The sequence below is a fragment of the Synechococcus sp. H55.8 genome (genome assembly GCF_047462375.1).
In the GTDB taxonomy this organism is placed as follows: Bacteria; Cyanobacteriota; Cyanobacteriia; order Thermostichales; family Thermostichaceae; genus Thermostichus.
Window position 1 is genome coordinate 1 of the sequence record NZ_JANSJC010000004.1, and the last position, 56,271, is coordinate 56,271.

At 60.2% G+C, this 56,271-nt stretch carries 53 protein-coding genes and 1 tRNA gene (1 of these 54 only partly in view); 31 read left to right on the forward strand and 23 right to left on the reverse strand.

Annotated features, from left to right (window positions below):
* Positions 1–103 precede the first annotated feature (103 nt).
* From tsaB to NW862_RS02745, 5 genes are all read left to right on the forward strand, one after another.
* The gene (gene tsaB, locus NW862_RS02725) at positions 104–778 is read left to right on the forward strand and encodes a tRNA (adenosine(37)-N6)-threonylcarbamoyltransferase complex dimerization subunit type 1 TsaB (RefSeq protein WP_414335239.1); all 675 of its coding nucleotides are present in this window, start codon (positions 104–106) and stop codon (positions 776–778) included.
* 45 nt (positions 779–823) lie between these two features.
* The gene (gene efp / locus NW862_RS02730; RefSeq protein WP_414335241.1) at positions 824–1,381 is read left to right on the forward strand and encodes an elongation factor P; all 558 of its coding nucleotides are present in this window, start codon (positions 824–826) and stop codon (positions 1,379–1,381) included.
* Positions 1,382–1,432: 51 nt separating this feature from the next.
* The gene (gene accB / locus NW862_RS02735; RefSeq protein WP_414426889.1) at positions 1,433–1,906 is read left to right on the forward strand and encodes an acetyl-CoA carboxylase biotin carboxyl carrier protein; all 474 of its coding nucleotides are present in this window, start codon (positions 1,433–1,435) and stop codon (positions 1,904–1,906) included.
* A 94-nt stretch (positions 1,907–2,000) separates the two neighbouring features.
* A complete protein-coding gene (locus NW862_RS02740; RefSeq protein WP_414426890.1) occupies positions 2,001–4,313 on the forward strand; it encodes a hypothetical protein in 2,313 nt (770 codons plus the stop codon).
* 23 nt (positions 4,314–4,336) lie between these two features.
* Entirely contained in the window at positions 4,337–5,389 is a 1,053-nt protein-coding gene (locus tag NW862_RS02745) for a DNA polymerase III subunit delta' (protein WP_414426891.1), read from the forward strand.
* On the opposite strand, the gene NW862_RS02750 is transcribed toward NW862_RS02745, so the two are convergent.
* Together NW862_RS02750 and NW862_RS02755 are read right to left on the reverse strand one after the other, a co-directional pair.
* On the reverse strand, positions 5,373–6,632 hold the full coding sequence (locus tag NW862_RS02750) for an ATP phosphoribosyltransferase regulatory subunit (RefSeq protein WP_414335248.1): 1,260 nt from the start codon (positions 6,630–6,632) through the stop codon (positions 5,373–5,375). The genes NW862_RS02745 and NW862_RS02750 overlap by 17 nt on opposite strands.
* Before the next feature lie 15 nt (positions 6,633–6,647).
* On the reverse strand, positions 6,648–7,718 hold the full coding sequence (locus NW862_RS02755; RefSeq protein WP_414335250.1) for an isochorismatase: 1,071 nt from the start codon (positions 7,716–7,718) through the stop codon (positions 6,648–6,650).
* Between the two features lie 304 nt (positions 7,719–8,022).
* Here NW862_RS02755 and NW862_RS02760 point away from each other — a divergent pair, with 304 nt between their 5' ends.
* The 3 genes from NW862_RS02760 to rpsD all read left to right on the forward strand — a co-directional run bounded on the left by NW862_RS02760 (position 8,023) and on the right by rpsD (position 11,422).
* Entirely contained in the window at positions 8,023–9,390 is a 1,368-nt protein-coding gene (locus tag NW862_RS02760) for a nicotinate phosphoribosyltransferase (protein ID WP_414335252.1), read from the forward strand.
* A 125-nt stretch (positions 9,391–9,515) separates the two neighbouring features.
* Positions 9,516–10,652, forward strand: a complete 1,137-nt coding sequence (gmd, locus tag NW862_RS02765; protein ID WP_414335254.1) for a GDP-mannose 4,6-dehydratase — start codon at positions 9,516–9,518, stop codon at positions 10,650–10,652.
* 158 nt (positions 10,653–10,810) lie between these two features.
* Entirely contained in the window at positions 10,811–11,422 is a 612-nt protein-coding gene (gene rpsD, locus NW862_RS02770) for a 30S ribosomal protein S4 (protein WP_414335255.1), read from the forward strand.
* Positions 11,423–11,499: 77 nt separating this feature from the next.
* Here the strand turns inward: rpsD and NW862_RS02775 are convergent, their stop codons facing one another.
* Positions 11,500–13,047: a TolC family protein gene (locus tag NW862_RS02775; RefSeq protein ID WP_414341788.1), complete on the reverse strand. Its 1,548-nt coding sequence runs from the start codon at positions 13,045–13,047 to the stop codon at positions 11,500–11,502.
* A gap of 202 nt (positions 13,048–13,249) precedes the next feature.
* On the opposite strand from NW862_RS02775, the gene NW862_RS02780 reads away from it, so the two are divergent.
* From NW862_RS02780 to ubiE, 3 genes are all read left to right on the forward strand, one after another.
* Positions 13,250–13,504, forward strand: coding sequence for a hypothetical protein (locus NW862_RS02780; protein WP_414334100.1), 255 nt, complete (start codon positions 13,250–13,252; stop codon positions 13,502–13,504).
* Between the two features lie 121 nt (positions 13,505–13,625).
* Entirely contained in the window at positions 13,626–14,351 is a 726-nt protein-coding gene (locus NW862_RS02785; protein ID WP_414334099.1) for a hypothetical protein, read from the forward strand.
* An 89-nt stretch (positions 14,352–14,440) separates the two neighbouring features.
* Positions 14,441–15,184, forward strand: a complete 744-nt coding sequence (gene ubiE / locus NW862_RS02790; RefSeq protein WP_414338347.1) for a bifunctional demethylmenaquinone methyltransferase/2-methoxy-6-polyprenyl-1,4-benzoquinol methylase UbiE — start codon at positions 14,441–14,443, stop codon at positions 15,182–15,184.
* A 462-nt stretch (positions 15,185–15,646) separates the two neighbouring features.
* On the opposite strand, the gene NW862_RS02795 is transcribed toward ubiE, so the two are convergent.
* Together NW862_RS02795 and NW862_RS02800 are read right to left on the reverse strand one after the other, a co-directional pair.
* Positions 15,647–16,483, reverse strand: a complete 837-nt coding sequence (locus NW862_RS02795) for a SpoIID/LytB domain-containing protein (RefSeq protein WP_414426892.1) — start codon at positions 16,481–16,483, stop codon at positions 15,647–15,649.
* A gap of 83 nt (positions 16,484–16,566) precedes the next feature.
* A complete protein-coding gene (locus tag NW862_RS02800; protein ID WP_414426893.1) occupies positions 16,567–17,880 on the reverse strand; it encodes an MFS transporter in 1,314 nt (437 codons plus the stop codon).
* A gap of 169 nt (positions 17,881–18,049) precedes the next feature.
* Between NW862_RS02800 and yidD the strand changes: the two genes are divergently transcribed.
* Complete coding sequence (yidD, locus tag NW862_RS02805) at positions 18,050–18,328, forward strand: membrane protein insertion efficiency factor YidD (protein WP_414334091.1); 279 nt, start codon at positions 18,050–18,052, stop codon at positions 18,326–18,328.
* Positions 18,329–18,398: 70 nt separating this feature from the next.
* Here yidD and NW862_RS02810 read toward each other — a convergent pair whose 3' ends face one another.
* A complete protein-coding gene (locus NW862_RS02810) occupies positions 18,399–18,815 on the reverse strand; it encodes a RidA family protein (RefSeq protein WP_414426924.1) in 417 nt (138 codons plus the stop codon).
* Positions 18,816–18,955: 140 nt separating this feature from the next.
* On the opposite strand from NW862_RS02810, the gene NW862_RS02815 reads away from it, so the two are divergent.
* Both NW862_RS02815 and NW862_RS02820 read left to right on the forward strand, forming a co-directional pair.
* Positions 18,956–19,306, forward strand: a complete 351-nt coding sequence (locus NW862_RS02815; RefSeq protein WP_414334089.1) for a phenylpyruvate tautomerase MIF-related protein — start codon at positions 18,956–18,958, stop codon at positions 19,304–19,306.
* A 158-nt stretch (positions 19,307–19,464) separates the two neighbouring features.
* Positions 19,465–20,130, forward strand: coding sequence for a TVP38/TMEM64 family protein (locus NW862_RS02820; RefSeq protein WP_414334087.1), 666 nt, complete (start codon positions 19,465–19,467; stop codon positions 20,128–20,130).
* Between the two features lie 69 nt (positions 20,131–20,199).
* On the opposite strand, the gene gshA is transcribed toward NW862_RS02820, so the two are convergent.
* Positions 20,200–21,336, reverse strand: a complete 1,137-nt coding sequence (gene gshA, locus NW862_RS02825; RefSeq protein ID WP_414347813.1) for a glutamate--cysteine ligase — start codon at positions 21,334–21,336, stop codon at positions 20,200–20,202.
* Positions 21,337–21,450: 114 nt separating this feature from the next.
* Between gshA and NW862_RS02830 the strand changes: the two genes are divergently transcribed.
* The 7 genes from NW862_RS02830 to NW862_RS02860 all read left to right on the forward strand — a co-directional run bounded on the left by NW862_RS02830 (position 21,451) and on the right by NW862_RS02860 (position 28,523).
* Positions 21,451–22,890 carry an NAD(P)/FAD-dependent oxidoreductase gene (locus NW862_RS02830; protein WP_414426894.1) on the forward strand — a complete coding sequence of 480 codons (1,440 nt, stop codon included), beginning with the start codon at positions 21,451–21,453 and terminating at the stop codon, positions 22,888–22,890.
* Positions 22,887–24,167, forward strand: coding sequence for a hypothetical protein (locus tag NW862_RS02835; protein ID WP_414426895.1), 1,281 nt, complete (start codon positions 22,887–22,889; stop codon positions 24,165–24,167). The genes NW862_RS02830 and NW862_RS02835 overlap by 4 nt, the downstream gene beginning before the upstream one ends.
* Positions 24,168–24,189: 22 nt before the next feature.
* Positions 24,190–25,467 carry a hypothetical protein gene (locus NW862_RS02840; protein ID WP_414426896.1) on the forward strand — a complete coding sequence of 426 codons (1,278 nt, stop codon included), beginning with the start codon at positions 24,190–24,192 and terminating at the stop codon, positions 25,465–25,467.
* 57 nt (positions 25,468–25,524) lie between these two features.
* Positions 25,525–25,977 (forward strand): hypothetical protein, encoded by a 453-nt coding sequence (locus tag NW862_RS02845; RefSeq protein ID WP_414334079.1) that lies wholly within the window; start codon positions 25,525–25,527, stop codon positions 25,975–25,977.
* 136 nt (positions 25,978–26,113) lie between these two features.
* Complete coding sequence (locus NW862_RS02850; protein WP_414338325.1) at positions 26,114–27,415, forward strand: gamma-glutamyl phosphate reductase; 1,302 nt, start codon at positions 26,114–26,116, stop codon at positions 27,413–27,415.
* A 130-nt stretch (positions 27,416–27,545) separates the two neighbouring features.
* Positions 27,546–28,187, forward strand: a complete 642-nt coding sequence (locus NW862_RS02855; RefSeq protein ID WP_414334076.1) for a hypothetical protein — start codon at positions 27,546–27,548, stop codon at positions 28,185–28,187.
* Between the two features lie 3 nt (positions 28,188–28,190).
* Positions 28,191–28,523 (forward strand): DUF3493 domain-containing protein, encoded by a 333-nt coding sequence (locus NW862_RS02860; protein ID WP_414334074.1) that lies wholly within the window; start codon positions 28,191–28,193, stop codon positions 28,521–28,523.
* Positions 28,524–28,530: 7 nt separating this feature from the next.
* Here NW862_RS02860 and NW862_RS02865 read toward each other — a convergent pair whose 3' ends face one another.
* Positions 28,531–28,920, reverse strand: coding sequence for a hypothetical protein (locus tag NW862_RS02865; protein WP_414334072.1), 390 nt, complete (start codon positions 28,918–28,920; stop codon positions 28,531–28,533).
* Positions 28,921–29,164: 244 nt separating this feature from the next.
* Between NW862_RS02865 and psaC the strand changes: the two genes are divergently transcribed.
* A complete protein-coding gene (gene psaC / locus NW862_RS02870) occupies positions 29,165–29,413 on the forward strand; it encodes a photosystem I iron-sulfur center protein PsaC (protein WP_244348937.1) in 249 nt (82 codons plus the stop codon).
* A 16-nt stretch (positions 29,414–29,429) separates the two neighbouring features.
* On the opposite strand, the gene nadD is transcribed toward psaC, so the two are convergent.
* Together nadD and ruvA are read right to left on the reverse strand one after the other, a co-directional pair.
* Complete coding sequence (nadD, locus tag NW862_RS02875; RefSeq protein ID WP_414334070.1) at positions 29,430–30,092, reverse strand: nicotinate-nucleotide adenylyltransferase; 663 nt, start codon at positions 30,090–30,092, stop codon at positions 29,430–29,432.
* Positions 30,089–30,703: a Holliday junction branch migration protein RuvA gene (gene ruvA, locus NW862_RS02880; protein WP_414334069.1), complete on the reverse strand. Its 615-nt coding sequence runs from the start codon at positions 30,701–30,703 to the stop codon at positions 30,089–30,091. Before ruvA ends, nadD begins: the two co-directional genes overlap by 4 nt.
* Before the next feature lie 108 nt (positions 30,704–30,811).
* On the opposite strand from ruvA, the gene NW862_RS02885 reads away from it, so the two are divergent.
* On the forward strand, positions 30,812–31,747 hold the full coding sequence (locus NW862_RS02885) for an alpha/beta fold hydrolase (protein WP_414426897.1): 936 nt from the start codon (positions 30,812–30,814) through the stop codon (positions 31,745–31,747).
* Here the strand turns inward: NW862_RS02885 and NW862_RS02890 are convergent.
* Entirely contained in the window at positions 31,744–32,277 is a 534-nt protein-coding gene (locus NW862_RS02890) for an HNH endonuclease (protein WP_414334103.1), read from the reverse strand. The genes NW862_RS02885 and NW862_RS02890 overlap by 4 nt on opposite strands.
* 103 nt (positions 32,278–32,380) lie before the next feature.
* Here NW862_RS02890 and NW862_RS02895 point away from each other — a divergent pair, with 103 nt between their 5' ends.
* Together NW862_RS02895 and NW862_RS02900 are read left to right on the forward strand one after the other, a co-directional pair.
* Positions 32,381–33,958: an apolipoprotein N-acyltransferase gene (locus NW862_RS02895; RefSeq protein ID WP_414334065.1), complete on the forward strand. Its 1,578-nt coding sequence runs from the start codon at positions 32,381–32,383 to the stop codon at positions 33,956–33,958.
* A gap of 82 nt (positions 33,959–34,040) precedes the next feature.
* Positions 34,041–34,113 (forward strand) — tRNA-Thr (locus NW862_RS02900).
* 66 nt (positions 34,114–34,179) lie between these two features.
* Here NW862_RS02900 and NW862_RS02905 read toward each other — a convergent pair.
* The 11 genes from NW862_RS02905 to sufR all read right to left on the reverse strand — a co-directional run bounded on the left by NW862_RS02905 (position 34,180) and on the right by sufR (position 48,831).
* Entirely contained in the window at positions 34,180–36,477 is a 2,298-nt protein-coding gene (locus tag NW862_RS02905) for a DUF1796 family putative cysteine peptidase (RefSeq protein ID WP_414426898.1), read from the reverse strand.
* A 329-nt stretch (positions 36,478–36,806) separates the two neighbouring features.
* Entirely contained in the window at positions 36,807–38,141 is a 1,335-nt protein-coding gene (locus NW862_RS02910; protein WP_414334062.1) for a sensor histidine kinase, read from the reverse strand.
* Between the two features lie 24 nt (positions 38,142–38,165).
* A complete protein-coding gene (locus NW862_RS02915; protein WP_414334102.1) occupies positions 38,166–38,771 on the reverse strand; it encodes a tRNA-(ms[2]io[6]A)-hydroxylase in 606 nt (201 codons plus the stop codon).
* A 286-nt stretch (positions 38,772–39,057) separates the two neighbouring features.
* Positions 39,058–40,128: a 3-deoxy-7-phosphoheptulonate synthase gene (locus NW862_RS02920; RefSeq protein ID WP_414336186.1), complete on the reverse strand. Its 1,071-nt coding sequence runs from the start codon at positions 40,126–40,128 to the stop codon at positions 39,058–39,060.
* Between the two features lie 556 nt (positions 40,129–40,684).
* Positions 40,685–42,046 (reverse strand): efflux RND transporter periplasmic adaptor subunit, encoded by a 1,362-nt coding sequence (locus tag NW862_RS02925; RefSeq protein ID WP_414368569.1) that lies wholly within the window; start codon positions 42,044–42,046, stop codon positions 40,685–40,687.
* A 50-nt stretch (positions 42,047–42,096) separates the two neighbouring features.
* A complete protein-coding gene (locus tag NW862_RS02930) occupies positions 42,097–43,389 on the reverse strand; it encodes an NAD(P)/FAD-dependent oxidoreductase (RefSeq protein ID WP_414364003.1) in 1,293 nt (430 codons plus the stop codon).
* 76 nt (positions 43,390–43,465) lie between these two features.
* Positions 43,466–44,002, reverse strand: coding sequence for a cytochrome b6-f complex iron-sulfur subunit (petC, locus tag NW862_RS02935; RefSeq protein ID WP_414359196.1), 537 nt, complete (start codon positions 44,000–44,002; stop codon positions 43,466–43,468).
* Between the two features lie 128 nt (positions 44,003–44,130).
* Positions 44,131–44,721 (reverse strand): DUF3365 domain-containing protein, encoded by a 591-nt coding sequence (locus tag NW862_RS02940; protein ID WP_414426899.1) that lies wholly within the window; start codon positions 44,719–44,721, stop codon positions 44,131–44,133.
* Between the two features lie 42 nt (positions 44,722–44,763).
* Positions 44,764–47,184 (reverse strand): efflux RND transporter permease subunit, encoded by a 2,421-nt coding sequence (locus NW862_RS02945; protein WP_414426900.1) that lies wholly within the window; start codon positions 47,182–47,184, stop codon positions 44,764–44,766.
* Positions 47,174–47,980 (reverse strand): efflux RND transporter permease subunit, encoded by an 807-nt coding sequence (locus NW862_RS02950; protein WP_414426901.1) that lies wholly within the window; start codon positions 47,978–47,980, stop codon positions 47,174–47,176. Before NW862_RS02950 ends, NW862_RS02945 begins: the two co-directional genes overlap by 11 nt.
* Before the next feature lie 122 nt (positions 47,981–48,102).
* Entirely contained in the window at positions 48,103–48,831 is a 729-nt protein-coding gene (gene sufR / locus NW862_RS02955; protein WP_414333924.1) for an iron-sulfur cluster biosynthesis transcriptional regulator SufR, read from the reverse strand.
* A 162-nt stretch (positions 48,832–48,993) separates the two neighbouring features.
* On the opposite strand from sufR, the gene sufB reads away from it, so the two are divergent.
* The 4 genes from sufB (at position 48,994) to NW862_RS02975 (ending at position 54,235) form a co-directional block, all read left to right on the forward strand.
* Positions 48,994–50,430, forward strand: coding sequence for a Fe-S cluster assembly protein SufB (sufB, locus tag NW862_RS02960; protein WP_414333922.1), 1,437 nt, complete (start codon positions 48,994–48,996; stop codon positions 50,428–50,430).
* Between the two features lie 123 nt (positions 50,431–50,553).
* Positions 50,554–51,327 (forward strand): Fe-S cluster assembly ATPase SufC, encoded by a 774-nt coding sequence (sufC, locus tag NW862_RS02965; protein WP_414426902.1) that lies wholly within the window; start codon positions 50,554–50,556, stop codon positions 51,325–51,327.
* Positions 51,324–52,631: a Fe-S cluster assembly protein SufD gene (sufD, locus tag NW862_RS02970; protein ID WP_414426903.1), complete on the forward strand. Its 1,308-nt coding sequence runs from the start codon at positions 51,324–51,326 to the stop codon at positions 52,629–52,631. Before sufC ends, sufD begins: the two co-directional genes overlap by 4 nt.
* A gap of 383 nt (positions 52,632–53,014) precedes the next feature.
* A complete protein-coding gene (locus NW862_RS02975) occupies positions 53,015–54,235 on the forward strand; it encodes an S-layer homology domain-containing protein (protein ID WP_414426904.1) in 1,221 nt (406 codons plus the stop codon).
* 128 nt (positions 54,236–54,363) lie between these two features.
* On the opposite strand, the gene NW862_RS02980 is transcribed toward NW862_RS02975, so the two are convergent.
* Positions 54,364–54,999 (reverse strand): exopolysaccharide biosynthesis protein, encoded by a 636-nt coding sequence (locus NW862_RS02980; RefSeq protein WP_414348616.1) that lies wholly within the window; start codon positions 54,997–54,999, stop codon positions 54,364–54,366.
* 99 nt (positions 55,000–55,098) lie between these two features.
* Between NW862_RS02980 and NW862_RS02985 the strand changes: the two genes are divergently transcribed.
* Together NW862_RS02985 and NW862_RS02990 are read left to right on the forward strand one after the other, a co-directional pair.
* Entirely contained in the window at positions 55,099–55,524 is a 426-nt protein-coding gene (locus tag NW862_RS02985) for a hypothetical protein (RefSeq protein WP_414333914.1), read from the forward strand.
* 315 nt (positions 55,525–55,839) lie between these two features.
* A protein-coding gene (locus NW862_RS02990; RefSeq protein ID WP_414333913.1) for a DnaJ domain-containing protein crosses the window boundary here: on the forward strand, positions 55,840–56,271 show its 5' portion. The gene runs 171 nt beyond the window's last position; only the first 432 of its 603 coding nucleotides appear in the window; its start codon is at positions 55,840–55,842; its stop codon lies beyond the right edge, outside the window.

Genomic DNA, 56,271 nt, shown 5'->3' on the forward strand with positions numbered 1-56,271 from the left:
AGTCATGATGGCAAACTTCCCTGAGGAAGCGCGAAGATTGACAACACAACCTTAAAACATCCGTTAAGTTCTGTCAATTGGCTCATTGATCCTGAGAGAGGCCATGTCTCTTCCCCGCTGGATTTTAGGGATCCACACCACCACGCCGGTTTTGGGCTTGGCCCTGCTGCCGTTGGAGCCGGAGCTGGGAGAAACCCGCATTCTGAGCCGGTGGCTGGATCGGGAGATGGCAGCGCAGTTACACCCTTGCCTGAAGGAGTTCTTGGCCGGGCAGGACTGGTCGCAGGTGTCCGGGATCGCGGTCGCTTTGGGGCCGGGCAGCTTTACGGGCAGCCGTTTGGGGGTGAGCGTGGCGCGCCTGCTGGGTCAGCAGTTGCACATCCCAGTGTTTGGCTACTCGGCTTTGGCCGTCCTGGCCCGTCATGCGTGGATCCAGCAGGGATCCCCGGCACAGCCCTTGACGGTGGCGGTGCAGATGGACGCCAAACGGGGAGAGTGGTATGGCGGTGTGTACTGGGTGGGGGCCGAACATCTGGCTGTGGCAGTGGCCGATCAGCTCTGGGCGGAAGCGGCTTGGCAGGCGACTCTCCGAGGGTGGCCGCAGGCCTTATCTGTGGATGCCGCCGATTTTCTGGATCCTGTGCCGGTGGTGGCGTTGGCAGAATTGGCCCACGCCGATTTCCGGGCCGGGTTGCGCCCTCAGTGGCAGGAGGTGCTGCCCATCTATGGTCGTCGTCCCCCCATCGATCCCCAGGTGCTGAATCCGAGTGCCCCCTGATCACGGTAAGATTGGGAAGTCTGAGCAACGGATCCCTCTGCCGACATGATCTCAAGCAACGATTTGCGCCCTGGCGTCTCTGTAGAAATTGACGGAGCTCCCTACAAGGTGATCGAGTTTCTGCACGTGAAACCCGGCAAGGGAGCGGCCTTTGTGCGCACCAAACTCAAAAACATGCAGACCGGCAACGTTGTGGAGAAAACCTTCCGCGCCGGGGAAACCCTGCCGGCGGCCACCATCGAAAAAGTCGAGATGCAATATCTCTACGCAGAGGGGGACAACTTGGTGTTCATGGACATGGAGACCTATGAGCAGGCCCCCATTACTGCCGCCCAAATTGGCTCCGCCGTGAAATACCTGAAAGAAAACATGCAAGTGTCAATCCTGCGTTGGAATGGGCAGGTGATCGATGTGGAGTTGCCCAACACTGTGGTTCTGGAGGTGGTGGAAACCGATCCAGGGGTGAAGGGAGATACCGCAACTGGGGGAACCAAGCCGGCCAAGCTGGAGACCGGTGCTGAGATCCAGGTGCCTTTGTTCATCAAGGTGGGGGAACGGATCCGGGTCGATACCCGCACCGACACCTATCTGGGCCGCGAGTAGCTTCTTCCCCCAGCTTAGGGATTTCCGTTGTGGACAGGTGATGCATCAGGAGTGAGCCTTCCCTTGGATGTTGTCAATTGGCAGGAAATTCGTCTTCTCCTGGCCGCTCTGCAAGAGAGCGATGTAGCCGAACTAACCCTGGAGTACAAAGATTTTCGCCTCACCTTGCGCAAAGGGAGCGCCGAAGCTCCTCCTCCTGCCGCTCCGCCGCTGGCCCCCTCCCCTGCTCCCCCTGCAGAAGCTCCTCCTCCTGAGAGCGCTCCCAAGCCTGCCCCCAGCCACTGGGTAGAGGTGACGGCGCCGATGGTGGGCACCTTCTACAGCGCCCCTGCCCCCGGAGAAACGGATTTCGTCCAGGTTGGCCAACGGGTGAACAAGGGTCAAACTCTCTGCATCATCGAAGCCATGAAGCTGATGAACGAGATAGAGGCCGAAACAGCAGGCGTGGTGAGGGAGATTTTGGTGAGCAACGGCCAGCCGGTCGAATTTGGCCAAGTTTTAATGCGACTGGATCCCACGGGGTAAAGCCAGGGTGGCGCTGCCCTCCCTTGGTGCTTTATCCTGGGGGCAATAAGCTGAAGTGCAGCAGCGACACAGTCTTGAACTGGGAGCCTTCTTGATGCCTCGGCGCTCTTCTTCCCAGAGTGGCTCTACCCCATTCCCCTTTCTGGAGGGGCGGGGTGCTGCTGATGGTGAGGCTGAGTCGAGCTTGCCGCTGGGGCAGCGTTTGCTGCGGGCAGGGCTCATTTCCCAATCCCAGTTGGCCCAGGCCCTGCGGGAGCAGCAGCAAAACCACCTCAAGTTGGGAGAAGTGTGCCTCGAGCACGGCTGGCTCACCCTGCCCGATCTCTACCGCTTTTTGCCCAGCCAGTCCCTTTCTCTGGGGGAGATTTTGGTGGCGCTGGGCCATTTGGATTTCGAGCAGTTGCGGGTTGCTCTGGCCCAACAGCGTCGTTACGGGCGGAAACTGGGGGAGATTCTCACCTGGAAAGGTTGGGTACAGCCGGCCATTTTGGATCGCGCCTTGGATGTGCAGGTGCAACTGCAACAGATGGCTTCCTCCAATGCGTGGGAGGCGCTGCAGCCTTTTTTGGCCAGGGATCCCCAGCCAACCCCCCAAAGCTCTGCAGCCGGGGATCCTCTCTGGGGGGTGGAGCCGGCTCTGCCCGTACCGGAAGAGGCCAGGATTCGGCCACCCGGGCTTGACTCTGAAGTTGGGGAAGTTCCCGTCTCCAGAACAACAGCCACGGCAGCCCTAGATCCTTTTGCTGATGAGCCTCAACCGGCCACCTTGGCCGACTACCGCAAGCAAGTGGAAGCCTTGCAGCTGCAAATCGAGCTCCAGGAACAGGAATGGGATCGGATCCTGGCCAACATGAATCAGCAGATTGCCGATTTTCAAAGCCAGTATCAACAGCGCATTCAAAAACTGGAAGCCACCATCCGCCTCCAACAAGTGGAGCTCCAGCATCAGGCCACGTTACAGCAGGATTTGCGAGTTTGGCGGGAACAACTGCAACGGCTGGAAACGGAGTTGGCCCTTGTCCGCGCTGCGGAGCAAAAAGCGCAGCGGCAGTTGCAAACCCAGCGAGACTGCTATCAATCCGAATTGGAGCAGTTGCAAGAGCAGATCCAAATTCTGCAGAAACGCCAGTTGGACTCGGTGCCCGGCAGTGTTGTGGCCGACCTACGCGCCCAATTGGAGGCCGCACTTCATCAGATCCAGCAGCTCCGGTCGGAGCGGGATCAGTTGCAGGCCCAACTGGCCCGGCAAGTTGCAGAGTCAGAGGCTGCCCTATCCCCGCATCTGGACGCTTCCCGGCCCGAGCAGGTTGCCACCCCAGAGCAACCGATTGCGGAGCTGAGAGCCGCTGTGCAGAGGTGGCAAGAGCGCTACGCTCAGCTACAGCAAGAGCACGAAACCCAAATGGCGCGGCTTTCCGGCTACGTTCCCCCAGAGCAGGTGGAGAGCTTGCAGGCGCAGCAACAACAACTGCAAGCGGAAGTGGCGCGGTTGATGGCAGCCAACCGTGACTACGAAGCGCACATTGCCCAACTGGAGGAGCAACGGCAGCAGAGCGAAGCTTTGATCCAGCAGCTCAGGGCAGAACAGGCTGAGGCCGAGCAGCGCATTGTCCAACTGGAGGGATCCCTGCAAGCCCGCCAGGAAGCCCTGGAACAGGCTCAGCAGCAACTCAAAAGCATGGGATCCCGCCTCAGCGCCCTCCAACAGCAGCAGGCCAACTTGACGGTGGAGCTGCGAGACGCGCGGGAGCTGCTGGCGGCCTACCGACAGAGCTTGGAGACTTTACAAGAGAACCTCAAAGTTGAGCAGAACCGCAACCGTCTGCTGCAGGTGAGTTACGAACAGCAGAAGCTGATCGCCGAGGCCGCCCAAGCCCAGTTGAGAGCAGCCAACCTCCCAACCGCCAAAGAGGGGCCGGCGCATTCGTCTGGGCCTGCCAGGGGGACGGAGGAGCCCGGGCTCAACGCCGGGGAGCTTCCCGCCAATCCTGAAGACCCGCCGACGGATCCCTTGTTGGCGGAGCTTACCCCGTGGGCCAGGCATCTGTTCCAAAACTTGCAGGAGGCGGGCCTGCTGGATCGGCCCCAGATCGAACACATCCTCAGCCGTTGGCAACAGGCGGGGGGCAAGCTGACGACAGTTATCGGCGAGTGTGCGGGCCTGAAGGCGACCACGATCAAATTCTTTGCCGATGGGGGATATTCGGCCCGGCTGTCGGGGTGCCGCACGCTGGGAGAGTTCCTCAAGGCTGCCGACTTGTTGGCTGCTGAGGTGCTGGAGTTCTTGTCGCCAATGGATGAAGCTTCCCCCCACTGGGGGGATTCCTTGGTGGAGCGGGGGTTGTTGCGACCGGAGACGCTGCAGTATTTCCGCAAGCACTTCCTGTCGGCTCCCGCCAACCGATAACCTCATCCTCTCCTGCTGAGACGATGTTTGGAGTTGCAGCCGCCGAGACCCCTGACCGGGTGAAGGTCTTGCCCCCGCAGCGCATTGTTGGCCAGGAGATGGCAGCGCGGCTGCTGGTGGCGGCGCTGGAGAAGGGGCGGGTGACTTCCAGCTACTGTTTCTTGGGCCCCCAGGGGGTGGGTCGGGGGCTGATGGCCCGTTGGTTTGCTCAGGCCCTCTTGTGCGAAGCCAGCTTTGGGATCCCTTGCGGCAAGTGCTCAAGCTGCCGTTGGCTGCTGGCGGGCAACCATCCCGACCTCCATTGGGTCAGCCCCACCTACCTGCACCAGGGCCGTCTGATCCCGGCAGAATCCCCGGAGGCGCAAACTTTGCAGCGGCGCTCGCCACCCCAAATTCGCCTGGAGCAGGTGCAGGGAATAGCTCGCTTTTGTTCCCGTAGGCCGATTCCTGCGAGGACTCCGTCCTGCTTACGCGAACGGCGCTCGGTGGTGGTGCTGGAGGGAGCGGAAACCTTGGCAGAAAGCGCTGCCAATGCCTTGTTGAAAACCCTGGAGGAGCCGGGCCCGGCTCACATCATTCTCATCGCCTCCCAGGCGGCCTCCCTGTTGCCAACCCTGCTGTCCCGCTGCCAGATGGTGCCGTTTCGCCGCCTCAGCCCAGAAGAGGTGGAGCGGGTGTTGAGTGGGTTGGGTTGTCCAGATCTGGCAGGGATCCCCCGATCCGAGCTGATCGCCTTGGCCCAGGGCAGCCCCGGCCTGGCGTTGCTGGCCCAGCAGCACCTGCGGGAGATTCCGCCATTGCTCCTGGAGGAACTCAAACGTTGGCCTTGGCACTTTTCTCTCCAGCGGGCGTTGGAACTGGGCAGAGCGGTGGCCGGTTTGGAGCTGCCGGCGCAACTGTGGCTGATCGACTATTTGCAACAGCATTTCAGGCCTACAGCCCCCTATCGCGAGTGGGCGCAGGGATCCCGTCAGGCAATCCAGCAGTTGGAGCGCATTCGCCAACAACTTTTACAACTGGTGCAGCCGCGCCTCTGTTGGGAGGTCAACCTTGCCAGGATTAGGCCGGGTGGGTGATGTGATAGCTGCCGTCGGCCTGCACCCAGGCGATCTCCGGGATCCGACACCGGCGGGCGTAGGCTTCGATCTCTTCGGGGTCCCGATCCAGCAATTCCAGCTCTACTGCTTCTGATGCTCGCCAGCGGGCGGCCAAAGCCAGCGCCGCCGGGATCCCCGCCGGCACCAGGGGCACCACCAACCGCTTGCAGACCATCGCCTCGGTTTGGGGATCAGGGGGCAAGAGCCGCAGCAGCGTATCCGGCAGCAGGGTAAAGCCGATCCCCGGCTGTTCCACTTGCTGAGGGCTGTAGAGGGCATGCAGCCGGTCGTAACGTCCTCCCAAGGCGATGACCTCCCCGGCGGCCACCGCCTGAAAAACGATGCCGGTGTAGTAAGCCAGGGTTTGCAGCAGGCTCAGATCCAGCACCACCTGCACTCCATGATCCTGGAGCACCTGGCAGAGCTGCCGCAGATCCCGCAGCCGCTCAGGCGGCACTGGCAGCCGCGCCAGGTTAGAAAGAACCTGAGCGGGCTGGCCCCGCAGCCCCAGGATTTGCAGGCCAATCTGGCGGGCGGCTTCCGGCAAAGGGGCCGATTCTAGGTAAACGTAGTCGAGCCGGGCAATGGCACGGCGCACCGCCGCTTGAGCCGTGGGGGCAACTGGGCTGAGCAGGCTTTCGGTCAGGCCCACATCGCCCAGCAGCAGCGTCCAAGCGGAGATGCCGACCGAGCGAATGCAATCGGCCAACAGCAGCAGGATCTCGGCATCGGCCAGCCATCCGCCCGCCCCGATCAGCTCCACCCCGGACTGAAAAAACTCCTGGCTGCTGTAGGATCCCTCCTCCCGCCGGCTGTTGCGGAAAACGCTGCCGTGGTAGTAGAGCCGCAGCGGCAAAGGCCCGCCGGCTAGACGGGTGGCCGCCGCCCGCACAAGGGAAGCGGTGAACTCCGGGCGCAGCCCCAGCATCATCCCTTCGCCATCCCGCAGTTGCAGCACCGCCTCGGCGCGGATGGATCCCCCCGCCAGCAGTGTTTCCAGCCGCTCCAGGGTGGGGGTGATGAGGCGCTGGTAGCCGTAGCGGCGAAAAACCTGGGTGAGCTGAGCCTCCAGCCTCTCCCGTCGCTGTACTTCCCGGGGCAGCAAATCGCGGGCGCCGCTGGGGGGGCGCAGGCTGCTGGAAAGGGTGGAAGCAGCTAAGGACTCCGTCCCGCTGACGCGATCGTACACAGGCTGCTCCGGCAGAGTGTCCTGCCGCATCATACTGGATCTGCGGGGTCAGCCGGGATCCCTGGGAAACTCAGGCCACTCCCAGATGGGGTCGGTGGAGCGCACCCGGTGCATCCCGGCGGCGGCAAAGCGGGCGAAGGCCGCCTCCGCCTGCTCGCTGAAATCCACCCCGCCGGGGATCACCACCGCTGAGGTGCAATCTTCCAGAAGATAAACTTTCTTAGCCAGGCTGGGATCCGTGGCTTGGATCTCCTGCAACAGGTCGTTCACCGTCCAGGCCACACAGTGGCTTTTGGCTTGGCCGGCCACGATCAGCGCGTCAAACTGCAACAGGTGGCAGATGAGGGACGCGTTTTTCTCGTCGATGGGATCCCCTTCCGGCCCGGTCAAGACCTCCGGACTGAGCACGGAATAATTTTCTGTCAAGGGGTTGGCTCCCTTGAGCTGCAGGCTGGGCTGGCTGTGGCGGGCCATGCCGTGAAAGAAGATCGCCTCTTCCACCGCCGGCACCAGAGCATGGCCGATCCCTCCCAACATGGAGTGGTAGGGCCAGACGATGAGGGGATATTTGCCCCCTTGCTCCAACTGCTCGGCGTAGTGCAGGGCATAAACCTGCAGCCGCGTCAGATCCCCTTGGGTGAGGTTGGCAGCCATTGCGGGGTTCACCCGCCACCGCCCGCAGCGAATATCGGCTGCCGAAATGGCCGTGGCCGGTTCAGGATGGGCTCCCTGCGCGTCCACCCAAAAGACGGGGTGGAAAATCTGCATGGCTGTGTGGGTGTCGAGGGTGGCGATGATCTGGGTGATGTGGGCCAAGTTGCGATAGATAAACTGACAAAGCCGTCGATTGTCTTCCACCGCACCCAAACCGCTGGAGCCGGCCACAAACAGCTCAAAGCCAGGGATGCAAAAGGTATTCTGCACATCGATCAGCAACAAGCCCACCCGCACCCGATCGGCCTCTGCCGGTGGGATCCCGTGCTCCTTGGCCCAGCGCTCGGCTTCTGCTGCCCGCTGTTGGTAGGGCACCCGCCAGATCTCTCCCACCCGCTCCGGCGCAAAGTGGGGCGGCAGGCCCGCCGGCGCCTCAACAGCTAGCTCCTCTAGCATGGGATTCATGGCGTTCTTCCACTGCAACTTGGCCGACCTCGCACAAGCGCGCTCAGGGTTGACGGGGTCGGGTGGATACTTATGGTTAATCTTACTATAAGTCGGGGCTAGAGTTTTGCCCAGGTGGCCGCTCATGTTCTCGGCTACGTTTGGGTTGGGTGTTTTGTCAAGACTGGTTTTTCCAGTCTTGCGGGGGTTGTGGTGCTGCTTGTGGATCCCTGACAGGCAGGCTTACTTATGGTAGGTTTCACTATAACCTTGGCGGCAACCCGCCGCGTGCTCCCGTCCCCCTCCACCTGCCCTGAGGTTTTTCATGTTGAGCCCTGATTTCTCGTCGTTGCGGCCCCAAGACTATGGTTTGCTGACGGATCTGTACCAGTTCACCATGGCCGCCTGCTATGTGGGGGAAGGGTTAGAGGCTCAGCCTGCTGCCTTTGAGCTGTTTGTGCGGCGGCTGCCCACCGACTATGGCTATCTGATCGCCATGGGGCTCGCCCAGGCAGTGGACTATCTGCAGCAGCTCAGCTTTGCCCCCGAGGCTTTGCAGGCGCTGCGGGAAACGGGCATTTTCGCCGATGCGCCGGAGCGCTTTTGGGATCTGCTGGCCCGCTGCCGGTTTGAGGGAGATGTGTGGGCAGTGCCGGAAGGAACCGCCATTTTCGCCAACCAGCCTCTATTGCGGGTGGAAGCCCCCCTCTGGCAAGCCCAACTGGTGGAGACCTACCTGCTGGCCACCTTGAACTACCAGACCCTGATTGCCACCAAGGCGGCCCGGATGCGGGATGCGGCGGGGGATGAGGCCATTTTGCTGGAGTTCGGCACGCGGCGAGCTTTTGGGCCCCAGGCGGGGCTGTGGGCGGCCCGGGCGGCGCTGGCTGCAGGGTTTAACGCCACTTCCAACGTCTTGGCGGCTCTGAAATTGGGGCGCAAGCCGGCAGGAACCATGGCCCATTCCCTGGTGATGGCCATCGCTGCTCTCTCGGGCGACGAGACCCGCGCCTTTCAATCCTTTCGGCGCTACTTTCCCCAGGCCGCGCTTTTGATCGATACCTACGATCCCATCCAAGGGGCGCGCACGGCAGCCCAACTCTTTGCGGCCACCCATCCGGATCAACTGGGATCGCGCGGGGAAATCGGCGGGGTGCGCATCGACTCCGGAGATTTGGAAGATCTCTCTCGCCGGGTAAAGCAGATTTTGCCCCAGGGAGCGCCGGTGTTTGTCAGCGGCGACCTCGACGAACACGAGATCGAGCGTCTGCATCGCTCCCAAGCTCCCATCAGCGGCTACGGGGTGGGCACCCGCCTGGTGACCGGGGAAGGGGTCAACGGGGTGTACAAATTGGTGGAAATCAACGGGATCCCGGTGGCTAAGGCTTCCTTTGCCAAAGCTACTCTTCCCGGGCGCAAGCAGATCTTTCGCAGCCCTGAGGGAGACTTGTTGGGCCGGTTCGATGAGCCCCCGCCCCCCGGCTACGAACCGCTGTTACGCCAGATCATGCACAGGGGTGTGCTACTGGCTCCCTTGCCAGATCTAGAAGCCATCGCCCGCACCAGCCGCGCTTCTGTGCTGCGCCTACCTCAGGGGGTGCGGCAACTGCGCCAGCCGGATCCCTGGCCCATGGCCCTGACCGCGGCCTTGCAACGGGTAAAAGACCACACCCTCGGTCAGGAATCTGCCTGAGGAAAGGGAGTTTTGCTGCATTATAATGTCTTAGCTTTCAAGTCTCTGCTTCGAGATCTGAGTTTTGCTATTGGACTTGAGCCACTTCGCTGCTTAGACTTTTCCCGCTCTTTGCCCCCAACTCTATGACCCAACGTGCCTTAATTACCGGCATCACCGGACAGGATGGCTCTTATCTGGCCGAGCTGCTGCTGCAGAAAAACTACGAAGTTCACGGCATCATCCGCCGCGCTAGCACTTTCAACACCGACCGCATCGACCACATCTACGTGGATGCCCATGACCCGCAAGCCAGGCTATTTCTCCACTACGGGGATCTCACGGACGGCACCACCCTGCGCCGGATCCTGGAACAGGTGCAGCCGACGGAAGTGTACAACTTGGGGGCCCAATCCCACGTGCGGGTGAGTTTTGATGCGCCGGAATACACCGTCGACGCGGTGGCCATGGGCACGCTGCGTCTTCTAGAGGCCATCCGCGACTACCAACAGCGCACCGGGATCCGGGTGAAGTTTTACCAGGCGGGATCCTCGGAGATGTTCGGCCTGGTGCAGGAGATCCCGCAGAAGGAGACCACCCCCTTCTACCCCCGCAGCCCCTATGCCTGTGCCAAGGTGTACGCCTACTGGCAGACGGTCAACTACCGCGAAGCCTACAATCTGTTCGCCTGCAACGGCATTTTGTTCAACCACGAGAGCCCACGGCGGGGGGAAACCTTTGTAACCCGCAAGATCACCCGCGCCGTCAGCCGCATCGTGGCCGGTAAACAAAGCAAACTGTACCTGGGCAACCTGGATGCTAAGCGAGACTGGGGCTACGCCAAAGACTATGTCGAGGGAATGTGGATGATGCTCCAACAACCCCAGCCGGACGACTATGTGTTGGCTACGGGGGAAACCCACACCGTGCGCGAGTTCGCGGAACGAGCCTTCGCGCTGGTGGGTCTGCCCATTACCTGGAAAGGCTCCGGCCCAGCCGAACAGGGATTGTATAAAGACCAGGTGTTGATCGAGATCGACCCCCGCTACTACCGCCCAACCGAGGTGGATCTGCTGCTGGGGGATGCTTCCAAAGCCAAGCGAGTCCTGGGGTGGGAGCCCAAAGTGAGCTTCCCACAATTGGTGGAGCTGATGGTGCTGGCCGACTTGGAAGCCATCGGCCTGGATCCGGATCCCATCCTGGGGGAACGGCGCACCCTCAACGGCCTGCTCAGCGAAGATCGCGCCTTCATCCGCACCCAACTGGGGGTTCATTACGACTGACAAGAGGGATAAGACGGTCGAGACGGGATCCCAAAAACCGCTTCGTCCCCCTTGCCCAGATCGGGGAGTGAACGCTTAATATAGGAGATCGCCAATTCTTCTAGCTTCCTGAACGTTCGACCCTGGACATCCTTTGCTGATTTCGGAGAACTGCCCGCATGTCCCGCTACACAGGTCCCCGTCTAAAAATTATTCGTCGCTTCGGGGGACTTGATCTGCCCGGTTTGACGCGCAAGCGCCCCAAAAATAACAATCCGCCCGGTATGCATGGCGCCGAGCGCAAGAAAAAGTCTGAGTATGCCATTCGCCTAGAAGAAAAGCAGAAGGTGCGCTTCAACTATGGGCTAAGCGAACGGCAGATGATCCGCTACATGCGCAAGGCACGGCGCTCCAAGGGATCCACCGGCTTGGCCCTGTTGCAGATGCTGGAAATGCGGTTGGATTGCATCGTGTTTCGTCTGGGCATGGCTCCCACCATCCCGGCAGCTCGACAGTTGGTGAGCCACGGTCACATAGAGGTTAACGGCCAAAAGGTCACCATTCCCAGCTATGGCTGCAAAGTGGGGGACGTGATTACGGTCAGAAACAAGGAATCTTCCCGCAAGCTGGTAGCCGCCTACGCAGAGTATCCGGGTCTGTTTCTACCTGACTACCTGGAGTTTGACAAAGAAAAGCTGCGCGGACGCATCAAAGAACTGCCCCCCCGCGAGCAAATTTGCGCTCCGGTCAACGAGCTTTTGGTGGTTGAGTTCTATTCCCGTAAGCTCTAAGGATCCCTTTTGCTGCTAACTCCCCTCTCCCCCTGGGAGAGGGGCTGGGGGTGAGGGAGCAAAGCCAAGGAGATGGGTTAGAGGCTGCCGATGGCCCGCCGCAGTTGTACCAAGGCGCGGTTGTAGGCGATCACAGCATCGGAAAGGTTGCCACGGGCGGTGGTGAGGGCAGCTTCGGCATTGATCACCTCTGTCTGAGTGCCCACCCCCGCTTGCAAGCGCAGCCGGGCCAAGCGCAGGCTTTCTTCTGCCGAGGCAATCGCCACTTTGGCCGAGTCGATCTGCTCGCGGCTGGAGCTGAGGGTCAGGAAGGCTTCTTCCACCCCCCGCTGGATTTCATTGCGGGTGCCAACGAAATTGCTCACGGCCACTTGTCCATCGATCTGGGCTTGGCGGGCTTGGGCAGATGCTGCTCCCCCATCGAACCACGTCAAGCTGAAATTGGCTCCGACCGAATAGCCAACATCAAAACTGTTGCGGCTGGCGTTGAAATCGTTAACGGCATCGAGGGTGGCGAACAAACCGACCTGGGGGCCATTGCGGGCTTGGGCCAGGCGCACACGGCTTTGGGCTTGTTCCAGCTCGCGGCGTTGGCGCTCCAGCTCTTGTCGTTGGGCGAAGGCAGCGATGATGGTCTCTTCCAAGCTGAGATCCCATTCTCCCATCGGCTCGATGCGGTCGCTGGCCAACACATCGGTGGGGCTGGGAAAGTTCAGCAGTTCGGCCAGACGGCGGCGATTCAGTTGTTGGATGTTTTGGGCCGCCAGCAAGGCTTGTCGATTGTTGGCCAATTCCGTCTCTGCTTGGAGAATCTCGAAGCGCGTGCCCAGCCCGGCCCGTTCTCGGGCTTGAGCATCCCGCAGGGTGGCTTCCGAGCTTTCGACAGCAGCCTGTCTGATGGCAACCCTGGCATCGGCGCTTTGCAGATCGTAGTAGGCGTTGGCCACAGCTTGTTTGACCGTCTGCAGGGCTTGCTCCAGTTGCAGTTGGGCGACGCGCAGAGCTTCTTGGGCCAGCTTCAGGTTTTGCTCCCTGAGGCCAGTGTCAAAAGCGGTGTACTCCACCCGCACCACGCTGGCTGAGAAAGTGTGAACTTCGCGGCTTGGCCCGCCGCCGGGTGAAGGAGGTTCGCTGTATTGGTAACTGGCTCGAGTGGAGAGGCTGGGAGCAAAGGCAGCTTGAGCGACGGCCACCCCGGCCTCGGCCCGCTCGACGGCCAGCCTGGCCTGCTGCACAGTTGGGTTTTGGGCCACGGCGAGCTCCAGGGCTTGTTCTAAAGACAAGCCCTCTCTTCGCTCAATGCGCACCTGCAAGGGGGATTGGGGTACTACCAATTCTTCAGCCGTCAAGGCTCCCTGCACCGCCAGGTCAGCGGCAGGGGCGGAGTCGGCAAGGTTGGGGGGAATCGATAGGGTGGGGGGGGGTGGGGGGGTGAGGATTTCGCGGCTGTTGGGCAGAGCAAAAGTAGCGGAGCCAGGGGCTTCCGGCTGGGCAAGAGCAGGAGCAACCCAGAGCAGACTCAACAGTAGGCCACAGGGGGCGGAACGGGCAAGGTGCAACTGGGATCCCGCCAAGCCCATCTGCCCTTGAGGAAGTCGCAGCGGATCCCCAGCTACATTTTCCATCGCCATCGTGTTGGGATTCTCAACATCACCCCTAGCAGTATCGCAGAATGAAAGACAAAAATAAGACGGTTTTCCACAGGATCTCTTGCTGCTCCGCTGACCTGCCCGACCTGCGTCCGGTGGGATTTGCGCTCTGCCCAAGCACTGGGTTCGATGGAATGCCACCAAGTAGATTTAGGATCTGAGTAGCACGAGTTCAGCCATGACCAGTCCCAAGCCGGCATCTTCTCCCCCCCAAAACTCTCCGCCCCTCTGGCTCAGCCTGGCGTTGGGGCTCACCACCGCTCCGGTTCTGTTGGGCCTGGTCTTGGCGGATCGGGCCGGCAAATGGCTGGGATCCCTGAGCTGGGAAGATCCGGGTTGGTGGCTGGGGGAACGGCTGCCCAACTTGGACAGGGCCACGCTGCAGGCCCATGAGCAACAGCGCAAAAACTCTGCCCCAGTCGAGAATTCTTAGCTTCCCTATTGCTTGCGTATCATAGGTAAAGCGAATCTGCAGCAGGAGTTAACAGCCTTTGCGTAGACTGGCCAGACCGCCGCAGGAGTTCACCTCCGGGTTCTCGGGGGTGCTGTTTTGGTTGAGCGCATTCCTCTTCACGGCGGTGGTGAGCGCTTGTCTGGGCTATCTATTCGGCCAACGAGCCCTATCGGGGGTTTCTTCTCCCGTCACCGGTTCCGGTCAGGCTTCTCGCTCCCGCGCAGTTCGGGATCCCCGCAGCGTGCCCTTGCTGAACGAGGCTGAGGTGATCGCAGCAGCGGAAGCAAACCTTCGCCCACCCCCAACGCCTACCCCTCTTTTCACGGCAACGCCCACGCCAGTCGCAACACCTACCCCAACGCCCACCCCCCGCCTGTCGCCTGAGTTGGCGGCGGCCCCCTCTCCAACGCCTACCCCCCGACCTGTCACTCCATCTCCGCCGCCTCCCCGCGCCTCGTCACCGGCGCCCACCCCACCTCCCCTCCCTCGGCAAGTTGCCACCAGTGGCCAGGTTGCCATGCAGGTGCTCTCGGTTCGTCGCGAGGGAAGCCAAGTAGTCTTGAATGTGGCTATGCAGAACAACTCGTCAGAGACGGTGCGCTTTCTCTACAGCTTCATGAACGTTACCGACGACAACGGACGCTCGATCAACGCTCTTGCCCAAGGTTTGCCGGGTGAGCTGCCCCCCAACAGCCAAGTTTTCCAGGGCATCATCCGCATCCCGGCTTCCAGCTTGGCCGGATCCCGCTCCCTGTCCCTGAGTTTGGCCGATTACCCCAGCCGCCGCCACCGAGTGGGAGCCAGCGGGATCCCGGTGCCGCCCTAGCCCCCCTCTTCTTTTGGCTTCAGGCCGGGGATTCGTTCGCGCTCTTGGGGCTAGATCCCCAGGTCTTTACAGGGAAACATGAGGTGGCAGTGCCCAGTCCAACCTTTGAACAGCCTGAGCAAATCCGAGAGCTCTTCGACCGCATTGCTCCCCACTACGACTTCTTTAACCAAACCTTGAGCTTGGGTCTCCATCAGGTTTGGAAGCGCATGGCCGTGCGTTGGTCGGGCGCCAGCTCAGGGGATCACGTGCTGGATCTGTGCTGCGGAACCGGCGATCTGGCCCTGCAGTTGGCCCGCCGAGTAGGACGCAGGGGTCGTGTAGTGGGCCTAGATTTCTCTCCCGCCATGCTGAACATTGCCCGGCACCGCTCCCGGCAGCTATTCCCTAACCATCCCATCGAGTGGGTTCTAGGAGACGCTCTGACCTTGCCTTTTCCCAACGATAGCTTCGATGCCGTTACCATGGGCTACGGCTTGCGCAACGTGAGCGATATTCCCCAAGCCTTGCGCGAGATCCGACGGGTGCTAAAGCCGGGGTGCCGTGCCGCCATTTTGGATTTTCATCGCCCTACAGGGATCCCTTTTCTCGAACACTTTCAGCGCTGGTACTTGAACACCCAGGTCGTTGCCCAGGCCAAAGCCTTGGGACTGGGATCCGAATATGCCTACATCGATCCCAGCCTGGATCGCTTTCCATCTGGAGAAGAGCAACGGCGAATAGCCCTGCAGGCAGGGTTTGCTAGCGCCAAATTTTACCCCCTAGCGTGGGGCATGATGGGAGTACTGGTGATTGAGGCCTGTCACTGCGATCGTCAGTGTAGCGCCTCATAGGGATCCTTTCGCCTCTGCCTAAGTAGATAGGGATCCACCTGAGGCTCAGGCTCTGACCTAAACCATTGGTAGCAAACAAGCTGGACATCTTCTTGATTAAAAAACGGTGGATTCTGATGGTGAGAGGGGAGATCCTTGTACAATTCCTCATCAATAAACAACTCATCCAGCGAGTCAATTAGATTGGCAACATCCCGATCCTTCTGATAAGTTTCCCAAAGTTTCTTACAGTCTCTCTTCTATGTACGAATGCTTTTGATATGGGTAGCCAAGTCCAGCTTCCACCCCGTTCTCACGGGGAATTTTTGCGCTGGGTAAACCGGTTTATGGGCAGCGTTCAGATCCTAACTCCTCCAGAACTGGCTGAGCAGCATGCCAAGCTGGCTGAGGAACAGTTGCAGAGGTACCTAGAGCACACTCGATGCGGGCAAGATAGAAGGCCGGGACGAGACGTCGAGGATCTCACTCCGGCAGACGGGCCAAGCTGACCCCTCGGTAGTAATAGGCCAAAATTTGGTGGTAAGTCCAGCCCTGACGGGCCAATTCTTGGGCGCCCCACTGGCTCATGCCAATGCCATGCCCGTACTTGGGATAGGGGCTAAAATCCGGCAGACTTCTCAAGTAGGGGATCCCGCTCACCCCAACGGTTTGGCTGCCGGCGCTGGCGCTGTACATGGCGTTTACAAATTGCCCCCCATACACCATGACGATGCCGCGGGTGGCGTGTGTTGCTGCTAGGGCGGCGGCTGAGCGCTGCGAGAGGCCCCGATACACCTGGGAGCGGGTGTCGCTAAACACATCAAACCAGCCGCGGGAATTGCGGTGGTGAAGAACATAGGTGCGGGCCGCCACCGCCTGGGCCTTGAGGGCCTCGGGTAAGAAGCGGGATCCCATCTCGGCTTCCACCACGCCGGCCACGTAGTCTTCTAGATCCACGTAGTTGATGGCCATTACCCTGTTATACCCGGTCAAGAGCACCTTGCCGGAATACCAGCGGCCATCCACCGCCACCAGGCCACCCGCTGGCGGCTCGATGAACAACACCGGGCTGACCACCCCCTGCAGGCGCACCCCTTGAGGGCCGGGCTGGGCCAAAAACCCTTGCATGGGCGGCAACTCGGCCAGCACCTCTTGGCGGCTGTTGGTCAGTTGGGCGGGGCGAGAAACGCCCACCACCACAGGGGCGGTGGCATCGGCCAATTGCACGCGCACCGTCACCCCCCAAGCGCTCTCTATCCATCCCCCTAAGGTGCCCACCAGCAGGGATCCCATCAGGGCAAGCCAACCCCGTGCTCCCATAGCCTCTGTCCAGAGTTCTTTTTTGTACAGCAACCCCAGCCTAGGATAGAGCAAATCGGACTTGGGAACGAAAATCAGGGTGCCTAAAGGGCGGGACGGGATCCCGTTGACAAGGGAGTGGGCGGATGGGGTTGCTCCAAAGGGAGAGGATCAGGTTGTCGAAACCGATCCGGTTCCAGGCCCAAGGCAAAGCACAGGGAGGATCCCGGTCGTCCATTGGAGAAGCAGAGAAAAGCTCCCAGCGAAGCCAATGCCAGAAGGGCCGCATAGCCGAACATGGCCCGATAGCCGGATCCCAGCGCCAGGGTGCCCAGGATCGGCCCCGCCAGCCCAATGCCCAAGTCAAACCCACACATCACCAAGCTGAACAAACGCCCCCGCTCCGCCGGCTCAGAGCGATCGGCTACCAGGGCGGAGATCAGCGGGATCAAGGTGCCAAAACCCGACCCCACCACGATCCCGGCGACAAGAAAAGCCCCGACGCTGTCGGCAACCAACAGGATCCCCATCGCCAGAGCATAGGTGGCCAAGCTCAGAGAGATAAACGGCCCCCGCCCGTAGCGATCGGAAGCGCGACCAGCCAGCAGGCGCACGCCGAAGCTGGCAAAGGCCACCGCCGTATAAAAAAGACCGGGATTGAGGGGAACTCCGACCTCTTGGATCAACAGGGCCACAAACGTGGTCTGGGTGCCGAAGGCCAGCCCCACCAAGAGCATGACCCCGGCGAGAGAGCACACCTTGGGGTTGAGCACAAGGCTCCAAAACGCTCCATCCGGGGGCAGGGATCCCCAACCCCCACGGCGCTGCTCGCGAACCGATTGGGTACAGAGAAAGCCCACCAACCCCAGCAGAGCGGCAAAGAGAAACAGAGGGCCATAACCAACCAGCTCCTGCAAAAAGCCGCCCAAAGCAGGGCCGATGGCTACACCAATGGGATTGACCAAACTCATGTAGCCCAAGATCTCGCCGCGTTTTGCTTCCGGGGCAAAATCCGCCACCAAAGTAACGTAGGCGGTGGCAAAAGCGGCGATGCTGATCCCGTGAAAGGCCCGCACCAGCGCTATCCACGGGATCCAATCCCAGAGCCAGTACCCCAAAGGCGCCATCCCCGCCGCGCCCATGCCGATGAGCAAGACGATCCGGCGACTATGGCCATCCGCCAGCCGCCCCAACCAAGGGCGAAAAGCCAGCAGCCCAATCGAGAAGGCCCCCATCACCAAGCCCACCTCTTGGCTGGTGCCGCCCACATCCCGGACGTAGAGCGGCAGTGTGGGCAACAGCGAAGACAGACTGGCCCAAAAGAGCAGCCCGGCCACGAAGAGAATGCCCAAGTTGCGCCGCTGCGCCGGCTGTAGCTGCCCGAATACCCTCACGCCCACTCCCGATGAAACTCTCACAACCCTGCCAGGGAGCAAAGCCGTCTCCACAGCATCCCTGAACAGAAATATTACGAAATGTCTATTTGGGTGCTGACTTTTTCAATCTTAACCTCTTGTCTGGAACTGTGCAGGATCCCTGTTCAGGGGCAGCCGTTAGCCTGGAAGTGGCCTTTTTGTACGCTCGCCTATGGTGGAACGGTCGGATCCCTTGACTCGCGGTTTGGTTGCCCTGATTCGGGGCTACCAGATAGGCATCTCCCCTTGGCTGCCTCCTGCCTGCCGCTACTACCCCACCTGCTCCCAGTACACCCTGGAAGCGGTGCGGCGCTACGGCGCCATCCGAGGCAGTTGGCTGGGGATCCGCCGCCTCTGCCGCTGCCACCCTTGGCATCCGGGGGGCTACGACCCGGTGCCCGACTTGCCAGGATCCGCACCTGACGAAACTTATCGCCCCAGCCGAGATTGATTGACGAGGGGGATCCCTGTCAGGCCAAGATCGGTGTTGCCGGAAAAGGCTGTATTTGGGAGCCGGTCAGTCAGGAATAGCAGGCCACCGCCTCGATTTCCACCAAGGCATTCAAGGGCAAGCCAGCCACCTGCACGCAAGAGCGGGCCGGCGCCGGGTCTGCGGCAAAAAACTCTCGATAAACCTCGTTCATGGCGGCAAAGTCTTTCATATCCGCCAAAAAAACGGTTGTCTTCACCACATTGGCCAGGCTCGTGCCCCCTGCTTCCAGCACCGCCTTCAGGTTCAGCAACGCCTGCCGAGTTTGCGAGGCAACATCTTCCCCCGCCAACTTGCCGGTTTTGGGATCCAGGCCCACCTGGCCGGCGGCAAACAGAAAAGGCTCCGAAGCAACAACGCCCTGGCTGTAAGGGCCGACAGGAGCAGGAGCGGCCTCGGTTTGTACAGCACAAGGGCCTGGCCCGGTTTGGCCCTGCGGATGGCCCATCGCGGAATTGGCCAGATTGCTCGGCTCCATAGAGGTTTGCCCCCGTGAAGAGAAGCTCTTTCGCTACGCTACCACAGGCGGATCCCAGAGAAGACGAACCCGCAATGCCAAAATAGGCTTGTCGGGAAGAAAAAGTGCTCATGCCTTTGATCAAGTTGCAAACCTCTCTGCAGCCAGAACCTGCCACCGTGGCAGACCTACTCAAGTTCCTCTCTGCTGCTCTGGCTAAGCAGTTGGGCAAGTCGGAAGCCTACGTAATGACTGCTTTTGAAGGAGGGATCCCGATGACCTTTGCCGGCAGCGCCGATCCCTGCTGCTATGTAGAGATCAAGAGTATTGGGCAGTTTTCCGCCGATCAAACCCGATCCCTGAGCGAGTTTTTTTGCAGCACCATCGAGGACAAATTGGGGATCCCCAAGAAGAGGATTTACATTGAGTTCGGCGATGCCAAAGGCTATCTTTGGGGATGGAACGGCACGACCTTTGGGTGAAAGCTACTTCACACAAGTCAAGCATCTCCTCGCCTGGCTGCTCCAGCCTATCTAGCAAAAGCTTTTTGACGCTCCCGACCGCCGTGGCAGACCCCACCCAACCCAGAACAAATCCCGCAAAGCAGCAGCTTCTGCTGAAGCTTGCTGGCGTTTTGGGCGTGGCCGTTCTTGTTTTTTGGGCAGCCCATCGATTGGGATTTTTTGGAGTTATTCAAGACTGGTTCGCCGAGGCTCTGGGCTGGGTGGAAGGCTTGGGGCCGGTGGGGCCGGTGCTTTTCATTGCCATCTACATTGTGGCCACTGTGCTGCTTCTGCCGGCTTCGGTGCTGACCTTGGGCGCAGGGGCTGTGTTTGGGGTGCTGGCTGGGGCTTTGTACGTGCTGATTGGGGCAACCATTGGAGCCAATTTGGCCTTTCTCATTGGGCGCTACTTGGCGCGGGAACGGGTGGCCAGATGGATCGAGGGCAATCCCCGGTTTGCGGCCATCGATCGGGCGGTGGGGCGCGAGGGATGGAAGATCGTCGGCTTGATTCGTCTGTCGCCCGCCTTTCCCTTTAATCTGCTCAACTACGCTCTGGGACTGACCCAAGTTTCTTTTCTGGATAACCTGCTGGGCACCGTCGGGATCGTGCCGGGCACCTTTATGTATGTGTACATCGGCTCGCTGGCGGGATCCCTGGCCAACAGGGAAGGCCTGGATCCCCAAGCGCAAATGGTTCAGTGGGCCGTTCGCCTTGTGGGCCTCATCGCCACCGTAGCTGCCACCGTCTACATCACCCGTGTGGCTCGGCAAGCCCTACGGGAAGTGGTGGAGCCTGTCTAGGCCAATCCAAGTCAGGTTTGAACTGGGGAGCCCGCGGGGGGTTAGCAGCGTCCACCCTTGCGCAGAGGCTTAGCCAACCAGTTGGCAGAGGGTCTCTTGTCTTTCTCGGTCTTGTTCGGCCAGTTCCTGGATGGCCCGTTGGTACACCTGGGCGGGTGTGGATCCCTGGTTGACCTGCTTCAGCCAGCGCTGGGCCTCGTTGCCCTGTTGGAGCAGAGTTTGCAGGGGAGCCAAGAAGCAGCCCAAGCCCTGGGGTTGGCCGATGCGCCAGGCTTCGGTCAGCAGCTCTTCAATCCACTCCTGGGCTAAGCGTTCGCGGCCAGTGCGCCAGTCGAGCAAGCGGGCTTGCAGCGATTCTCGAGCAGCAGCCTGCTCGTTGGCCTCGCAAAGGCTCTCCAGCTCCGCTGGGGTAAAAGGCCCCCCCAAGGGATCCAGCGCCTCCGGCTGAGATAGCAATTGCCAGAGGCGGGCCTCTACTAGGGCGGTGATGGCCAGAATCATCACCGGATCCGCCACCAGGTCGCAGATGCGCAGCTCCACCCGGTTAAGCTGGTAGGGCCGCTCCGGGCCGTTGGGCCGCACAGAAGCCCAGAGGTGGCGTACATTCTGCATCGTGCCCAGGGCCAGTTGCTCCTGCATCCAGGTGATGTAATGGGCGTGATCCCGGAAGAAGGGCACCTGGGCTGGCGTTTTGGGAAACACCTGCCAACGGCTGGAATGGTAGCCCGTTACCTGGCCGTCCAGAAAAGGAGAAGAAGCGCTCAGGGCCAAATAAAGAGGGGCTTCCGCCCGCAATAGGCGACAGGCGAGGAAGATGGCCCCCGTATCCGGCAGACCGACATTGATGTGGATGCTGGCGGTCACCACCCGCGTGCCGTAGGTGCGCTCGATGTAGTCGTGGTAGGGGTTGCCCGGATCCGAGCGCTCGAAGTGGTCGCTGCCGCCCAAAGCCAGCGTGCTCCCCGGCAGCAAGGTGTAGGGGCCCAGGCGGCGCAAAAATTGCCGCAATTGCAGCCGGGGTTGTAGCAGGGCGCAGAGCAGGTCTTCGTAGCGGCGGAGAGGAGGAGTGATGTATTCAACGTTGCGCCGATCGGGTTCTCGCACAAACTCCGGCAAAGCCTGGCAGATGCGATCCGATAAGCCCACCACTTCCCCGGCGGCGGTGCCGGTGTACATCTCCACCTCAAAGCCCTTGGTCAACAGCACAGGCCAGCCTCCAGCCGCAGCCTCCTCAGTCTACCTTTTTCCTCCTCTACCCATTTTCCCAGTCTCGCCCCACATTACAATGTCGGCAGCACTTGAAGGCAGAAGTAAGGCGAGATGCGGGATCCCATCTATATCCTAGGGGCGGGGCCGGCGGGCATGGCGGCTGCCTATCGCCTGACCCAGCTAGGCTTCCCCGTGGTGGTGGTGGAACGAGAAGACAGGGTCGGGGGCCTGGCCAAAAGCATTCGCTACCAGGGGTTCATTCTCGACTATGGCCCGCACCGGTTTTTTACCAAGATCCCAGCGGTGCTGGAGCTGTGGAACCGGGTTTTGGGATCCGAACAGGTGACTGTCCGGCGGCTTACCCGCATCTACTACCGCGAGCAATATTTTCAGTACCCCATTCAAGCCTGGGAAGTCCTGCGCAAAGTCGGCTGGTGGGAAAGTCTGCGCATTGTCCTTTCCTACCTCTGGGCCCAACTCATCCCCCACCCAGCTCCCCAGAACTTTGCCGACTGGGTCAAAGGAAAATTTGGTAGCCGGCTTTTTCAGATGTTCTTCAAAGGCTACACGGAAAAGCTGTGGGGGATCCCTTGTACCGAAATCAGCGCCGATTGGGCCGCTCAGCGCATCAAAGGTCTCAGCCTTGGGCAAGCGATCCGCAAGGCCCTGGGGTGGAACCGCGGCTCCGTCAAATCACTGATTGACCAATTTCAGTTTCCTCGCCTGGGATCCGGCCAGCTCTACGAAAAAATGCAGGAGTTTTTGCTGGCCGAGGATCAAAAAGTTTGGCTAAATACAGAGGTCATTGCCCTTAGGCAGGAGGGATCCCGGATTGTTGAGCTGCAACTGCGCCATCTTCAGGATGGAAGGGAAACATGGGTCTCCCCCTCCCACGTCATCTCTTCGATCCCTCTGACAGTGTTGGTGCAGAGCCTGCGGGAACTGCCTCCCCCAGAAGTGCTGCAGGCAGCCCGCAACCTCAAGTTTCGCAACACGGTTTTGGTTTACTTGATCGTGGAGGGATCCCAGCTTTTCCCCGACAACTGGCTGTATATCAACGACCCAACAGTGCAGGTTGGTCGGGTAACCAACTTTGCCAATTGGTCACCGGCTATGCTCCCCAACCGGGAACAAACCCCCTTGTGCTGTGAGTATTGGTGCAACTTTGGGGATCCCTTGTGGCAAGCCCCTGAGGAGCAATTGCTGGCTTTGGCTGAGAAGGAGCTACGCCAAATTGGCCTGCTGCAAGGCCAGAAGATCCGCGGCGGCTTTGTGGTGCGCCTGCCCCGCACCTATCCCATCTACGCCGGCAGCTACAAAGAAGATCTAGCCACTTTGCAGAAGTATCTTGGCCAGTTTGAAAACTTGCAACTGGTGGGTCGCTACGGCTCGTTTAAGTACAACAACCAGGATCACAGCTTGCTGATGGGCCTATTGGCGGCGGAAAACGTCCTCCGCCCCGGCAGCCACGATCTCTGGCAGGTGAACTCCGATGACGATTACCAAGAAGAGATCAAAGTGCCACCCCCACCTGCGAAGGTCCGGCGATGAGCTTCTCTCTTAGCCATCTGTTGCGGCAAAGCCGGCAGCGTCTTGCCCCTTTCTCTATCCAGGTTCTGCTGCCAAGCTTAGCCTTGACAGGGTTGCAGATCTTCTTAATCTCCCTTTGGAGCCAGGAGGATGACTATGCTTCCATCTTCAAGGGTTTAACCCAGTGGGATAGCCATTGGTATTTGGGGATTGTGCGGCAGGGCTATCAGTTTGTCGGCTTTGACAAGATTGCCTACGAGCAGAGCAATGTGGCCTTCTTTCCTGGCTACCCTCTGGCCGTTATTGCCCTCAGCCGCTTGTTGCGGGTTGAGCCTGAGTTAGGGCTTTACCTGACCGCCCAGCTCTTTTGCTGGCTGATGTGGGTTTATCTCCTTCTACTTTACCGTCTCTGGCAGATCCCCTTGCTTTGGCAAGTTTTGGCAAGTTTGATGATCTTGGTCTATCCCAGCAGCTTTTACCTTGTCGTGGGCTACAGCGAATCCCTCTTTATGGCCAGCTTGTTGGGTTTTTTCTACTGGTCGGCCCACTTGAATTCAATGAGGTCAGGACTCCTGGCCGGGATCCACGGCTTGGCGATGAGTGCCACCCGCATTGTGGGTTTGCCGGTGGCGCTGGTTCCTCTGCTGCGGCTATCCCGCCCTTGGTTTTGGACAGCCAGCGCCGTTGTTTTGGCCTTGTCGGGCGGGCTGAGTTTTTTCCTCTACTGTCAGCTCCGCTTTGGCCGCTGGGATCTCTACCTGGAAATGCAGCGCTACTTTGGCCCCAGTTCTTTCGATTACCTGGCTATTATTCAACCTCGTACTTATGCCCCCCTCTTTTCTCTTGGGTACTGGCAGTCTTTGTTTTCCTTTTCCGAGGCTTTGGGGGATGGGATATGGGCCATTTCCCTCAGTCAACTGTTTGTTCCCCTCACCCTGGGATCCCTAGTTGTTACCAGTTTGCTGGATGGGTGGAGTGTCCTGGCCGGCAAGAGCCGGCGCTGGCAGGAGCGGCTGGGGCTCCATTTGGCTGCCTGGATTATGTTCTCCATTTCCGTGGCCGGCATGAGTGCCGTGGCCCAGAGAAGTATGATCCGCTACTGCCTGCCGGTTCACACCCTGCAGGTGCTGGCCTGGTTGCATGGGATCAGATACACCGATTTCAGCTTCATCCCCCAACAGGTGCGTTTCTATCTTGGCAGTGTCCTGAGGCTGGGCTACTGGATCTTGGCTTTAGTCTTCTTTGCCCTAAACCAAATCCTCGCCTGGCGCTACGTCCAGCATCTTTGGGTGGCTTGATCGAACCTTGGTAGTGAAGCTGATGAGTTTGCGTCCTAGCCTTCTGCTGCAGCAGATTCGCAAATGTTTAGTTGGCTTCTCTACTCGGATTTTTTTGCTGGGCTTAGCGCTGACTATCCTGCAAGTGTTAACGATATACCTCTGGACAAAACGCGGCAGCTATGCTTCTGCTTTTACAGCCCTGAGCCAGCGCGATAGCTATTGGTACCTGAGCATTGTAGAGCGGGGGTATCAGTTTGTGGGCTTTGACAAGATTGCCTACGAGCAAAGCAATGCAGCTTTCTTTCCCGGCTATCCTCTGGCAGTGACCATAATGAGCCGCCTATTAGGAGTTGATCCGGAGCTGGGGCTTTATCTCACTGCTCAGCTCTTTTGTTGGCTGATGTGGGTTTATCTCCTTCTACTTTACCGTCTCTGGCAGATCCCCTTGCTTTGGCAAGTTTTGGCAAGTTTGATGATCTTGGTCTATCCCAGCAGCTTTTACCTTGTCGTGGGCTACAGCGAATCCCTCTTTATGGCCAGCTTGTTGGGTTTTTTCTACTGGTCGGCCCACTTGAATTCAATGAGGTCAGGACTCCTGGCCGGGATCCACGGCTTGGCGATGAGTGCCACCCGCATTGTGGGTTTGCCGGTGGCGCTGGTTCCTCTGCTGCGGCTATCCCGCCCTTGGTTTTGGACAGCCAGCGCCGTTGTTTTGGCCTTGTCGGGCGGGCTGAGTTTTTTCCTCTACTGTCAGCTCCGCTTTGGCCGCTGGGATCTCTACCTGGAAATGCAGCGCTACTTCACTGGCGTGCAGGCCAATTACCAAGCCCTTTTCCAAGCTTCTACCTATGTTCTTTCCCCTGAGCGATGGCAAGTCTTGCTCTCTCCTTCTGCACCCGTGAAGGATCCTGGCCTGTGGTCTGATGCTCTCAGCCAACTGTTTGTGTCTGTTACGTTGGGATCCCTAGTTGTTACAGGCTTGCTGGATGGGTGGAGTATCCTGGCCGGCAAGAGCCAGCGCTGGCGGGAGCGGCTGGGGCTCCATTTGGCTGCCTGGGCCATGTTCTACATCGCTGTAGCCGGCATGAGTCCCCTGGGCCAGCGAAGCATGATTCGCTACTGCCTGCCGGTTCACGTCGTACACGTGCTGGCTCTCGTGCACTGGGCCAAGCACACAGATTTGGGCTTTCTTCCCCTCTGGGCTCGTCCCCACCTGAGCAGAGTTCTCAAGCTGGGCTATGGGCTTCTGGCTCTCATCTTCCTCGTCCTCAACCAAATCTTGACCTGGCGTTACACCCAGCATCTCTGGGTGGCTTGACTCCACTTTCTTGAAGATAGGATGTGAGGGATCCCGACTTCTCCCCAACTAGGAGCTGTGGCCTTTTCTTCTCCCCGCAAGTTGCCTCGGCAGAAATCGTCCCTGCGGGTGGCTCAGCCGATTGAGCCCACCAAGATCTACCCCTGCCCGTGTTGCCATCAGGGTCAGTTGCGCCTGATCACCCTGACCGAGGCTTTTGGCTGCAGCCGTTGCCAGCATATTTTCGCCATCACCCCCGACCGTTTGCATATTGAGCAACTGGCGGTTTCTTATCCCTATCGCAAAATGTGGTTCTGGAACGGCCATCAGTGGGTCTTGCGGCGGGAAAATGCCCTCCAGGGATCCACGCTCTTGGGCCTCACCTTTAGCCTGGGGGTTGTTTTGGTGGTGGGGTTTATCGGTGCGGTGCTCTTTCCCAGCCAAACCCAGTTGCTCAGTTGGTTTCTGATTCTTGGCTTGTTGCTGACCCTGTTGATGGCCACGGCGATCCTGCTGCTGCGGCGGCCTTAAGATTGGCGGGACTTTCCCCGGCGATCCCCTGCAGAATCAGCAGCCCCGGCACTTGTGGATCCAGCCATTTCTTGTTAGCAGTGGTCTGGAGAAGGGAGCAGGTCTGTCGTCGGTCAGCCAGGCAGGAGAGAAGCGAGTGACAGATTTCGGTTCAGCCTTTGACCTAAGCACTACTCTGCGACAGGTACGCCGTTTGCTGCCGCAGATGCAGCGGCTGAGCAGCCAAACCAAGCGCCAGGCCCTGTTGGCTCTCTCGCGTTGTTTGCTGGATCGCTCCGATCTGCTGCTGGAGGCCAATACCCTCGACCTGGAAAGCTGCCGCGAGCAAACCCTGCCGGAGTGGATCCTCAACGGCCTCAAGCTCACTCCTGAGCGCCTGCAGCGATCCGCCCAGTTGCTTGCTCTCTTGGCCCAACAGCCGGATCCCATCGGTAGCCTGGAGAGGGGGTGCCGTCAGGACAACGGGCTGTTTATTGGCCGCTACCGCGTTCCTTTGGGGCTGATCGCCTTGGTCTACGAGATCTACCCCGAGTTTGCCTTGAATGGCATTGGCATGTGTCTCAAGACGGGCAATGGCGTGATTCTGGCCGGCAGCGGCCCTATCCAGAAAACCCATCAGGCCCTGGTCAACCTGTTGGCAGAGACCGCCTACGAGCACGGGATCCCGGAAGGGGCCATTCAAACCCTGCCCGTCCAAGACCAAACGGCCGATCCTCAGGCCGATTCCCCACTGTTGCTGTTGTTGCAGCAAACCCGCTACGTGGATCTGGTGATCCCCTGTGGTCGCCCCGGCTGGGTGGAGTTCCTGTTGCAGGCCAGCAAAGTGCCGACTCTGGTCACCCATCTGGGGTACGGCCACATCTACGTGGATCGCACGGCTCCCTGGCCTTTGGTCAAGTCAGTTGTGTTGGATCCCCTGGCCCAGTATGGCGCGGAAGGGATCCCGATTTATCAGCCCCTCACCCTTTGGCTGCTGATCCACACCGATTGGTCCGCCAATCATCTGACCGCCCTGATTGAAGACTTGCTGGGTCAAGGGATCGATATACAGGCAGCAGCCCCTATTCTGGAGCGATTCCCCCAGCTTCACCCGCTTGGGGAGGGCTTTGACTCCACAGAACAGCCTCATCTGCGCCTACAGCCCGTTGCCGACCTGACGGAGGCGATCGCCTGGATCAACAAAAATGGCTGTCGTCAATCGGAGACGATCCTCACCGATAGCCAATCGGCAGCCCAGCGCTTTCTCCAGGAGGTGGATGCCGCCCTGATCCACCTCAACACGTCCCCCCTCTCGGCAGGCCGGGGAGCCGGGATCCCCACCTTGGGAGCGTTTCGCGACCTGTCTTTGGGCATTTCCACCCAGCGGCTGCACGTGCGCGGGCCCATTGACCTGGAAGCTTTGACAACAGTGAAGGTGGTGGCTCAGGGTGGCCTGTAGCGGGGAAAAGTTGGGATCCCGAACTGCCGTTCTCCCCAAAAGCCAGGAGATGGCGTGAGACTAGAAAGGGAGGGATGCCGGCCCGGTCGTCCGACGTCCAACCCAGCCCAACAGACGGGGGAGAACTCCTTTGGGGATTGACCTGCGCAGTTATGTGTTTTTGGATCGGCTCCAGCCCCAGTACGCGGCCTACCTGGGCACGGTGGCCCAGGGCTTTTTGCCCCTGCCAGGGGATACTTCCCTCTGGGTCGAGATTTCCCCCGGCATCGAGATCAACCGCGTCATGGACATCGCCCTCAAAGCCACTTCGGTGAGGCCTGGGCTGCAGGTGGTGGAGCGCCTCTACGGCCTTTTGGAGGTACACTCCAGCAATCAGGGGGATACCCGCACGGCTGGCCGCGCCATTCTATCTGCTCTGGGGGTGAGCGAACAGGAGCGCCTCAAGCCGCGCATCATCTCCAGCCAGATCATCCGCAACATCGATCCCCACCAAACCCAGTTGATCAATCGTTTCCGCCGCGGCCAAATGCTGTTGGCCGGCCAAACCCTCTACATCCTGGAGGTGCAGCCGGCAGGCTATGCCCCCCTGGCCGCCAACGAGGCAGAAAAATCGGCCCGGATCAACATCCTCGAGGTGATGCCCTTTGGCAGCTTTGGCCGCGTGTACCTGGGCGGGGAAGAGCAAGATATTCTGGCCGCCTGCCGCGCTGCCGAAGCCATTTTGGCGGGGGTTTCCGGTCGGGATCCCCTTCTGTTGCCCGAGGAGGTGTAGTCGATGGCAGAATCGGATCCCAAGTCTTCGCCCAAAGCCAGCTTGCCCCAGGATCCGATGGCGGATCGGGTGAGGCTGCTCACGGAGCTGGCCGCTCCCTATCGGAGTTTGCGGCGCTTCATCTACCTGGCGGTGGGATTCTCGGCCACCATCGGGGCATTTGTATTTTTCTTCCGGGCCTTGGCGGGGCGAGATCTGGAGACCACCCTGCCCAGCTTGGCGCTGCAGTTGGGGATCCTGGCCGGCGCCCTCGGCCTGAACAGGCTGGAAAACCGTTCCCAGCAAAAGCTGGTCAGACAGGTGAAGCAGCGCTTGGGCATCCGACAAGACCGCTAGCCCGGCTCTAAAAATCCCAGTTCTCTGGGCCGGGATCGGAGTCGTCCTCCGCGTCGGCGCTGGGCAGATAACGGCGCTCCCTTGCCGGGGCTTCCTGGGGCCATTTTTGAACTATTTGGATGGCCAGAAAGGCAACCAAGGCAACCAAGACCGCCAAGGTGAGCAGCGGAATCGCCAGGATCACCACCGCGCCCAACACGTAGATGGCCACCTTGGGCAAGGAGGGATCCACCCTCCAGCCGCGGCGGTACACCCACTCGGTGAGCTGCCGATCCCATTGGCGCAGGCGAGGGACGTTCTCTGCGTAGATCTCCTGGAGGATATCGGCCAAAACAGGCCCCAGGCGGCGCATCTGGCCTTGGGTTTGCCTTCTCCAATTCCGCAGCGAGCGTCCCATTGATAGGATCCCTTGCCCTGGTCTTTCTCAGGCGATCCTAGCCCAACGGGAACAACGGCTCCGGGGCCCTTATGACAGCCGTTCCGCTAGCCCAATCCTGTAAATTTGTTTGAACATTTGGATCGGAGCTTGGGGTGTCTTGGCAGGACTACAGTACACTGAGGGCACTTGCGCAGCGATGTTGCTGCCACGCCGATTGGTCAATCTTTTTTAACTTTTCAACCTGCTCGACTGGAGAACGCTAATGGCTCACTCGGTCAAGATCTACGACACCTGCATCGGCTGCACTCAGTGTGTGCGAGCTTGTCCCACCGACGTGTTGGAGATGGTGCCCTGGAAAGGGAACAACAAAGCCGGGATGATCGCGGCCTCTCCCCGCACCGAAGACTGTGTTGGCTGCAAACGCTGCGAAACTGCCTGCCCCACGGATTTCTTGAGCATCCGGGTCTATCTCGGCCCCGAAACCACCCGCAGCATGGGCTTGGCCTACTAAGGGGTTGGGGGTACTTCTACCGGATTGATTCGGAGGGGAGGGATTCCTCCCCTTCTTCACGCTGCAGGTAGAGGCGGTGCTGGCGGATGTAGTGCTCCACGGCAGGGGGCACCAGGTAGCGAATGGATCCCCCCTTTTGGATTTGCCGCCGCAAGTAGGTGGAAGAGAGGGTCAAGGTAGGGGCTTCCAGGATTTCCGCCTGGATGGGCAACTGTTGGGCCACCAACCGCAACACCTGGGCGGCATCGCCGGCATCCACCCGTGGGGCGACAATCCAGTGGCAGAGGCGGGCCAATTCTTCGGCTCGATACCACTGGGGCAGATCCCGCAGGGCATCCACGCCGAGGATCCAGTACCACTGGGTATTGGGTTGCTCCTGGATAAGGCTGCGCAGCGTCTCAATGGTGTAGGAGCGCCCCGGACGGCGGATCTCCAGCTCTGAGCAGGCGAAGCGCTGGTGGTCGGCAATGGCCAGTTTGACCATAGCCAAGCGGTCGGCTTTGCTGGCGCCGGCGGCCAGGGGCTTGTGGGGGGGATCCCCTGCCGGCATCCACAGCACCTGATCCAGGTCAAACTGCCAAAGGGCTTGTTCCGCCATGATCAAATGGCCGTGATGTACAGGGTTAAAGGTGCCGCCCAGGATGCCGATGCGGGGCTGCTTGCGGACAGAGGGGCTCATGGCTGGCGGCTGAGGTAGGTGATGGCATCCCGCAGCCACTCTTCCGTTGGGCGAGGCTGGGAGGGCAAAGCTTGCAGGGCCGCCTGAATTTCTTGAGCGCTGTAGCCCAGGGCCAGCAAGGCCATTTCCACCTCTTCCCGGATGGGCATGGGCGGCCCGCCGGCCAGGGGGCGATCTGCGTTCTCCAAACCTTGTCGCCAGTGGGCCAGCTTGGTTTTCAGCTCCAAGGCCAGCCGCTGGGCCGTTTTGTGACCTACCCCTGGTGCGAGGGAAAGTAGGCGCACGTTTTCGGTCACCACTGCCTGAACCAGCTCCGGCAGGCCAAAGGTATTCAGCAGAGCCAAACCCAGAGCCGGCCCTACCCCCGCAACTTTGATGAGCTCCACAAACAAATCGCGCTCGGCTGGCGAGCCAAACCCGTACAACACCAGCTCGGTCTCTCGCACCACCAAGTGGGTAAACACCCGCACGGGCTCTCCGATGGGGGGCAGTTGCTTGAGAAAACGCGCCGGGGCCTTGACCCGATAGCCGATCCCCTGCACCTCAACGGTGAGGCTGCTGCGCTCTCCCCATTCGATGGCGACGAGGTGGCCGCTCAAAAAGGCGATCATGCTGCAAGTCCAATCCGTGTTTAGGATACTCTGCGCGGCTACAGCTCCAGAGTCGGCTGAGCAGAATTTAAAAGAATCTAGAATAAGAAAAGCTTACAAGCGACTTCTATGGCTTCAACATCGGCATCGGCCACTCCCGTTTCGGCGCGGTGGACTTGGCGAGGGCAGTCGGTTCATTATGTCAAACAAGGCGAGCAGGGTCAGCCTTTGCTCTTGGTGCACGGCTTTGGGGCCTCCACCGACCACTGGCGCAAAAACATTCCCGAATTGGCGCAACACTATCAGGTGTATGCCATCGATTTGCTGGGTTTCGGTCGCTCCGCCAAGCCCAACTGGGACTACCGCACCGAAATCTGGCGGGATCAACTGCGGGACTTTTGCCAACAGGTGATCCGTCGGCCCGTGGTGGGGATCGGCAACTCCCTGGGCGGCTATGTGGTGCTCAGTCTGGCGGCGGAGTGGCCGGAGTGGGTGCGGGGCGTGGTGCTCTTGAATGGGGCAGGGGGGTTCTCCACGCTCAAAGGATCCCCGAGCGGCTGGCGGCAATGGCTGGGCGGATTGGTGGGCTGGGGCCTGCGGCAGCGCCTGGTATCTTACTTGCTGTTTCAGTACTTGCGACAGCCGCACGTGATCCGGGCCAAGCTGAAGCAGGTCTACTACGACCCGGCGGCGGTGACAGACCAACTGGTGGAAGACATCCACCGCCCCACGCGGGATCCGGGGGCTGCCGATGTGTTTGTAGCCTTGATGCGGGGCGGGCAGAAGGGACGCTACGTGGATGAGCTGCTGCGCAGCTTGGTGCGCCCGCTGTTGTTGATCTGGGGAGAACGGGATCCCTGGATGCGGGCCCGCGAGCGCTCTAAGCTCTACCGGGCTCACTACCCTCAGGCGGTGGAATACTTCCTGGAGGCCGGCCACTGCCCTCACGATGAGCGCCCCGAACAGGTCAATGCCCTGATCCACCAGTGGATCGAGACGGGGATCCCGGCCACCACCTCTCCCCCCATTTCCAAAGCTGCCCCCACGTCAGAACTCCATCCTTAGCCGTTGTCCAACGGTTCCTCTTGGGGATCCCCTTCCAGGCCGATGGCGTACTTGGACCATTCTCGGTGGGAACCACTGTCAACCGCTTTGGAGATTTCAAAGTAGAGGGTGCTGTGGGGACGGCGGGGTTGGCGCAGCAGGGGCATACCGGCTTCGCGGGGGGTGCGGTTGCCCTTTTTTACGTTGCAGCGCACACAGGCGCTGACCACGTTCTCCCAAGTATCTCCACCGCCGCGGGAGCGCGGGATCACGTGATCAAGGGTGAGGTCTTCGCCGTAGCAACCGCAGTACTGACAGCGGTGCCCATCCCGGTAGAGGACGTTGCGGCGCGTGAGCGGGATCTCCTTGTGGGGAACGTGGACATAGTGGCGCAGACGAATGACAGTGGGCAAAGGAATGTTGCCGTACACCACTCGACCGTTGTGCTCGATTTGCTCGGCCTTGCCCTTGAGCAGCAGAACAACCGCCCTGCGCCAACTGGTGATGTTGAGCGGCTCGTAGGAGGCATTCAAAACCAAAACCTTGCCCATAGTGCTACGCACCGCTGACGAGATCCCCAAGCCAAGCCGGAAGGCGCCAGACCCCTGAAGTTATGCAAAATGTTAACACAGCTTTAGATTTAGGCGCTTGTTGATGAAGCTGAAAGTGGGAGATTCAACCCAACAGCAGGATCTGCTCCAAAAAGGAAACCCAGGCAGGCGCTGGCTGATGGGGCTGGCCATTCTGCTACTTTGCCTGGGATCCCCCAACCGCTGGCTGCATTGGTTTCCGGGGGCGCTGCTGGGCCTAGCCCCGCTGTTTGACTTGTGCGAACAACAGCAAGGGTGGGCGCGGTGGCGTTTGGCCTATGGCCTTTGGTTTTGGGTTTGCCTGTATGCCTTCTGGGTGGATCCCTTCTCAGTCAAGGTGCTGAGCGCCTGGGAGATCTTGGGGGGCGTGGTGGTGGCCCCCCTGATCCCCCTTTTCTTTACCACTGCTACGCTCCTGAGTTTGCATCTGAGTCATCCCCTGCCGCCTTGGGCGCGTCCGCTGGGCTTGGCCACGGTCTGGACAGGTTTGGATGGGCTGTTGGGCTTGCTCTGGTGGCCTATTCCCTTTCATTGGGGCTCCCTGTTGTTCGATTGGCCCCTTGCCATCCAGGTGGCCGATATCACAGGCATCTGGGGGGTTACCTTTTTTGCTGTGTTTGTCAATGGGGTGCTTTGGCAGATGGCCAGGCAGATGGCCCGAGGATCCCTGAGAACCTGCTTGGATGAGCTGCTCAGGAACAGGGATTTCTGGAGTACGCTCGCCTGGGGCCTGGGGTTGACGGGGCTGGTCTTGGCTTATGGAAGCGTGCGCCTGGCCTACTTCGATGCTTTGGCCAGGGATCCCGGCTTTCGGGTGGCGGCGGTGCAGCAGGTGGCTTGGTTGGAAGCCGATCGCAGTTGGGACTACCGCAGGGAGCGCTACCGGGAGCTGCATCAACTTTCTGCCCAGGGGGTGGCCGCCGGCGCACAATTGGTGATTTGGCCGGAGGGGGCGCTGCGGGCGCGGCTGCTGAATACCGCCCTGGAACCTTATGTGATCGAGCCGATGCAAGCGATTCTGCCGCCAGAAGGCGCTTTGATTACGGGGGCAACAGAGCCGGATCCCCGCACAGCCCATCTGCCGGAGGAGCAGCAGCGATTGTTGAACATGGCCCTGTTGTTCGACGCCCAGGGCAGCTTGCTGGATGGGTTTGGCAAGCAGTGGATCTTTCCCTATTTCGAGTCGGGGCGCTATGTGCCCTCGCCGGATGGCTATCGGCCTTTGGCCGGGGGCGAGCTTTTCGGGCCTTTGGGGGTGATGATCTGCCTGGAGAGCGTGCTGCCTGCGCCCAGCCGCGCTCTAACCCGTCATGGCGCCGAGTCTTTGATCGTGATTTCGGATGATAGCTGGTTTGGCAATAGCCACTGGCCGATGCTGCACGGCAAGCTCTCGGTTTTCCGGGCTGTGGAAAACCGGCGTAGCATGGTGTTTGTCAACAACACCGGCGGCAACCTGGTGGTGGATCCCTCAGGTCGGCTCCAGCAGGTCGGCCCCATCTTTCAGCGGGGGGTGATCACGGGAGAGGTAAGGCGGCGTTCTGAGACCACCTTCTACAGCCGCACGGGGGATTGGTTGGTGTGGCTGACGCTGGGGCTATCTCTGGGGTTGTGGCGCCGGGGATCCCGAGTAAGGCAAGGATGAGGTAAGATCAGTAAGCTTGCCCAGGATCAAGATCGGGATTGCTTGCTCCGGAGTGGCGGGTTCCCCCATCGAATCAACCGTTGCTGATGTAGCTCAGTCGGTAGAGCAGCTCACTCGTAATGAGCAGGTCATCGGTTCGAGTCCGATCATCAGCTTTCTGGATTGAGCACCTTGGAGCGCCTCAAACTTCTGCTCTATCCCCACCCGCCCATTGTCGGCGCCTACAGTTGTGGGGGGCACCAGAAAAGATTGCGGCTAGAGACCCCCAAGGAATGGAGAATATCCCTCATGATCCCTGTGCAGTACTTCCAATGCTCAGGATCTGCACACATGCGGTCGGGGTTAAACTCCAAGTTGTAATGGATAACATTGGGGATCCCTACAAACTCATCGGAAGACTGAAGGGAAATAACCAGCAACAAGAAAGGCTTGCCCCTGCGCTTAGCCGCCAGCTTATCTACCAAGTCAACAACAGCCTCTCGCCGGCAACCGCCTGTGCGCACGAACAAAACTTTATCGGCCTTTTCCAAGACATACAGAAAGCGCTTGGCGCGAGCTGTATAACGAGTCCGCATCCGCTCGTGGATTGGATTCATATTCTGCAGTGGATCTTCCCCTTCTTCCACCTCATGGCCGAAAGAAAGACCTGTCCACTTGCTGTGATAAATTCGCCTGTCTTCAGGGCTGTAGTGCAAATATTGCGGATCCCACATGCCCTGAAAATCGTGGTGGATCATATCGGCCACATCCGCTAGGTTGCTGGTGCGGGTCAAATCAAAAGGAAATGCAGGCCCGTCGTATTCCAGCTTGTAGAGCAGCATTCGCACTGCACAGCGATCCCCCAGGGGAACAACAGCAACGCGATGAATATCAGATAAGGCGCATGTGTATTCCAATAGCATGACCGAGTTGGGAGCGGCCTTGACCCGGCTTTCCAACCCCCCTTCTCCAATCATCAACGTGCGGAAAGGAGCATCGCGATAGAGGGGATCCTCATAAACCCCTGGTGGCAGAGCTCTGAGGGCAGCCCGCACTTCTTTCCACATGGGGTGGATGTTGTACTCGTGATTGCTCCGATTGATCACGCACAGGCGAGGCCTGGGATCAGAAGAGCCTTTTGAAGATCCACTGAGCTTGAGCAGGATCAGGGATCCATCCTCGAAGATCGTTTCTACTGCTTCTGCGGAAAAGAACTGAGCTATTGGGGAGAAGATGAGGTCGGCATCTGCAGGAATGGAGAGGGTGGTTTGAACCGAACTGTCCTCTTGTATGGAAAGTAAATGTAGGGTCTTGTCTCCTATCCTTGCATCGCTTCTGCCAATATACAGTCCCGGCTGCAGGCGTGATTTTTGGAAAGCAGTCTGCAAAGATTGCCAAGTTGGCGCAAGGGTATAAGGGTAGGGGGTTATATTCACGATGCGAAATTGATCTCTGCCTATTTCTGCAGCTACCCAAAAGCCATTGCCGTCTTCAAAAATGATTCGTTCTGCAGTGGATTGAGCCAGCTTTCCACGAGCCGACAGAACTTGGCCGGGATCCAAGAGCGAGAGATCGATGGCCTCAAACATAACCCGATGCCCCCTGGAATTGGGGTGAGCGGGGTCAAAAGCAAGGTCTGGTTTCCAGCGGCCCTGGCCATCGTCTAGGATGGGCAGCCAATTGAACACAGGGCATCCCCAACCGAGCATCTTTTGCTGAGTTTCCTGCAGAAGCAGATGCTGTTCTGGACCATAGTCGCCGTGAGGATAGACCCCTGCCAAGATGGGCAAAGCGCCTATATTTTGAATCTTCTCAATCAGGCGTCGCAGGCCGTTTTCAAACCGCCTTTGGACGGCACGTCGATGCTCCGGCAGAGCCGTGGCCAAGCCCTCATTTCCCAACGACAAGGCCACAATTACCACGTCCGGTTGTTCGGGAACGACAACTTGATCAAACCGTGCCAGCGTTCGGCTGACCGTAGCCCCCAATTCCGAGAGATTACGCACCCGATGGCCGTAGCGCTCCCGCAAGGCTTTCTGCAACAGCCAGGCCCAACCTCGCAATAGCCAGGCGCTGCACCCCAGGGCAACGGAGCTACCCAAAACAACTATCTTCAGTCCCGGCAAATCTTCAGGCTCAGGCTCAAGAATAGGGGTGGCAAAATAGCCGTAAGGACAGGAAGGGATCCGGCCAAACTCGCCATCTTCCACGATCAAAACTGATGGCAAAGGCTGAGGCTCAAGCGGCACCCAGCGATTCCTATCGGCAGCTTCCCAAATAACTTCGCCATCGGCCTGAACGCGCAGATATCGGTACTCCACTCGAGGGGTCTCTTGAGGCCACTCCCCGGAGGATAGGGGGCCAGAAGTGCCATCTGCCGGGCCTAATGGCAACTCCACCCACCAGAGCGGATAACAAGCGGGATCCGTCTGCAGCCAAACACAGCGGCTCGGATCCCAGGCGCCCAACCGAGGGCTGGATCCCACCAGGGCAATTCGATCACCGGGCTGAGTGGTGGCGCGAACTTGGAAACGATACATTTTTTTGGAAGTTTTTGGAGGAGGGGGAGAGGAACTTCTCCGGACTTGCCGGTAAACAGACATACTCAAGCAGTCGGCTTACTACCCTGCCGGCAACTTGCAAGAGAAAGCAGAGGCTGGGATCCAGTTCCGCCTCATCTGTCTTAGTCCTGACTTTGCTTTTAAAGAGAAATTCTGAAATCCGGAAACAGAAAATGACGGAAAGTCAGAAAAAGAGCCTCGGCTCAAAAGTAAGGCTATTAAGCCAGGATGTTTGCAGTAAAGAGTAGACTGAACTTTAGCCTGAATTTAACATACTGTCCAAGGATTGTCTGTTTTCTAGAGCACCTTTAGACAGTTTCTGGAGTGCAAGTTTCCAATCGTCGCTGGGGCAAAATCACCTCAAAGGTGGATCCCTGCCCCACCTTGCTCTCAACCCGCACCTGTCCCCGGTGCTGCTCGGCGATGCTTTTGACAATGGCCAGCCCCAAACCTGAGCCCGACCGCCGATTGGGATCCCCGCTGCGGGCCGGATCCACCCGATAGAAACGGTCGAACAGGTGGGGCAGTGCCTGGGGTGGGATCCCCGGCCCGGTATCTTGCACCTGCAGCACCAGTTCTGGGGATCCGGAGCGCAGCCGCTGTTTTAGCCGCACCTGCACCTCGCCGCCGGGGGGGGTGTGGAGAAGGGCGTTTTCGATTAGGTTGGTGAACAGGCGGGCCAGTTGCTCTTCATCTCCCCAAAAGGCAAAGGGATCCCCTCCCGTCTCCTCTGGGGGGGCGGCCATATCCAGCTTTAGACGGATCCCTTTTTGGTTGGCCAAGCCCTGCAACTCTTCCACCACCTGCAGCAGCAGAGCATCCAGGGCACAGCAGCGGGGCTGGAAAGGCACCATGCCGCTGTCGTGGCGGGCCAGAAACAGCAGGTCGTCCACCAGCCGGCCCAGCCGCAGGCACAGCCGCTCCACCATCTGCCAGCGCTGGCGGGTGTCGGCATCCAATTGGGAGTCTGCCAAAGCCACCTGTACCGTGGTCTGGATGCTGGCCAAGGGGCTGCGCAGCTCGTGGGAGGCATCGGCGGTAAATTGCTTGAGCTGCTGGTAAGACTGGCGGATGGGCTGCATGGCCAAACCGGAGAGCAGCCAGCCGATTCCTCCTACACAGGCCAAACTGGCCGCTACCCAGAGGCTGAGATCCCGAATGAGCTGGCGTGTCGGCTTGCTCACCTCAAACCAGGGGTGGCTGACCCGCAAATACCCCAGCAGCTTCCCACTGGCCAGGATCGGCTCGGTGAACTGGCGCAGCCAATACCCAGGCGCGATGCGGGCGGTGTGCAGGGATCCCTCCGTCAGCAGGGGGGCAGGGATGCCGCCGGGCACGGTGGACCAGATGAGGGATCCCTGGGGATCAAACCACTCCAGGTCGATGTGGTCGTCTGCTAGGGTGCTGGGATCATCCCGAAAGCTGGCTTCCAAGCTGTGGCGGACCTGCTGCGGGTCCAAGAGGCTCTCGTCCACCACCAGGGAGCGCTCGACAATTTCCACCACATGGCCCAGCGTGTCGTCCACCCGCTCAATCAGGGTTGACTGCACATACCAGTAGAAGCTGCCGGCAAACAGCAACAAAAACACCCCCGTTACCACCGTGTACCAGAGGGCCAGCCACCGCCGCGTTGCCTGGAACATGGGGTTGCACGGGAAGGGGAGAGGTTAGCTGTGGACACGAGGCTCGGGGTGAAGGGTGGAGAGGATCTCGGCTTCCACCTGCAGCAAAGCGTCCAGCCGCTCCTGCACCGGCTCGGCGGGGAACTGTTCTAGCGCCAGATCCAAATACAACTGCCAGTGCCGCTCTTCAGCCGCCGCCAGCCAGAGGTAAAACTGCCGCAGCTCCGGGTCGGGGACGTGGATCCCCAGCAGGCCTAGGCGTTCGTGGCTGCGGGCCTCGATGATGGCGGCCACTAGCAGTGCATCCAAGAGATGCTCCGGCTCGGAGCGGCGTAGGTGCTGGTTGAGGCGGCTGGCATAGGGAGCAGCCGAGAGGGGCCTGATCGGGATCCCCAGCCGTTGCAGGTGCCGGTGAACCCGCTCAAAGTGCTGCAGCTCCTCCCGCGCCAGTGGTGAAAGGGCTTCCACCAGCCGCCCGTTGGCCGGGTAGCGAAACAGCAAACTGAGGGCATTGCCCGCTGCTTTCTTCTCGCAGTTGGCGTGATCTAGCAAAATCAGGTCGAGGTGGCGAATGGCCTGCTCGATCCAGGCCGCGGAAGTTGGCGAGGCCAGTTGTAGCGTCGGCACAGGGTCAGAAGAGGTTGCAGGGATCAACAGCTTCCAAGTTGACCCATCCCGCCCGCTGCGGGAGCAGGGAACGGAACTGGGTCAATCGGATCTTAGCCTTGCCAGCGTACCCCTTTCTGCTAACTCCTAGATCCCGTCTGATGCTCTGGCAGCAGTTGTCCTTATCCCCGGCCCCTCTCCCAGAGAGAGTCAGCCCAAGCGCTCCGCGCCGCTCACGCGACCACCCCCAGCCCCTCTCCCAGAGGGAGAGGGGAGTTGCACTGCTGCCGAGCACAACTTTATTGCCTTGCTTGGGTCTTGCGGGGCTTTTTTAGTGATTCAAAGCCAAGGTTTTCCCTGCTACGACTGCTGCCATCTCCTGCAACAGATCCTCGGTCTCCTCCCAGCCGATGCAGCCGTCGGTGATGGAAACGCCGTACTTGAGTGGTGCCCCTTCCTGCCAGGTTTGCTTGCCTGGGTTGAGGTTGCTCTCCAGCATCAGCCCCATCAAGGCCCGCTGCCCTGCTTGGTACTGCCGCAGCACTGCCCGACAGACGGCTCCCTGCTGGCGGTAGTCTTTGTGGGAGTTGTCGTGGGAGCAGTCCACCATCACCGAGCGCGGGATCCCTTGATCCTTCATCAGCAGCGCCGCCCGCGCCACATCTTCCGGGCCGTAGTTGGTCTTGCCGCCGCCGCCGCGCAACACAATGTGCCGGTCTGGGTTGCCGGTGGTTTTCACCAGGGCCGTCATGCCGTCTTGGCCGATGCCCAGAAAACTGTGGGGGTGACTGGCGGAGAGAATGGCGTTGAGGGCAATTTCCAGCCGCCCGTCGGTGCCATTTTTGAAGCCCACGGGCATAGAGAGGCCACTGGCCATTTCCCGGTGGGTCTGGCTTTCGATGGTTCGGGCGCCGATGGCCGCCCAGCTCACCAGGTCTGCGGTGTATTGGGGAGTTACCGGATCCAACATTTCTGTGGCACAGGGCAAGCCCAGCTCGTTGATCTGCAATAGGATGGAACGGGCCAGTTGCAAGCCAGTGGCAATATCGCAGGAGCCGTCCAGGTGGGGATCATTAATGAGGCCCTTCCAGCCCACTGTGGTGCGCGGCTTCTCAAAATAGGTGCGCATCACAATCACCAGGTGCTCGCGGGTTCGATCGGCCACCCGCTTGAGGCGGTGGGCATACTCCAAGGCCGCTTCGGGATCGTGGATGGAACAGGGGCCGACAATCACCACCAAGCGATGGAGATCCCGCCCGTGGATGATGTCGCGGATGGCTTGCCGCGTGGAGAGCACCACTTGGGCTGCCGTTTCCGTCAGCGGCAGCTTGGCCTTGACAGCAGCAGGGGCAATCAAGGGAGTCACCTCTTGGATGTTGCAGTTGTCGGTTTGGGGGGGCATAGAACTGTCCTTCATCGTGGGCAAGATTGTGTGCAAGGGATGGGAAGTGAGGGAATGGAGCATCGAGCCATCAAAAAAGCCCTGGCACTGGGCTCAGGGCTTCAGGACTGACTCGGGTAAACCTAGGCTCTATGGTTTACGCGCCACCCTTCCGCCCTGGTCGTTGCCAGGGAAAGCTAAAGTAGCCAAAAAAGGGAGCGCGCCAGGTCATCTTCAGGGGAAGGAACTCGGAATCTGTACGAGATGAGTATAGCGGAAGTATACCCAAAAAGAAACTGGATTTACCAAGACGGGTTCAGGTTCTGGGTCGCTCCCAGGGTTCCCAGGCGCAGCCCAGAGGACGGTTTTCTCCCACCCAGATCAAGAAGCTTGCCCGCTCCGTAGCCATCACTCTGCGACGCTGTTGCAAGCGGGGCGAGGAGAAAAGCTTCAGGGCGGTGAGGGACTTCTTTCCGCTGCCTCAGCCCGACAAGGTCGCAGCGGCGAAAGCCCCGCAAGCCCGGTGGAAATCAAGAAAGTCAGCAGAACTCTGGGCTTCTGTCCTAGGAAACAGTTTTCAGAAGGATCTAGCCCGGACGGCAGCCGCTTCCTGGATTACCTCGTCTCCAGGCTGTAGCCCACTGTGGATCTCCACCTGATCCCCATAGCGGGATCCCACCACCACGGGCGTAAACAGCGGCTTGCCGTCCACCAGCCGGTACACGCCCGTAAGGCCGAACTGTTCTACCAGGCTTGCTTGGGGCAGGAGCAGGGCTTGGCGGGTTTCTCCTGCCAACTTCAGACGGCCCAGCATGCCCGGCATTGCTCCGGGGAGCGGGGGAATCTCCACCTTCACCTCCACCGTTCTTGAGCTGGGGTCGGCGCTGGGGATGATTTGGCGGATGGTTCCCTCCACGGTTTGGTTGAGGCTGTCGATGCTGATGGGCACCGCTTGTCCCACCCGGATTTGGCCGGCCAGGGATTCGGGCAAGGCCACGGAAAACCGCAGCCGCTCGCTGCTTTCTAGCTCCACAATCGGCTGGCCCGGCCCCGCCAAAGCCCCTACCTCCACATACTTGCGGGTGACAACGCCGGCAAAGGGGGCAACCAGGGTTCCGTAGGCAAGGTTGGCTTGGGTTTGCGCCACCCCTGCCTGGGCCTGGGCCATGGCTGCCTGCACCTCAGGGATCCGGCTTTCCGCCTGGGCAAGCTGGGCCCGTGCTTGGGTCAATCCCTGTTCGGCCTGCTGGATCCCGGCCTCGAGCTGGGCCAGGCGGCCCAGGAGCACGGCTACCCGCGTATTGGCCTGATCCACCTGGGCTTGGGCCACGGCTCCTTCGGCGTGCAGCTTCTGCATCCGCTCTTGGTGCAAACGGGCCTCCTGCAGCTCCGCTTCCGCCTGCTGCTTCTGGGCTTGCACCTGGCGCAAGGCTTCTTCCGCTCCCCTCACCCCCGCCTGGGCGGCCAGAAGGCCTGCTTGGGCCTGCTGCAGTTGCGCCTCAGCCTGTTGCCGCTGGGCTTGGGCCTGTTGCTGGGCGGCTTGCACATCGCTGATATCCAGGCGGGCAATCAGGGATCCAGCCGCCACCCGCTGCCCCTCCTGAACCGGCAGCTCCACGACTCGGCCCACGATGCGGCTGCTGAGGGGGGTGCGCTCCACGGCCTCTAGGCTGCCCACCAGGATCCGCTCTTGGCTGATTTCCCGTGGCTTGACCTCCAGCGTGGTCAGCGGGGCGGCCTCGGTGGCTTCCAGGGACCCTGTCCCGCCGACGCGACCGGCAACCTCCAAAGCTGCCCCCCCTTGGCCGGGCCGGCCTTGGGATCCCAGCAGCCAGCCGCCCAGCCCCCCTAGCGAGAGGAAGAGCAGCGCCCAGCCCAGGTGGCCCCAGCTCCAGCCGGAAAACGTTTGTTGTTGCAACCTGCCGACTTGAGTTTTCATAGCGCAAGTGTCCGGCGTAACTTGAGCGTGACGAGAAAATCGGAACTTTTCTAAGGGGAGACCAAATCTCCCAATGGCTTGGAGATGGGCTCTATCAGAGAGAGCCCCACCCCCTGCAAACTGAGGCGCTCAAACCAAGGCACCGCCCACCCCCAGCGCATCTTGGCCAGGAAATAGTGCTCAAAGGCGGACTTGAGCCAACTGACCCATGGCCCTTGTACGGCCAGGGCGCGGCGGCGGCGCCCCAGCACCGGCAAGACAGGATCCGCCAAAAAGAGAATGCCCGTATCGCCGAAGTCGGCAAAGCAGATGGCTTCCAGCGTCGGGCTCACGGGTTCCCCCCGCAGGGCTCCCAGGCGCAGGGCGATATTGTGCGCCACTGCCATCCCCATCGCCTCGGTCATCTGGCCGGTTTTGGGCACTCCCACCGGCAAAGGGGTTGTCTCGGAAGGGGCTAGCTGGGTCACCACGCCCACCGCATAGAAGCTATCGAAGTCGGGATGCTGGTAGGTGGAAGTTACCGGCAGGAAACCGCGGGCGTCCGTCAGGCCGGGGACTTCCCGCAGGAACTGGGCTCCCCGGAAGGGCGGCAGCAGCATGGCGTAGGCAAAAGGGATCCGCTCCCCTTCTGCCAGCACGATTTCCCCCTCTTCGACACGGGCAATGGCAGTATTGGCCAAAACCCGGATCTGCCGCTGGGCCAGCAGCCGTTTCACCAGCTCCTCGGCCCCCGCCATGCCGCCAATCCCGAAATGGCCAGCATAGGGCTCCGGCGTGATGAAGGTGATGGGCACCTGCTCCCGCAGCCCTCTTTTTCGCAACTGCCCCTCGGCCAGCAAGACAAACTCATAGGCCGGCCCAAAACAACTGGCCCCCGGCACCGCCCCCACCACCAGCGGCCCCGGCTGGCGGAGAAACTCTGCCCACGCCTTCTGAGCTAGCAAAGCATGGTGCGGCGTGCACACCGACTGGGTAAACCCCTGTTCCGGCCCCAGACCTGGGATGGCGTCCAAGGCCAACTCCGCTCCCGTGGCCACCACCAAGTAGTCGTAGGCCAGAGGCTCCCCGTTAACCCGCAGGGTGCGCTTTGGCGGCTGCAAGTCGGTTACCGTGCCCTGGATAAATTCAATCCCCTTCCTCTCCAGCCGCTGCGGCAGCTCCACCTGAATGTCCGCCAGCCGCTTCAGGCCCAGCGCCACCCACGGCAGAGAAGGGGTAAACGTAAACTTTGGAGTATTGCTGACTACAGTTACCTGGTGGGATCCCTGCGGCAAAAGATGCCGCAGCTCGTAGGCAGTAGGCAGCCCTCCCAGCCCAGCCCCAATGACGACGACGCGAGCCATCAAAACTGCTCCCCCTCTTTTCTGAACTTGATGAAAAAAACCTGCGGCCAGAAGCCGATCCCAAGAGCGCCCTCCTTCACACCCACCAGGGCAGACTCCCCGTTCGCGGATCGACATCCAACCAGGGAGAGAGCCAGATCCACCCCTCCCGCACCTCCACCCGCACCAGTTTCAGAGGCAGCGCTGCCGGCCCTCGAATCACCGAGCCATCAGCCGCATAGCGGGATCCGTGACAAGGACACTGGAACTCTTCGGCCAGCGGGTTCCACGGGAAGGTGCAGCCCAGGTGGGTACAGTTGTTCACCAGCCCTTGCTCGTCCAGCTTCCCCCCCTCCCTAACGGTGAGGTAGGTGGGCTCCCCCGCCAGACCCGCCACCAGCGCCCGCGTCCCAGGCGGCTCTGCCAAGATCTGCTCCGCCGGGATCGGGTTCCCCAGCTTGTCTTTGGCCAGGGCCGATCCATTGGCGGATCCCTCCGCCGGCGGGATGAGATAGCGGCCCAGCGGGTAGAGCACCGAACCCGCCACCGCCGCCAGCGCCGAGCCGGTCAGGAAGTTGAGAAAACGGCGCCGCGACAGCGGCGGCTCTTCAAACGGAACCAGGGCAGCGTCCATAGAAATCAACTCCTTGGTAACCCTCTCCTATTGTTATTTTGATAAACTATATAACTATATGTCGATAAAATATGTCAATAAAAAGTGGAGAGAAGATTTGGTTCTCCTCCTTGCCTGGGGACAAGGGGTTATCGAGCAGGTTCCTCTGCTTCGGGAATGAACACGGCGTACATGCCCCGCAGGTCTCCCACCTTGAAGTCGTAGGCCCGGTCTTGGGGGTACTTGCTGACAATGAAGGCCGGTCGCGAGTCCTTGGGCCCATGACAGGCCAGGCAGCTAGCCTCGACGTTGATGCGGCGGTAGTAGCGAATGCCCCTCTGGCCAGCCAGCACTTCCCGCTCCCAAAAGCCAATGAGCTCCGGATCCCGCTGGAAACGGGCCAGGGCCATCGTGGCGTGTAGATTGTCGGGGGCGTGCTCCGGGTTACGGTACTTTTGGGCAATTTGCTTAACTTGCCAGCCATTTTCTTGGGCCAGGGCCTGCGCCTGCACCGCCACAGGGCGACAAACCTGTTTGAAGGTCTCGGCATCCACCCCCGCAGGTGAGGATCCGGCCAAGCTGGCCGCCAGGCCGTGCCGCAGTTGATCCAGGTATTCTACGGACTCCACCGCTTTGGCCAGTTGGGCGGGATCCGGCTGGGCCAAGGCTGCGGCAGCGCCCCAGCCCAAGCTGCCTAAGGCCACCGCCAGCAAGAGCCATCTTCTCAGGTATGTCCACATCGTCTTGTCTCCTTCTCGAAGGGTGGATGTCAAAAAGTTTCTCTACGGGTGGGATGGCTGGTGCTCCAGAGCCGGCTTGGCTTTGGCAAGGCGGATTTGCTCCCCGTAGAACCAGATGGGAATGACCACCAGGGTCAGAGCCGAAGAGGTCAACATCCCCGTCAACAGCGTCCAGGCCAAGCCTGACCACACCGGGTCGGACAAGATGGGTACCGTGCCCAGCATGGTGGTGATGCTGGTCAGCAAAATCGGACGGAAACGAACGGCCCCGGCTGCCACAAGGGCTTTCTCCAGGCTGACTCCCTGCGCCCGCTGGTCGGCGATAAACTCCAGCAAGACGATGGCGTTGCGCACCACGATCCCCGCCAAGGCGATCACCCCAATCATGGCCGTGGCGCTGAAGTACACTCCGTTGAGGCTAAAGCCCACCAGGATGCCGATGAGGGCCAGGGGAATGCTGCCCAAGATGATCAGCGGAACCTTGAAGCTGCGGAACTGGCCCACCAGGATGAGGTAAATCAACAAAATGGCTACCAACATCGCGAGGCCCAGATCCCGGAACACGTCCAGGGTCAGCTTCCATTCCCCATCCCACTGGATCCAAAAGCCCTTGGGGAGGGGATGCCGCCAGAAATAGGCTATTTGATCCAAGACTGCATAGACCGAGGAGCGGCGGGCCATCTCGCCCATTACGTAGGCCACGGGCCGCTGGTCTTTATGGAAGATGGGCTCGTCGGCCACCGTGGGCACCCACTCCACCAGCTCCGACAGGGGAACCAGGGATCCCGTCGGCGTCGGCAGTTGAATGCGGTTGAGATCCTCCAGGCTTTGCCGGGCCGACGGCTCGAGGCGGACATGGATCCCCACGGGTGTCAGCTCCCCGGGCAGTTGCAGGATGCTGACGGTGGATCCCCGCAGGGCCAAGCTCAAGGTCTGGGAGACCTCCGCCGTGGTCAGGCCGACGCGGTTGGCCCGCTCCGGATCCACCTTCAGGGTCAACTGGGGAATGGGGTTTTTCACCGAGTCGTCGATGTCCACCACGCCCTCCGTCTCGCCAAACACCTGGCGCACCTGCTTGGCCAACTGCCGCAGTTGGGCGTAGTCGGGGCCATAGATTTCTGCCAGCAGGGTAGACCGCACGGGCGGCCCAGGTGGATCTTCCACCAGCTTGACGATGGCGTTGTGCCGCTCCGCCACCTCTTGCATAGCAGGCCGTAGGCGCAGCACGATCCCTTCCGAGTCGATCCGACGGGCTTCCGGCTGGCTGAGGTGGACGCGGATGTCGGCCACATCCTCGCCCTCGCGGCGGTAGGATCCCCGCAGCAGGCCGTTGAAGTCCACCGGCGCCCCCGTACCGACGTAGGTTTCAAAGCTAAACACCTCGGCATCCTGCTTGAGCACCTCCTCCAGCTCGCGGGCTACAGCGTCGGTAGCGGCCAGCTCCGTCCCCCGCGGCATATCCAACTGCACTAGGAAGGTGTCCTTGTCCGCCTTGGGCAGCATGCGAAACTTTACCACCTGGGTCAGGGGTAGGAGAAAGCTGGCCAAGAACAGGCCGGTGACCACCCCGATCAGCAGACGCCGCCGGAAGGCCGACTCCAGCAGCGGCTGCATCACGCGGCGGTAGAGCCGATACAGGCGCGTTTCTTCCAGAGCGAGCTGGGGTGGAGAGGCCTCGGTGGAGGACTTGAGGCGAATCCAGCGGGCCGCCAGAAAGGGGGTAACCGTCAGGGCCAGCGTTGTGCTGATGATCATCGCCACCGGCACATTAAAAGGGATCGGCCCCATGTAGGGCCCCATCATCCCCGTGACAAAGCGCATGGGCAGGAAGGCCAAAATGACCGTGATGGTGGAGAGAATAACCGGCACACCCAATTCCTCCACCGCGGCAATCGCCTCCTCCACCTTCTCGCGAAAGTTCATGCCGGGGCGCAGCTCAAAGCGACGGTGGATATTCTCCGTAACGGCGATGGCGTCGTCCACCAAGGTGCCCAGGGCCAGGATCAGGGCAAAGAGGGTGATGCGGTTAATCGTTTGGCCGGCAACCCAGCCCACGCCCAGCGTGCCGGCCAAAGTTAACGGGATTACAAAAGCCACAATGGCCGCCTCCCGCCAGCCCAGGAAGATCAACAACAGGCCCACCACAATGCCGATGGCCTGGAAGAGGCTGTTGTAGAGGTTCCCAACCGCTTTTGAGGCCGTCCGCCCGTCGTTGCGGGTGACGGCAACCTGGATCCCGGGAGGCAACTGCGGCCGCAACTCTTCCAGCCGCCGAAAAATGGCCTTGGCTACGGTGACCGCGTTGGTTCCCGGCTTCTTGGCAATGCCGATGGTGACCGCCGGCTGGGTGATCCACTCTCCCGTCGAGCGGCGGCGCGGATCCGGATAGGGCTCTGTGATGGGCTCGTCGCTGCGGAAGTGGATGCGGGTCAGGGAGGTGCGCTCGGCAAACTCATCCCGCACGCTGGCTACATCTCTGAGATAGACCTCCGGCTTGATTCTGAATGGCGGCCACGTCCTCGGCCGAGGCCAGCCGCTGCCCTCCCTCCAGGCGGATCTGCCGCGAGCCCACCTCCACGTCTCCCGCCGGCAGTTGCAAGTTTTCGGCGGCAATGCGCTGGGCCACCTGGGTCGGGGAAAGACCATAGCTGGCCAGCCGCTCCGGATCCAGATCCACCCGAATGGTGCGGGGATGCCCGCCCACCAGCGTCAGGTTGGCCGTGTTGGGAAGGCTGCGCAGATCCTCCAGCAGCCGCTCTCCCACCCGCCGTAGCTGATCGTCGCTGTAGTCGGCCCCCGTCAAGGTCAGGGTAACGATGGGAACATCGTCAATGATGACCGGCTGCACCTGATAGCTGGCGCCAGGGGGGAATAGCTCCGGGTGGCTAAACAGATGATTTTGCAGCTTGAACAGGCTGTCTTCCCAGTTTTCCCCCACCTCATACTGCACCGTGATCAAGCCGCCAGAGGCCTGGGCCACCGAGTAGATGTGGTCGATCCCCGTCAGCTCCCGTAGCTTCGCTTCCACAGGGGTGATCAGCGTCTTCTCCACGACCTCGGCACTGGCCCCCGGATACCGCAAAACTACATCCGCTGCCGGGACGACAATTTGCGGGTTTTCTTCCTTGGGGGTCAAGGTCGCCGCCAGCAGGCCAAAGATGGCCAGACCCACAATAATCAAGGAAGTAAGCTGGGCGTTGTTGATAAAGTAAGCGGTAACCCGCCCCACCCCTTGGTGCGGCTTCTCCAGCTCTGACATGGGAAAAATCCAGATTGGTTCATGCTTATACTACCATATAGCTATACCTTTATGCATCCATAGCTGCTCTTGCCCGTCTTCCGAAGCCGTCACCTGAGGTAGGCCCAGCAAAGGACGAACTGCTACTCGTGGCTGGGTCTAGGAGGGGATCCTGGCTTGGCAATCCAGTAGCCGCACTGGTGTTCTCCGTTCACCTGCCAGGTGAGGCGCTCCACCCGACAATCGGGCAGGGCGGCGGCAAACATCTCCAGCTCGTGGCCGCAGACGCTGGGAAAGCGCTGGGCAATCTGGGCGATGGCGCAGTGGTGCTCCACCAAGACATATTGCTCGACATACTGCTCAGAGCCTTCTGCTGCAATCGGGGCAGCCAGGTTGGCAGGATAGGGGTAGTACTCCGCCATGTAGCCCTCTGCCTGGCGCAACTGCACCAAGCGCTCCAACCGCTCGGCCAGGGATCCGGAGCCCATCTGGGCTTGGTACTCCTGGGCTTTGCGCTGCCACTGCTGCTGGAGCAGGGATCCCATCTGTTCGGATCCCAGGGTTTCAGCCAGCGTATTGAGCAGACCGAGGGCAAACTCGTCGTAGCCGGTGGGGAATTGCGCTTCTCCTTGGGGGCTGAGCTGATAGAGGTGCTGGGGGCGGCCCAAACCGCTAGCTTGAGCGACATGGTGGATCAGCCCCTCTGCCTCCAGATCCTTGAGGTGGCGGCGAATGGCCTGGGGAGAAATGCCCAAGTGCTCTGCCAGAGTCTGGGCGGTGGCCTGCCCCGTCTTGCGTAGGTAGATCAAGATAGCCTGCTTGCTGGAAACGGGTTGCGTGAACGGATCGGTGATCTTGCGCGCGCTCTCCACCCTCGCCCTCCTGGTTAGACTGGGTTTACTCGGCTGCCGCTGCCAGCACCGCTACTTTGACAAGGGGATCATTGCTAAAGTAACCTGAGGATTAGTTAAGCAACAACCATGTTGTTTTAATTGGCCATCTGTTTTGCCCCTGTCCCTAACCGAGAGCCATCCATGTCTACGAGCGTCCGCACCCTAATTAGCCAGCCCTACAAGTACGGCTTTGTTACCGACATCGCCTCTGAGTCCATCGGCAAAGGCTTAAATGAGGACATCATTCGGCAAATCTGGGCCAAGAAGGGGGAGCCGGACTTTATGCTGGAGTTCCGGCTGCGGGCCTACCGCCAGTGGCTGAAGATGAGCGAGCCCACCTGGCCGAATGTGACCTACCCGCCCATCGACTACCAGAACATCGTTTACTACTCCGCTCCCAAGGTAAAGGAGAAGAAAAAGAGCCTCGACGAAGTGGATCCCGTGCTGCTGGAAACCTTTGAGAAGCTGGGGATCCCTTTGTCGGAGCAGAAGCGGCTGGCCAATGTGGCGGTGGACGCCATTTTCGACAGCGTCTCGGTGGCCACCACCTTCCGGGAAAAGCTGGCCAAGGAAGGGATCATTTTCTGCTCCATGTCGGAGGCGCTGCGGGAGTACCCTGAGCTGGTGCGCAAGTACCTGGGCACGGTGGTACCCATTGCCGACAACTACTACGCGGCGCTGAACTCGGCAGTGTTTAGCGATGGCTCCTTTGTCTATGTGCCCAAAGGGGTGCGCTGCCCGATGGAGCTGTCCACCTATTTCCGCATCAACAACGGCGAGTCGGGCCAGTTTGAGCGCACCCTGATCATTGCTGACGAGGGATCCTACGTCAGCTACCTGGAAGGCTGCACGGCCCCCATGTTCGACACCAACCAACTGCACGCGGCGGTGGTGGAGCTGATTGCCCTGGACAATGCCGAGATCAAGTACTCGACGGTGCAGAACTGGTATGCCGGCGACGAAAACGGCAAGGGCGGCATCTACAACTTCGTGACCAAACGCGGCCTCTGTCAGGGGGCCAACTCCAAGATCTCCTGGACGCAGGTGGAGACCGGCTCGGCCATCACCTGGAAATATCCGAGCTGCGTGCTGGTGGGGGAAAACTCGGTGGGCGAGTTCTACTCAGTGGCCCTGACCAACCACTACCAGCAGGCCGATACCGGCACCAAGATGATCCACATAGGCCGCAACACCCGCAGCAGAATTATCTCCAAAGGCATCTCGGCGGGGCATTCCAAAAACAGCTATCGCGGCCTGGTGAAAATTGGGCCCAAGGCAGAAGGCGCCCGCAACTTTTCCCAGTGTGATTCCATGTTGATTGGGGATCAGTGCAGCGCCAACACCTTCCCCTACATTGAAGTGCAAAACAACACTGCCAAAGTAGAGCACGAAGCTTCCACTTCCAAAATCGGAGAAGAGCAACTGTTCTACTTCCAGTCGCGCGGCATTTCTGTAGAAGACGCCGTCTCCATGATCATCAGCGGCTTCTGCCGAGAGGTGTTCAACCAATTGCCGATGGAGTTTGCCGTCGAGGCGGATCGGCTGCTGAGCCTGAAGCTAGAGGGATCCGTTGGCTAGATCCCTGGCGAGCGGCTATGCTCGTTGCCAATTGCCGAGCAGCCTGGCGCAGCTCCACCTTGGGGGCGGCGCTGAAGGGGTAGGTCTGTCCGCCAATACTTCGACCCAAGACGAACTGCTGACATGATCCGGGAAAACAGCCCTGTCATTTTATCTGTCCGCGATCTCACGGCTGAGATCGACGGTACCCCTATCCTCAAAGGGGTGAACCTGGAAATCCGGGCCGGCGAGATCCACGCCATCATGGGGCCCAATGGCTCCGGGAAGAGCACCTTCTCCAAGATCTTGGCCGGCCACCCCGACTACCGGGTAACAGGGGGCGAGATCCTCTATCTGGGCAAGGATCTCTTGGCAATGGAGCCGGAGGAGCGGGCCTGGGCCGGGATCTTCTTGGCCTTTCAATACCCCATCGAGATTCCGGGGGTGAGCAACTTGGACTTCTTGCGCGCCGCCTACAACGCCCGGCAGAAATATCGGGATCAGCCGGAAATGGATCCCCTCGATTTTGACGACTTGGTGCGGGAAAAACTGAGCATTGTCAAGATGGATCCCGCTTTTTTGGAGCGCTCCGTCAACGAAGGGTTTTCCGGCGGCGAGAAAAAGCGCAACGAGATCCTGCAGATGGCGGTGCTGGAGCCGACGCTGGCTATCTTAGACGAGACGGACTCCGGCCTGGATATCGACGCGCTGCGCGTCGTTGCCCAGGGCATTAACCAACTGGCCGGCCCTGAGAAGGCCATGCTCCTCATTACCCACTACCAGCGCCTGCTGGAGTATGTAACCCCCGACTATGTGCATGTGATGGAAGGGGGGCGCATCGTCCTCAGCGGCGATAAGACTTTGGCGCTGGAGCTGGAAGAGCGGGGCTATGACTGGCTCAAGGAGGAGGTGGGATGAGCGCTGCGGTGCCCAAGTCCTCGGTTCGAGAAAGCGACGCCAGCGGTTTTGGCCGTCCCTTTCTGGAGCACATCCTCCGCCAAATCCCAGAGGTGGAAGATCCCCATACCACCCTGAGACAGCAGGCCCGCGCCCAACTGGCGGAACTGGGGATCCCCACCCCCCGCGAAGAAGACTGGAAATACAGCGACCTCTCGCCGCTGGTGGCCCACACCTTTCGCCTGGCCGGCCCTGGACAGGCAACGCTAGAGAAGGCCGTGCTGGATCCCTGGCTGTGGCCGGAGAGCCGTCACAGCTATGCGGTGTTCGTCAACGGCTACTTTGCTCCCCACCTTTCTGACTTGAGCGGCCTGCCCTCGGCCCTGCGAATTGCTCCCCTAAGCCAGTCGGCTCCTGGATGGTTGCAAACCATCGTCAAGCTCGATGTCTTCAGCGCCCTCAACACCGCCCATCTAGGCGATGGGATCCAGATTGAGCTGCTGCCCCAGCAGGAGGTTTTGCCGCCCTTGCACCTGCTCTGGATAACCGTGGCCTCTGAAGGAGAGGCGGTTTTGGCCCAGCCCCGCTGTCTGGTGGCTTTGCAGGCCCACAGCTCCCTCACCCTGATTGAAGATCACCTCTCCTGGGGGGCCGGGATCCCCTTTGGCAACGCCGTCGCCGAGATTGCCCTGGCCGAAGGATCCCGTCTACACCATGTGATCTTGCAGCGGCAGGGATCCCAGGCTTTTCACATCAACCAAACTGCTGTGCGCCAGGGCCGCCACAGCCACTACCGGCTGCAGGCCATCCAGTGGGGATCCCAATTTTCCCGCCACAACCTGGAGCTTGTCCAGGTAGAACCCCAGGCCCACACCCACCTGCAGGGACTGACCCTGCTGAAGGGATCCCAGCACAGCGACACCCACTCCCGCCTGGTGCATCAAGCGCCCCACGGCAGCAGCCGCCAATTGCACAAGTGCATCGTGGACGAGGCGGCCCGTGCGGTCTTCAGCGGGCGCATTTTGGTGAGCCAAGCAGCTCAACTGACAGACGCCGCCCAGACCAACCGCAATCTGCTGTTGAGCCCCAAGGCGCGGGTGGATACGCAGCCACAGTTGGAGATCTTTGCCGACAACGTCAAATGTGCCCACGGGGCCACCGTCAGCCAACTGGAGGCCGAAGAAATCTTCTATTTGCAAAGCCGCGGCATTCCCCAGGCCCAGGCCAGGCAACTCCTCACCTATGCTTTTGCAGCCGAGATCCTCGAAGGGATCCCTTTGGCCCAGCTTCCTTCTCAGGTGGCCTGCCGGTTGGGATCCGATTAATTTGCGATCAATTCGGTTTCTGGTTACAGCTTTTTCCGACTTCATGGGAGTTCTGTAGCCAAGCGAGATCCTTCCTACGCAAGAGATGGATCTACATTGGCTGTAGTAGATAACGCCGGAAAAAGCTGTAGTTGTTGGCTGCTCCCGAAATGGCCATTATCCTCAAGAGTGACCGGGCTTAGGCGTAATGGCTTGACGCGAAATAGATTCGGGAGTTTCCTTATCGATCTTCTATGGTTGCGTTTTCTTGCAAATCTTAGGTTGGAAACGCTCAAACTGCTATACAGAGAGGGTTTCAGCTATTGTCACCACTGAGGAAATAGCCAGAATAAGAGTAGCTATTGACCCAGCAATGGGCGCTACGACAACTTGGTGAATGCACGATGTTTCCCTCTCTGTTGACCCCACGCACAGCAGGCCTACTCCTATCGGGAGCCGCACTGGGCATTCATTGCCAGGCGGCTATGGCCGCCCCTTTTCGCGACACTTTTGGTCACTGGGCCCAAACCTACATTGAGGCTCTCTCCGCTCAAGGGGTGTTGAACGGCTTCCCGGATGGCACCTTCCGTCCCAACGAGCCGGTGACCCGTGCTCAGTTTGCCACCCTCGTCACCACTGCCTTTCGCCTCCGCAACACCTCTGGTACCTTCATCGGCTTTCGGGATGTGCCCCCCACCCACTGGGCGGCCAGCGCTATCTCCGCGGCGGCAGCCAACAACTTGGTGGCCGGCTTCCCGGACGGCACCTTCCGACCCGAACAGCCCGTTACCCGCACCGAGGCGCTGGTGATCCTGACCAACGCCCTTGGCAACACAAGTGCCATCCCCGCGGCCCAGCCGAGCGAGCTGTTCAGCCGCTACCGTGACGCGGCAGCCATTCCCAACTGGGCCCTGACGCTAATTGCAGCCGCCAACCGCGCCGGCCTGATCGTGAATTACCCAGATCCCATGCTCTTGGAGCCCAACCGTCCTGCCACCCGTGCTGAGGTGGCTGCTTTTACCCACCAGGCCCTGCTCAGTCGGGGATCCCTGGTGGCCCAGAACCCAGGCAATTGGCTCTCCACCCCTCAGCCCGGCTTTGACCTGCGCCTTTCCACGCTGGCGGCGGGCACTCTGATACAGACCACCACCCCCTTCAACGAGCGCCTCTTCATCGCCCCCAACGAAACTCGCCCTATGTCCTTGATCGTTCGCAACCCAATTCGCAACGGCCAGGGGGACATCCTGGTGCCTTTTGGCTCACGGGTGGATGGCCGCTTTGAGCCAGCGCCGGGCGGCACGCGCTTTGTGGCGGAAAGCATCATCGTCAACAACCAACTGTTCCCCTTGGCCGCTCAATCGGATGTAATCCGCGATGTCAAGGATCCCCGCTACACCACCACAGGCAAGATCATCCAAGATGCGGCCATCGGCGCGGCAGCAGGCGCCGTTCTCGGCTTGGTAACCGGCGATAATGCCATTGCCACAGAAGAAGTGCTGGGGGCAGGGGTGGCCGGAGCGGTGATCGGCAACGTGACAGCGCCGCAGGTGGTGGTGTTGGATCCCAACCAGGTGATCGAGCTGCGCCTCACCCAGGATCTGGCGCTAGTTCCTCAATCCCGCTAGCGGCGCGGGGGTGTCCGTTGCAACAAGACGCAGGCGATACAACTTCTCACTGTCTTTCCATCGGTGAAGCTGGGCGTTGTCTCGATCCCCAACTCCCCTCTCCCTCCGGGAGAGGGGCTGCTAGGGCGCTATCTTCTCAGCCAATCCAACAGAGTCGTTCCCCCCAGCCACAGGCCCACCAAAATGGAAGTGGTCAGTAGCCCCCCTGCCACACAGATCAGGGATCCCAGGCTGCAGAGGAGCCCATCTTCTTCCAGGAGACCGAAGGCGGTGACGAAGATCCCCATCGCCGGCAGGGTGTTGGTGCCGGGCACGGGAATGATCATGGAAATGCCCATCAAACCAATCCAGGTGCCCAGCCAGACCTGGCCCAGGCGGCTGGTGCAGACTTGTTGCCAACGGGGGCAGGCAACTTTTTCAATGCGCTGCAACCATGGGATCCCGGCCTGCACCCACTTTTGCAATTGCTTCCGTTCAATGGATGTCTGCAGCACCCATGGCGGCAACCAGGGAGTGGTTCGCCCTGCCAGCATTTGCAGGGCCAGCAGTAGGATGACCACGCCAAAGGGAGTGGAATAGCCAGGGGCCGGCAGAGGCAAAGCCGAGGGAAAAGACAGCACTGCCAAAAACAAGCCAAAGCTGCGCTCGCCCGCCAGTTTGAGAATCTCTTCAACGCAGATCGCCACGGGTGGGGATCCCTCAGGCTGCTCTGGGTTGGCGGGAAGGCAGGCAAATCGGGCTAGCTCTTGGGATAGACGAGCCATAGGGGAGTCTGCAAACGGTTTGGGAGCCAACGATAGCCTACTGCAAATCCAAGGTTTGTTGGATATCTTGAACAAAGGGGTGGTCTTTGAGGGGTTAAGATGAGCGGCGAAGCGCTGGGCAAGAGGTTGGGCAGCGGTGGCCTTGGAGAAGGTCTGAAGAAGCGCGCCCCGCTCAGCAAAGAAATGGGTAAGTTGGGGGGATCCCTGTTGCTGGGATCCCTGTTGGTGGCAGGGCGCGGTGTAGCCCTGGCCGAAGCGCAGTTGGAGGTGGGTACCTCCACCACCTTGCCCCCCCAGTCGGCTCCGCCGGTGTTGCCACCCCCACCGGTGGGAGTGCGACAAATTAGAGAGGATACCGATCCTGAGCAAACCGCCGATATGCCCCTTTCCTTGATGGCCGAGCAGGTGCTGGAGGCGGTGTGCGAAGCGCAAATCGATGCCCAACGGGCCCTGGCCCTCATGCCCGATCTGAGCGAATCCCACATCCGCGCCGCCTGCCCCAAGCGGCTGATCCCCAAAAGCTGAAGGAAAACAAAGGCGGCCCCAGACCTTGGGTTGAAAAGTATCCGAAAAATACGCTTGCTCCAGGGGGAGGGTGCTCTAACGACCGAATGTGGGCGCAATTTGCCCAGGGGATTCCCTGTGCGGATCCGCTCCCCACACCAAGCTATCCAACTAGGCATCGCCATGGTGCATCCTATGTGGTGCAGGGCTTTACGGTTACCGACAACATTGTTACGCTAATTTGAGATTCTCTGCTTCATCGGGCAGATAAGTTCATGGGTAGCCTATGAGTTTTGTGCAGATTTGCACTTGGCATTGCTGACTTGAGGAGAAACCGTGCCCAGAAAAGCCACCAGCACAAAACCGAAAGCAACCAGGACAACCTCAAAAGAAGGAGCTGGGCCCGACCCGCAGGTGGCGATTGCCGCAGAAATCCAGCGTCTTTCGGATACTTATGGCATTTCTAAGGAACTCCTAGAGAATTTTGCCCGGTTTGTAGTCAGGCAGCTACAGCCACCGCCCCGGCTGTCTGTCAAAGAGCTGCAGAAAGCCATTTACAACCACTTTGGCGTTAAAAACGCAGCCGAGCTGAGAAAATCAGCCAGCTTCAGACTGGCAACCAGTGGTATGGGCAAACTGAACTTATCCAAAATAGACGATTTGGAGCGCATTTATCGTCAGCACATCGGGATCCTTCCCAACGAAGAGGGGGAAGAGGGGTATGGCTGCATCAATGGGATCAACATCTTCAAGTACGACTTGCCTTGG

Excerpts from the sequence above, each read along its gene's own strand:
- tsaB (WP_414335239.1), top strand. The coding sequence starts at position 104 with ATGTCTCTTCCCCGCTGGATTTTAGGGATCCACACCACCACGCCGGTT.
- efp (WP_414335241.1), top strand. The coding sequence starts at position 824 with ATGATCTCAAGCAACGATTTGCGCCCTGGCGTCTCTGTAGAAATTGAC.
- NW862_RS02740 (WP_414426890.1), top strand. The coding sequence starts at position 2,001 with ATGCCTCGGCGCTCTTCTTCCCAGAGTGGCTCTACCCCATTCCCCTTT.
- NW862_RS02745 (WP_414426891.1), top strand. The coding sequence starts at position 4,337 with ATGTTTGGAGTTGCAGCCGCCGAGACCCCTGACCGGGTGAAGGTCTTG.
- NW862_RS02750 (WP_414335248.1), bottom strand. The coding sequence starts at position 6,632 with ATGATGCGGCAGGACACTCTGCCGGAGCAGCCTGTGTACGATCGCGTC.
- NW862_RS02755 (WP_414335250.1), bottom strand. The coding sequence starts at position 7,718 with ATGAATCCCATGCTAGAGGAGCTAGCTGTTGAGGCGCCGGCGGGCCTG.
- NW862_RS02760 (WP_414335252.1), top strand. The coding sequence starts at position 8,023 with ATGTTGAGCCCTGATTTCTCGTCGTTGCGGCCCCAAGACTATGGTTTG.
- gmd (WP_414335254.1), top strand. The coding sequence starts at position 9,516 with ATGACCCAACGTGCCTTAATTACCGGCATCACCGGACAGGATGGCTCT.
- rpsD (WP_414335255.1), top strand. The coding sequence starts at position 10,811 with ATGTCCCGCTACACAGGTCCCCGTCTAAAAATTATTCGTCGCTTCGGG.
- NW862_RS02775 (WP_414341788.1), bottom strand. The coding sequence starts at position 13,047 with ATGGAAAATGTAGCTGGGGATCCGCTGCGACTTCCTCAAGGGCAGATG.
- NW862_RS02780 (WP_414334100.1), top strand. The coding sequence starts at position 13,250 with ATGACCAGTCCCAAGCCGGCATCTTCTCCCCCCCAAAACTCTCCGCCC.
- NW862_RS02795 (WP_414426892.1), bottom strand. The coding sequence starts at position 16,483 with ATGGGAGCACGGGGTTGGCTTGCCCTGATGGGATCCCTGCTGGTGGGC.
- yidD (WP_414334091.1), top strand. The coding sequence starts at position 18,050 with ATGGTGGAACGGTCGGATCCCTTGACTCGCGGTTTGGTTGCCCTGATT.
- NW862_RS02810 (WP_414426924.1), bottom strand. The coding sequence starts at position 18,815 with ATGGGCCATCCGCAGGGCCAAACCGGGCCAGGCCCTTGTGCTGTACAA.
- NW862_RS02815 (WP_414334089.1), top strand. The coding sequence starts at position 18,956 with ATGCCTTTGATCAAGTTGCAAACCTCTCTGCAGCCAGAACCTGCCACC.
- NW862_RS02830 (WP_414426894.1), top strand. The coding sequence starts at position 21,451 with ATGCGGGATCCCATCTATATCCTAGGGGCGGGGCCGGCGGGCATGGCG.
- NW862_RS02835 (WP_414426895.1), top strand. The coding sequence starts at position 22,887 with ATGAGCTTCTCTCTTAGCCATCTGTTGCGGCAAAGCCGGCAGCGTCTT.
- NW862_RS02840 (WP_414426896.1), top strand. The coding sequence starts at position 24,190 with ATGAGTTTGCGTCCTAGCCTTCTGCTGCAGCAGATTCGCAAATGTTTA.
- NW862_RS02860 (WP_414334074.1), top strand. The coding sequence starts at position 28,191 with ATGGCAGAATCGGATCCCAAGTCTTCGCCCAAAGCCAGCTTGCCCCAG.
- NW862_RS02865 (WP_414334072.1), bottom strand. The coding sequence starts at position 28,920 with ATGGGACGCTCGCTGCGGAATTGGAGAAGGCAAACCCAAGGCCAGATG.
- psaC (WP_244348937.1), top strand. The coding sequence starts at position 29,165 with ATGGCTCACTCGGTCAAGATCTACGACACCTGCATCGGCTGCACTCAG.
- nadD (WP_414334070.1), bottom strand. The coding sequence starts at position 30,092 with ATGAGCCCCTCTGTCCGCAAGCAGCCCCGCATCGGCATCCTGGGCGGC.
- ruvA (WP_414334069.1), bottom strand. The coding sequence starts at position 30,703 with ATGATCGCCTTTTTGAGCGGCCACCTCGTCGCCATCGAATGGGGAGAG.
- NW862_RS02885 (WP_414426897.1), top strand. The coding sequence starts at position 30,812 with ATGGCTTCAACATCGGCATCGGCCACTCCCGTTTCGGCGCGGTGGACT.
- NW862_RS02890 (WP_414334103.1), bottom strand. The coding sequence starts at position 32,277 with ATGGGCAAGGTTTTGGTTTTGAATGCCTCCTACGAGCCGCTCAACATC.
- NW862_RS02895 (WP_414334065.1), top strand. The coding sequence starts at position 32,381 with ATGAAGCTGAAAGTGGGAGATTCAACCCAACAGCAGGATCTGCTCCAA.
- NW862_RS02905 (WP_414426898.1), bottom strand. The coding sequence starts at position 36,477 with ATGTATCGTTTCCAAGTTCGCGCCACCACTCAGCCCGGTGATCGAATT.
- NW862_RS02910 (WP_414334062.1), bottom strand. The coding sequence starts at position 38,141 with ATGTTCCAGGCAACGCGGCGGTGGCTGGCCCTCTGGTACACGGTGGTA.
- NW862_RS02920 (WP_414336186.1), bottom strand. The coding sequence starts at position 40,128 with ATGCCCCCCCAAACCGACAACTGCAACATCCAAGAGGTGACTCCCTTG.
- NW862_RS02925 (WP_414368569.1), bottom strand. The coding sequence starts at position 42,046 with ATGAAAACTCAAGTCGGCAGGTTGCAACAACAAACGTTTTCCGGCTGG.
- NW862_RS02930 (WP_414364003.1), bottom strand. The coding sequence starts at position 43,389 with ATGGCTCGCGTCGTCGTCATTGGGGCTGGGCTGGGAGGGCTGCCTACT.
- petC (WP_414359196.1), bottom strand. The coding sequence starts at position 44,002 with ATGGACGCTGCCCTGGTTCCGTTTGAAGAGCCGCCGCTGTCGCGGCGC.
- NW862_RS02940 (WP_414426899.1), bottom strand. The coding sequence starts at position 44,721 with ATGTGGACATACCTGAGAAGATGGCTCTTGCTGGCGGTGGCCTTAGGC.
- NW862_RS02950 (WP_414426901.1), bottom strand. The coding sequence starts at position 47,980 with ATGTCAGAGCTGGAGAAGCCGCACCAAGGGGTGGGGCGGGTTACCGCT.
- sufB (WP_414333922.1), top strand. The coding sequence starts at position 48,994 with ATGTCTACGAGCGTCCGCACCCTAATTAGCCAGCCCTACAAGTACGGC.
- sufC (WP_414426902.1), top strand. The coding sequence starts at position 50,554 with ATGATCCGGGAAAACAGCCCTGTCATTTTATCTGTCCGCGATCTCACG.
- sufD (WP_414426903.1), top strand. The coding sequence starts at position 51,324 with ATGAGCGCTGCGGTGCCCAAGTCCTCGGTTCGAGAAAGCGACGCCAGC.
- NW862_RS02975 (WP_414426904.1), top strand. The coding sequence starts at position 53,015 with ATGTTTCCCTCTCTGTTGACCCCACGCACAGCAGGCCTACTCCTATCG.
- NW862_RS02980 (WP_414348616.1), bottom strand. The coding sequence starts at position 54,999 with ATGGCTCGTCTATCCCAAGAGCTAGCCCGATTTGCCTGCCTTCCCGCC.
- NW862_RS02985 (WP_414333914.1), top strand. The coding sequence starts at position 55,099 with ATGAGCGGCGAAGCGCTGGGCAAGAGGTTGGGCAGCGGTGGCCTTGGA.